The 56709-nt window shown below is 64.8% G+C and carries 54 protein-coding genes and 1 other RNA gene (2 of these 55 only partly in view); 23 read left to right on the forward strand and 32 right to left on the reverse strand.

The features are described 5' to 3' along the window. From ftsW to rsmI, 12 genes are all read right to left on the reverse strand, one after another. A protein-coding gene (gene ftsW / locus JF515_RS14725; protein ID WP_203105382.1) for a putative lipid II flippase FtsW crosses the window boundary here: on the reverse strand, nt 1-996 show its 5' portion. It extends 144 nt beyond the left edge of the window; 996 of the gene's 1140 nt are visible here — the first part of the coding sequence; the start codon lies at nt 994-996; its stop codon lies off the left edge, out of view. Nucleotides 997-1003: 7 nt separating this feature from the next. After that, nucleotides 1004-2329: a UDP-N-acetylmuramoyl-L-alanine--D-glutamate ligase gene (gene murD / locus JF515_RS14730; RefSeq protein WP_203105214.1), complete on the reverse strand. Its 1326-nt coding sequence runs from the start codon at nt 2327-2329 to the stop codon at nt 1004-1006. Nucleotides 2330-2346: 17 nt separating this feature from the next. Next, nucleotides 2347-3429 carry a phospho-N-acetylmuramoyl-pentapeptide-transferase gene (mraY, locus tag JF515_RS14735; protein ID WP_203105215.1) on the reverse strand — a complete coding sequence of 361 codons (1083 nt, stop codon included), beginning with the start codon at nt 3427-3429 and terminating at the stop codon, nt 2347-2349. After that, on the reverse strand, nt 3429-4763 hold the full coding sequence (locus tag JF515_RS14740) for a UDP-N-acetylmuramoyl-tripeptide--D-alanyl-D-alanine ligase (RefSeq protein WP_203105216.1): 1335 nt from the start codon (nt 4761-4763) through the stop codon (nt 3429-3431). The genes mraY and JF515_RS14740 overlap by 1 nt, the downstream gene beginning before the upstream one ends. Then, a complete protein-coding gene (locus JF515_RS14745; RefSeq protein ID WP_203105217.1) occupies nt 4760-6241 on the reverse strand; it encodes a UDP-N-acetylmuramoyl-L-alanyl-D-glutamate--2,6-diaminopimelate ligase in 1482 nt (493 codons plus the stop codon). The genes JF515_RS14740 and JF515_RS14745 overlap by 4 nt, the downstream gene beginning before the upstream one ends. Next, the gene (locus tag JF515_RS14750; protein WP_203105218.1) at nt 6238-7971 is read right to left on the reverse strand and encodes a peptidoglycan D,D-transpeptidase FtsI family protein; all 1734 of its coding nucleotides are present in this window, start codon (nt 7969-7971) and stop codon (nt 6238-6240) included. Before JF515_RS14750 ends, JF515_RS14745 begins: the two co-directional genes overlap by 4 nt. Next, a complete protein-coding gene (gene ftsL, locus JF515_RS14755; protein WP_203105219.1) occupies nt 7968-8234 on the reverse strand; it encodes a cell division protein FtsL in 267 nt (88 codons plus the stop codon). Before ftsL ends, JF515_RS14750 begins: the two co-directional genes overlap by 4 nt. Continuing rightward, a complete protein-coding gene (gene rsmH / locus JF515_RS14760; protein ID WP_203105220.1) occupies nt 8231-9169 on the reverse strand; it encodes a 16S rRNA (cytosine(1402)-N(4))-methyltransferase RsmH in 939 nt (312 codons plus the stop codon). The genes ftsL and rsmH overlap by 4 nt, the downstream gene beginning before the upstream one ends. 18 nt (nt 9170-9187) lie before the next feature. Continuing rightward, nucleotides 9188-9631: a division/cell wall cluster transcriptional repressor MraZ gene (mraZ, locus tag JF515_RS14765; RefSeq protein WP_203105221.1), complete on the reverse strand. Its 444-nt coding sequence runs from the start codon at nt 9629-9631 to the stop codon at nt 9188-9190. A gap of 321 nt (nt 9632-9952) precedes the next feature. Next, entirely contained in the window at nt 9953-10756 is an 804-nt protein-coding gene (locus JF515_RS14770; protein ID WP_203105222.1) for an MBL fold metallo-hydrolase, read from the reverse strand. Nucleotides 10757-10882: 126 nt separating this feature from the next. Beyond that, an RNA gene (gene rnpB, locus JF515_RS14775) (RNase P RNA component class A) lies at nt 10883-11243 on the reverse strand. Between the two features lie 114 nt (nt 11244-11357). Then, complete coding sequence (gene rsmI / locus JF515_RS14780) at nt 11358-12182, reverse strand: 16S rRNA (cytidine(1402)-2'-O)-methyltransferase (protein ID WP_203105223.1); 825 nt, start codon at nt 12180-12182, stop codon at nt 11358-11360. Nucleotides 12183-12331: 149 nt separating this feature from the next. On the opposite strand from rsmI, the gene JF515_RS14785 reads away from it, so the two are divergent. The 4 genes from JF515_RS14785 to JF515_RS14800 all read left to right on the forward strand — a co-directional run bounded on the left by JF515_RS14785 (nt 12332) and on the right by JF515_RS14800 (nt 15760). Further along, a complete protein-coding gene (locus tag JF515_RS14785; protein ID WP_203105224.1) occupies nt 12332-14170 on the forward strand; it encodes a penicillin-binding protein activator in 1839 nt (612 codons plus the stop codon). A gap of 62 nt (nt 14171-14232) precedes the next feature. Next, nucleotides 14233-14604, forward strand: a complete 372-nt coding sequence (locus JF515_RS14790; RefSeq protein WP_203105225.1) for a YraN family protein — start codon at nt 14233-14235, stop codon at nt 14602-14604. Beyond that, the gene (locus JF515_RS14795; RefSeq protein ID WP_203105226.1) at nt 14604-15191 is read left to right on the forward strand and encodes a phosphoheptose isomerase; all 588 of its coding nucleotides are present in this window, start codon (nt 14604-14606) and stop codon (nt 15189-15191) included. The genes JF515_RS14790 and JF515_RS14795 overlap by 1 nt, the downstream gene beginning before the upstream one ends. Continuing rightward, nucleotides 15191-15760 (forward strand): BON domain-containing protein, encoded by a 570-nt coding sequence (locus JF515_RS14800; protein WP_203105227.1) that lies wholly within the window; start codon nt 15191-15193, stop codon nt 15758-15760. Before JF515_RS14795 ends, JF515_RS14800 begins: the two co-directional genes overlap by 1 nt. A 7-nt stretch (nt 15761-15767) precedes the next feature. Here JF515_RS14800 and JF515_RS14805 read toward each other — a convergent pair whose 3' ends face one another. Both JF515_RS14805 and JF515_RS14810 read right to left on the reverse strand, forming a co-directional pair. Next, the gene (locus tag JF515_RS14805) at nt 15768-16895 is read right to left on the reverse strand and encodes a mandelate racemase/muconate lactonizing enzyme family protein (protein WP_203105228.1); all 1128 of its coding nucleotides are present in this window, start codon (nt 16893-16895) and stop codon (nt 15768-15770) included. Continuing rightward, nucleotides 16892-17632: a GntR family transcriptional regulator gene (locus JF515_RS14810; RefSeq protein WP_203105229.1), complete on the reverse strand. Its 741-nt coding sequence runs from the start codon at nt 17630-17632 to the stop codon at nt 16892-16894. The genes JF515_RS14805 and JF515_RS14810 overlap by 4 nt, the downstream gene beginning before the upstream one ends. Nucleotides 17633-17931: 299 nt before the next feature. Here JF515_RS14810 and JF515_RS19700 point away from each other — a divergent pair, with 299 nt between their 5' ends. The 5 genes from JF515_RS19700 to JF515_RS14835 all read left to right on the forward strand — a co-directional run bounded on the left by JF515_RS19700 (nt 17932) and on the right by JF515_RS14835 (nt 23932). Beyond that, nucleotides 17932-19554: a GMC family oxidoreductase N-terminal domain-containing protein gene (locus JF515_RS19700; RefSeq protein WP_203105230.1), complete on the forward strand. Its 1623-nt coding sequence runs from the start codon at nt 17932-17934 to the stop codon at nt 19552-19554. Further along, nucleotides 19551-20975 (forward strand): aldehyde dehydrogenase family protein, encoded by a 1425-nt coding sequence (locus JF515_RS14820; RefSeq protein ID WP_203105231.1) that lies wholly within the window; start codon nt 19551-19553, stop codon nt 20973-20975. The genes JF515_RS19700 and JF515_RS14820 overlap by 4 nt, the downstream gene beginning before the upstream one ends. An 81-nt stretch (nt 20976-21056) precedes the next feature. Beyond that, on the forward strand, nt 21057-22112 hold the full coding sequence (locus JF515_RS14825) for a TRAP transporter substrate-binding protein (protein WP_203105232.1): 1056 nt from the start codon (nt 21057-21059) through the stop codon (nt 22110-22112). A gap of 48 nt (nt 22113-22160) precedes the next feature. Then, the gene (locus JF515_RS14830; protein WP_203105233.1) at nt 22161-22634 is read left to right on the forward strand and encodes a TRAP transporter small permease; all 474 of its coding nucleotides are present in this window, start codon (nt 22161-22163) and stop codon (nt 22632-22634) included. Then, nucleotides 22631-23932: a TRAP transporter large permease gene (locus tag JF515_RS14835; protein ID WP_203105234.1), complete on the forward strand. Its 1302-nt coding sequence runs from the start codon at nt 22631-22633 to the stop codon at nt 23930-23932. Before JF515_RS14830 ends, JF515_RS14835 begins: the two co-directional genes overlap by 4 nt. A 47-nt stretch (nt 23933-23979) precedes the next feature. Here the strand turns inward: JF515_RS14835 and JF515_RS14840 are convergent, their stop codons facing one another. The 7 genes from JF515_RS14840 to rplM form a co-directional block, all read right to left on the reverse strand. Then, nucleotides 23980-24372, reverse strand: coding sequence for a ClpXP protease specificity-enhancing factor (locus tag JF515_RS14840; protein WP_203105235.1), 393 nt, complete (start codon nt 24370-24372; stop codon nt 23980-23982). 17 nt (nt 24373-24389) lie between these two features. After that, a complete protein-coding gene (locus JF515_RS14845) occupies nt 24390-25028 on the reverse strand; it encodes a glutathione S-transferase N-terminal domain-containing protein (RefSeq protein ID WP_203105236.1) in 639 nt (212 codons plus the stop codon). A gap of 102 nt (nt 25029-25130) precedes the next feature. Next, nucleotides 25131-25787 (reverse strand): cytochrome c1, encoded by a 657-nt coding sequence (locus tag JF515_RS14850; RefSeq protein ID WP_203105237.1) that lies wholly within the window; start codon nt 25785-25787, stop codon nt 25131-25133. Next, entirely contained in the window at nt 25787-27070 is a 1284-nt protein-coding gene (locus tag JF515_RS14855) for a cytochrome b (RefSeq protein WP_425305606.1), read from the reverse strand. The genes JF515_RS14850 and JF515_RS14855 overlap by 1 nt, the downstream gene beginning before the upstream one ends. Beyond that, entirely contained in the window at nt 27070-27657 is a 588-nt protein-coding gene (gene petA / locus JF515_RS14860; protein ID WP_203105239.1) for a ubiquinol-cytochrome c reductase iron-sulfur subunit, read from the reverse strand. Before petA ends, JF515_RS14855 begins: the two co-directional genes overlap by 1 nt. A gap of 222 nt (nt 27658-27879) precedes the next feature. Next, the gene (gene rpsI / locus JF515_RS14865) at nt 27880-28275 is read right to left on the reverse strand and encodes a 30S ribosomal protein S9 (RefSeq protein WP_203105240.1); all 396 of its coding nucleotides are present in this window, start codon (nt 28273-28275) and stop codon (nt 27880-27882) included. An 11-nt stretch (nt 28276-28286) separates the two neighbouring features. After that, a complete protein-coding gene (gene rplM, locus JF515_RS14870; protein ID WP_161383397.1) occupies nt 28287-28715 on the reverse strand; it encodes a 50S ribosomal protein L13 in 429 nt (142 codons plus the stop codon). A gap of 246 nt (nt 28716-28961) precedes the next feature. Between rplM and JF515_RS14875 the strand changes: the two genes are divergently transcribed. The 5 genes from JF515_RS14875 to JF515_RS14895 all read left to right on the forward strand — a co-directional run bounded on the left by JF515_RS14875 (nt 28962) and on the right by JF515_RS14895 (nt 34310). After that, nucleotides 28962-29999, forward strand: coding sequence for an aldo/keto reductase (locus tag JF515_RS14875; protein ID WP_203105241.1), 1038 nt, complete (start codon nt 28962-28964; stop codon nt 29997-29999). 167 nt (nt 30000-30166) lie between these two features. Next, on the forward strand, nt 30167-31792 hold the full coding sequence (locus JF515_RS14880) for a phytoene desaturase family protein (RefSeq protein ID WP_203105242.1): 1626 nt from the start codon (nt 30167-30169) through the stop codon (nt 31790-31792). Between the two features lie 5 nt (nt 31793-31797). Continuing rightward, nucleotides 31798-32529 (forward strand): GDSL-type esterase/lipase family protein, encoded by a 732-nt coding sequence (locus tag JF515_RS14885; RefSeq protein WP_203105243.1) that lies wholly within the window; start codon nt 31798-31800, stop codon nt 32527-32529. A 435-nt stretch (nt 32530-32964) separates the two neighbouring features. Beyond that, on the forward strand, nt 32965-33858 hold the full coding sequence (locus tag JF515_RS14890) for a DUF2167 domain-containing protein (RefSeq protein ID WP_203105244.1): 894 nt from the start codon (nt 32965-32967) through the stop codon (nt 33856-33858). Between the two features lie 134 nt (nt 33859-33992). Further along, complete coding sequence (locus JF515_RS14895; RefSeq protein WP_203105245.1) at nt 33993-34310, forward strand: hypothetical protein; 318 nt, start codon at nt 33993-33995, stop codon at nt 34308-34310. Between the two features lie 7 nt (nt 34311-34317). Here JF515_RS14895 and JF515_RS14900 read toward each other — a convergent pair whose 3' ends face one another. Next, a complete protein-coding gene (locus tag JF515_RS14900; RefSeq protein ID WP_203105246.1) occupies nt 34318-35010 on the reverse strand; it encodes a GntR family transcriptional regulator in 693 nt (230 codons plus the stop codon). 235 nt (nt 35011-35245) lie between these two features. Here JF515_RS14900 and JF515_RS14905 point away from each other — a divergent pair, with 235 nt between their 5' ends. The 7 genes from JF515_RS14905 (at nt 35246) to JF515_RS14935 (ending at nt 43103) form a co-directional block, all read left to right on the forward strand. After that, a complete protein-coding gene (locus JF515_RS14905; protein ID WP_203105247.1) occupies nt 35246-36478 on the forward strand; it encodes a branched-chain amino acid ABC transporter substrate-binding protein in 1233 nt (410 codons plus the stop codon). A gap of 77 nt (nt 36479-36555) precedes the next feature. Beyond that, nucleotides 36556-37497, forward strand: coding sequence for a branched-chain amino acid ABC transporter permease (locus JF515_RS14910; protein ID WP_161383389.1), 942 nt, complete (start codon nt 36556-36558; stop codon nt 37495-37497). A gap of 7 nt (nt 37498-37504) precedes the next feature. Further along, nucleotides 37505-38794 (forward strand): branched-chain amino acid ABC transporter permease, encoded by a 1290-nt coding sequence (locus JF515_RS14915; RefSeq protein WP_238401090.1) that lies wholly within the window; start codon nt 37505-37507, stop codon nt 38792-38794. Then, entirely contained in the window at nt 38794-39561 is a 768-nt protein-coding gene (locus tag JF515_RS14920) for an ABC transporter ATP-binding protein (RefSeq protein ID WP_203105248.1), read from the forward strand. Before JF515_RS14915 ends, JF515_RS14920 begins: the two co-directional genes overlap by 1 nt. Continuing rightward, nucleotides 39561-40268 (forward strand): ABC transporter ATP-binding protein, encoded by a 708-nt coding sequence (locus JF515_RS14925; protein WP_203105249.1) that lies wholly within the window; start codon nt 39561-39563, stop codon nt 40266-40268. The genes JF515_RS14920 and JF515_RS14925 overlap by 1 nt, the downstream gene beginning before the upstream one ends. A gap of 10 nt (nt 40269-40278) precedes the next feature. Further along, nucleotides 40279-41895: a class I adenylate-forming enzyme family protein gene (locus JF515_RS14930; protein ID WP_203105250.1), complete on the forward strand. Its 1617-nt coding sequence runs from the start codon at nt 40279-40281 to the stop codon at nt 41893-41895. Nucleotides 41896-41903: 8 nt separating this feature from the next. After that, nucleotides 41904-43103, forward strand: coding sequence for an acyl-CoA dehydrogenase family protein (locus JF515_RS14935; protein ID WP_203105251.1), 1200 nt, complete (start codon nt 41904-41906; stop codon nt 43101-43103). Nucleotides 43104-43213: 110 nt separating this feature from the next. Here the strand turns inward: JF515_RS14935 and JF515_RS14940 are convergent, their stop codons facing one another. From JF515_RS14940 to JF515_RS14955, 4 genes are all read right to left on the reverse strand, one after another. Continuing rightward, nucleotides 43214-44533 (reverse strand): OmpP1/FadL family transporter, encoded by a 1320-nt coding sequence (locus JF515_RS14940; RefSeq protein WP_238401091.1) that lies wholly within the window; start codon nt 44531-44533, stop codon nt 43214-43216. Nucleotides 44534-44738: 205 nt separating this feature from the next. After that, nucleotides 44739-45884, reverse strand: a complete 1146-nt coding sequence (locus JF515_RS14945) for an acyl-CoA dehydrogenase family protein (protein WP_203105252.1) — start codon at nt 45882-45884, stop codon at nt 44739-44741. Nucleotides 45885-45958: 74 nt separating this feature from the next. Beyond that, nucleotides 45959-47047: a cell division protein ZapE gene (gene zapE, locus JF515_RS14950; protein ID WP_203105385.1), complete on the reverse strand. Its 1089-nt coding sequence runs from the start codon at nt 47045-47047 to the stop codon at nt 45959-45961. A 94-nt stretch (nt 47048-47141) separates the two neighbouring features. Beyond that, nucleotides 47142-47771 (reverse strand): alpha/beta hydrolase, encoded by a 630-nt coding sequence (locus JF515_RS14955; protein WP_203105253.1) that lies wholly within the window; start codon nt 47769-47771, stop codon nt 47142-47144. Between the two features lie 85 nt (nt 47772-47856). On the opposite strand from JF515_RS14955, the gene JF515_RS14960 reads away from it, so the two are divergent. Then, a complete protein-coding gene (locus tag JF515_RS14960; protein WP_203105254.1) occupies nt 47857-48372 on the forward strand; it encodes a YhcB family protein in 516 nt (171 codons plus the stop codon). 62 nt (nt 48373-48434) lie between these two features. On the opposite strand, the gene sat is transcribed toward JF515_RS14960, so the two are convergent. The 3 genes from sat to JF515_RS14975 form a co-directional block, all read right to left on the reverse strand. Further along, nucleotides 48435-49649 (reverse strand): sulfate adenylyltransferase, encoded by a 1215-nt coding sequence (sat, locus tag JF515_RS14965; protein ID WP_203105255.1) that lies wholly within the window; start codon nt 49647-49649, stop codon nt 48435-48437. Between the two features lie 128 nt (nt 49650-49777). Further along, on the reverse strand, nt 49778-50641 hold the full coding sequence (locus tag JF515_RS14970; RefSeq protein ID WP_203105256.1) for a diacylglycerol/lipid kinase family protein: 864 nt from the start codon (nt 50639-50641) through the stop codon (nt 49778-49780). A 47-nt stretch (nt 50642-50688) separates the two neighbouring features. Further along, nucleotides 50689-51447, reverse strand: a complete 759-nt coding sequence (locus tag JF515_RS14975) for a Nif3-like dinuclear metal center hexameric protein (protein WP_203105257.1) — start codon at nt 51445-51447, stop codon at nt 50689-50691. A 66-nt stretch (nt 51448-51513) separates the two neighbouring features. On the opposite strand from JF515_RS14975, the gene JF515_RS14980 reads away from it, so the two are divergent. Next, a complete protein-coding gene (locus JF515_RS14980) occupies nt 51514-52626 on the forward strand; it encodes a trypsin-like peptidase domain-containing protein (protein ID WP_203105258.1) in 1113 nt (370 codons plus the stop codon). 8 nt (nt 52627-52634) lie between these two features. Here the strand turns inward: JF515_RS14980 and JF515_RS14985 are convergent, their stop codons facing one another. The 3 genes from JF515_RS14985 to hisD form a co-directional block, all read right to left on the reverse strand. Further along, a complete protein-coding gene (locus tag JF515_RS14985) occupies nt 52635-54239 on the reverse strand; it encodes a mucoidy inhibitor MuiA family protein (protein ID WP_238401092.1) in 1605 nt (534 codons plus the stop codon). Between the two features lie 103 nt (nt 54240-54342). After that, complete coding sequence (gene hisC / locus JF515_RS14990; protein ID WP_203105260.1) at nt 54343-55401, reverse strand: histidinol-phosphate transaminase; 1059 nt, start codon at nt 55399-55401, stop codon at nt 54343-54345. Between the two features lie 68 nt (nt 55402-55469). Next, on the reverse strand, nt 55470-56709 hold the 3' portion of the coding sequence (gene hisD / locus JF515_RS14995) for a histidinol dehydrogenase (protein ID WP_203105261.1). The gene runs 62 nt beyond the window's last position; the window shows 1240 of its 1302 coding nt (coding positions 63-1302); its start codon lies off the right edge, out of view — the gene reads right to left on this strand; its stop codon occupies nt 55470-55472.

Consider the following 56709-nt stretch of genomic DNA (forward strand, 5'->3'; position numbering starts at 1 on the left):
CCCCATGTTCACGCCCACGTTGATGAAAGCCTGAGCGCAGAACACCAGCGCGCAGCCGTACACCAGATAGGCGTGATACAGGAAACCCCGCTCCTCCAGGCCACGGCCGATCAGAAACACCCGCCAGCCCAATACCGCGAAGCCGCCCAGCATGGCCAGCACGCCGATCAGGCCCCATTCCTCGGCCAGCACCGCGAATACGAAGTCGGTATGCGCTTCGGGCAGGTAGAAAAGTTTCTGCACACTGTTGCCCAGCCCCACGCCCAGGAAATGGCCGCGACCGAAGGCGATCAGGCTCTGGGTGAGCTGGTAGCCGGCGCCGTACTGGTCGGCCCAGGGGTCGGTGAAACTCATCAACCGCGCCACCCGGTAAGGTTCGGCCAGGGCCACCACCGCCGCCAAGGACACGGCCACCAGACCAATCAGCAGGAATCGCAGGGTCGGCACGCCGGCCAGGAACAACATGCCCATGGCGGTAATGCCCAACACCACCACGGCACCGAAGTCCGGTTGCAACAGCAACATGAAGGTCAGCACGCCAAGCACGCCGAGCGGAATCAGAAACGCCTTCCAGTTTTTCTCCAGAGCGGCCTTGTGCTGAGCGATATAGCCGGCCAGGTAGAGCACGAAGCACAGCTTGACCACTTCCGAGGCCTGGATGGTGAGCCCCGGCAGGGCGATCCAGCGGGTGGAGCCATTCACTTCCCGACCCAGGCCGGGCACGAACACCAGCACCAGGGCCACCATCGCCACCGGTAGAGTGACGAAGCGCATTTTTTCCAACAGCGCCAACGGCACGCAGCAGTACACGAACAGGCCCACGCCGACGCTGGCCAGCAGATAAAGACCATGGCGCACGCCATAGTAGAAAGGGTTACCCAGGCGCGTCTCGGCGATCTGCAACGACGCCGAGGTGACGATCACCAGGCCGGCCAGTGACAGCAGCGCCACCGTCCACAGCAGGGGGCGGTCCAGGCCGGGCTGACGCAGAGACATCAGGGGGTTAGCCACCGGTCACCTCCCTGGCCAGGTCGGCGAAGTGATCGCCACGAGCCACGTAGCCGCTGTACAGATCGAACGAGGCGCAGGCCGGCGACAGCAGCACCGCATCACCGGGCTGGGCCAGCTTGCGGGCCCGCTCCACGGCGGCGACCATGTCCGCCACCCGCTCGCAGGGCACCCCGGACAGGCCGTCGGCGACCTTATCCGCGTCCTGGCCAAGCAGCAGCGCGGCACGCAGGTACTGGCGAGCCGGCTCGCCCAGGGGCGAGAAATCCTGCCCCTTGCCCTGACCGCCGGCGATCAGGATCACCTTGCCCGGAATCGCCTCGCCAATGCCGGTGAGCGCGGCCAGCGTGGCACCCACATTGGTGGCCTTGGAATCGTTGATCCAGCGCACCTCACCGGCCTCCGCCACCTGCTGACAGCGGTGCGGCAGGCCCTGGAACGATTTCACCGTGGCCAGCGTCAGGTCGCGGGGGAAACCCAGCGCATCGCTCATCGCCAGCACCGCCAGCACGTTCATGGCGTTGTGGTGGCCGGTAAGCGCCAGTTCGTTCAGGCGCACCAGTACCTCGCCCTGGCGGGTCAGCGCCTGCTGCTCGGTGTCCAGACGGTAATGCGCCTCGGGGTGACTGCCAAAGGTCACCTCCCGGGGCGCCGGGTTCTGCGGCCGGGTGGCCAGGTCATCACGGTTCCACACCGCCACCTGGCAGCCGTCGTAAATACGCTGCTTGGCGGCCAGGTAATCGCCAAACCCGGCGTAGCGGTCCAGGTGGTCCTGGGACACATTGAGAATGCTGGCCACCTGGGCGTTGAGGCTGTAGGTGGTCTCAAGCTGGAAGCTGGACAGTTCCAACACGAACAACCCCGCCTCCTCGCGTAGCAGGTCCAGGGCCGGCACACCCAGATTGCCTCCCACGCCCGGGCGCGCGTCGCAGGCCCGCGCCACTTCGCCCAGCAGCGTAACCACGGTGCTCTTGGCGTTGGAACCGGTGATCGCCACCAGCGGTCGACTGGCGGCGCGGGCGAACAGTTCGATGTCGCCGATCACTTCCTTGCCCTCGGCGGCCTGCTCGGCGATGGCCGGCGTGGAGACCGCCACGCCGGGGCTGACGATCAGCCGCCGGGCCCGCTTCATCCAGCCGTTCTTGAAACCTCCGGTGTGGATTTTGAGCTTGGGATATTCGGCGCGCAGTTCATCCAGCCCGGCGGGAGCTTCCCGGGTGTCCAGGGCGCGCACGGGCATGCCCTGATCCGTCAGATAACGGATCACGGAGCGCCCGGTTACCCCGAGACCAATGACCAGATCGAACGCGTCTTTCGTCATACGTTTACTCAAAACCCCTAGCGGATTTTCAGGGTCGCGAGACCCACCAGTACCAGCATCACGGTGATGATCCAGAACCGGACGATAATCTTCGGCTCCGGCCAGCCCTTCAGTTCAAAGTGATGGTGAATCGGAGCCATGCGGAAGATGCGACGGCCGGTGAGCTTGAACGAGGCCACCTGCAACATCACCGACACGGTCTCCATCACGAACACGCCACCCATGATGAACAGCACGATTTCCTGACGGACGATCACCGCCATCACACCGAGCACCGCGCCCAGCGCCAGCGCGCCCACATCGCCCATGAACACCTGGGCCGGATAGGCGTTGAACCAGAGGAAACCCAGCCCGGCGCCGCACAGGCCGGCAACGATCACCACCAGCTCACCGGCGCCGGCGATGTAGGGAATCTGCAGATAGGTAGCGAACTCCGCGTGACCGCTGGCATAGGCGAAAATGCCCAGCGCCGCCGCCACCAGCACGGTGGGCATGATCGCCAGACCATCCAGGCCGTCGGTGAGATTGACCGCGTTGGAGGCGCCGGTGATCACGAAATAGGTGAGCACCACGTAGAACACGCCCATGTTGATGGCCACGGTCTTGAAGAACGGCACGATCAACTGCGTTTCCGCCGGGCTCTGGGCGGTGAAATACAGCGCCAGCCCGGCGCCCAGGGCACCCACGGATTGCCAGAAATATTTCCAGCGCGCCGGCAGGCCGCGCGGGTTCTTCTCCACTACCTTGCGCCAGTCGTCCACCCAGCCCACGGCGCCAAACACCACCAGCACCGCCAGGGTGATCCACACGAAACGGTTCTCCAGGTCCGCCCACAGCAGGGTGGCGATGGCGATGGACACCAGGATCAGACCACCGCCCATGGTCGGCGTGCCGGCCTTGCTCAGGTGGCTTTTCGGGCCGTCGTCGCGGATCGCCTGACCGACCTGCTTTTCCTGGAGTTTGCGAATCATCACCGGACCGATCCAGAACGCCAGAAACAGCGCCGTCAGCACCGCCAGAATGGCGCGCAGAGTGATGTACTGGAACACCAGAAAGCCGTTATAGAAATCGGCCAGTTGCTCCGCCAGCCAAAGCAGCATCAGTGCTTCTCCCCCTCGTTGGTAAGCCGTTGCACCACCTGCTCCATGCGGGCAAAGCGCGACCCCTTGACCAGTACGGTGCCGCCGACGGCCAGGATTCCCCCGGCTTCACGGGCGGCGTGGTCATGATTGTCCACCGGCCGGGCGCCGTCCCCGAATGCCTCGGCGGCGGCTTCCGCCCCGGGCAGGGTAATCAGCGTCTCGATACCGGCCTGTTTGGCGTCCTCGCCCAATTCACCGATCAGCACCTCGGCGTCCGGCCCCAACTCACCCATGGCGCCCAGCACCAGCGCGCGCGGCGCCGGTCGGCCCGCCAGCCAGGCGATGGCGGCGCGCACCGAACCCGGGTTGGCGTTGTAAGTATCGTCCACCACAGTGCCGCCGGCGCAGGGGATCACGTTCATGCGCCCGGGCACCGGCTTCAGTTCGTTCAGGCGCGGCGCCGCCTCGGCCAGATCCACGCCCAGGGCCCGCACCGCCGCCAGTGCCAACAGGGCGTTACCGACCTGATGGGCACCCACCAGCGGCAGGCGTACGCGCACGCCCAGGGGCTGCAGCAAGAAGTCGGCGCCGGCGTCATCCAGACAGACGAACTCGGCGCGCAGATCACCGTCGGTGCCGCCCACGCGGCACAGGGTCAAACCCTGTTCCCGAGCCCGCTCGGCGAAGAAGTCCGCGTAGCTGTCGTCATTGTTGATGATGGCGGTGGCGCCTTCCGCGCAGCCGGTGAAGATTTCCGCCTTGGCGCGGGCGATGCCATCCATGCTGCCGAAGCCTTCCAGATGCGCGCCGGTGACATTGGTGACCAGCACCACGTCCGGCTTCACCAGCGATACCGTCCAGGCGATTTCGCCAGGGGCGTTGGCGCCCAGCTCGATCACCGCGCGGCGGTGGCTTTCATTGAGCCCCAGCAGGGTCAACGGCACGCCGATGTCATTGTTCAGGTTGCCCCGAGTGGCCAGGGTGCCCTCGCCCAGCAGAGTGGCGATCATCTCCTTGACGGTGGTCTTGCCGGCGTTGCCGGTCACCGCCACGCGCGGAATCGGGAAACGGGTGGCGTAGCCGGCGGCCAGCCGGCCCAGGGCCTGACGGGTATCGGCCACGCGCACCTGGCTGTCGAACACCTCCTGATCCCGTTCCACCAGGGCGGCCCGGGCGCCGGCATCACGGGCACTGGCGAGGAAATCGTGGCCATCGAAGCGCTCGCCGCGCAGCGCCACGAACAGGCTGCCCTCGCCCAGGGAGCGGGTGTCCGTGCTCACCGAGGTGATGGCGTGATCCACGCCGCGCAGTTCGCCGCCGGTCCAGTCACGAATCTCGGACAAACGCATCATGCCGCACCCCCTTGGCCGGTCCAGGCCGCCAGGGCCTCGCGGGCCAGAAGGCGATCGTCCAGGGGCAACCGCTCACCGTGAATTTCCTGATAATCCTCATGGCCCTTGCCAGCCAACAGCACCACGTCACCGGGACCGGCCGCTGCCACGGCCTGGTTCACCGCCGTCCGGCGGTCCAGCTCCACGATCAGCGCCGCCGCGTTGGTGGCGCCTTCCAGCATGGCGTCGACAATCGCTTGCGGGTTCTCGCCACGGGGGTTGTCGCTGGTCAGGATCACCTGGTCGGCGCCGGCTTCGGCGACGGCGGCCATCAACGGGCGTTTGCCGGTGTCCCGATCGCCGCCGCAGCCGACCACGCAGTGCAGCCGACCGGGGAAATGCTCGCGCACCGCCGCCAACGCTTTTTCCAGACCATCCGGAGTGTGCGCGTAATCGACGATCACGGTGGGTTTGCCTGGCTCCCGCACCGGCTGCATGCGGCCCGGCACCGGGGTAATGGCGTTGAGCGCCGTGATCAGACGCTCCGGTTCCACGCCCAGACCATGCAGCACCCCGGCCACGGCCATCAGGTTGCTGCGGTTGAACGCGCCGAACAGCGGCACCGACACGTTGATCGCTTCACCGCCCACGGTGAGCCGCAGGTCCACGCCCGCTTCATGGGGCTGGCTGGCCACGCAGCGCACCGTGGCGCCGGCCTGGGCGCCAAAAATGATGCAGCGCACGCCGTCGTTTAGCCGGCTGAGCAGCACCGGCGCCGACGGGTCATCGCCATTGATCACCGCCTCGCGCAGATCCGGGCGGGTGAACAAGGCCACCTTGGCCAGCAGGTAACTGTCCATGTCACCGTGGTAATCCAGATGGTCGCGGCTCAGATTGCTGAACACCGCCGCCCATACCGGAGTGTCGCCCAGGCGGTGCTGATCCAGAGCGTGGGAAGAGACCTCCATGGCCACGATATCGGCGCCGGCATCGCACAGCTCGCGCAGGCCGCGCTGCAGGGTGATCGGGTCCGGCGTGGTGTGGCCGGTGGTGATCTCCTCGCCCTTGAGGCCCAGGCCCAGGGTCCCCATCAGGCCGCAGTGATAACCCAGGGCGTCCAGGGCATCGCGCAGGAACCAGGTGATGCTGGTCTTGCCATTGGTGCCGGTGACACCGATCACTTTCAGCTGCCGCCCGGGCTGGCCGTAAAAACGGGCGGCCAGATCGCCTACCTGGCGTCGCAGATCCGGCACCACGATACGCGCCACCGGCTCCTGGCCATGCACCGCGAAGGTGTCACCCTCCTCCACCACGATGGCGGCGCCGGCGCGGATCGCGGCGTCGATGAAGCGGCGGCCATCGACCTGGTGGCCGGGCACCGCCAGGAACAGATCGCCGCGCTCCACGGCGCGGCTGTCGAGACGCAAGGCAGGCACGCTCCGTGCCTGCAGGGCCGCCGGCAGCGGCTGATCGGGAAGCAGGTCGCGCAGCGTGATCATGAGCGCCCCTCCCCGTCCAGATCGCCGGCGATCAGACCGTCGGTCTTGTCCGGCGGCACATGCAGGGTGCGCAGCACGCCACCAACGATGGAGGAAAACACCGGCGCCGCCACCAGGCCACCGTAATAGGCGTCGCCGCGCGGATCATCGATCACCACAACGGCGGCGATACGCGGATTGGACGCCGGGGCAATGCCGGCGAACAGGCCGATGTAACGGTCGTCGGCGTAACCGTGGCTGGTGACCTTGTGCACGGTGCCGGTCTTGCCGGCCACCTGGTAGCCGGGAATGCGCGCGCGCCGGGCGGTGCCTTCCAGGCTGACCACGGTTTCCAGCATGCGCACCAGGGAATCGGCGGTTTCCGGCGCGATCACCTGCTCGCCTTGCGGCGGCGTGTCCACCTTGCGCAGGGACAGCGGCACCTTGCGACCGTGGTTGGCGATGATGGCGTAGGCCTGGGCCAGCTGCAGCGCGGACACGCTCACGCCGTAGCCATAGGACAGCGCGGCCCGTTCCACGTCCCGCCAGCGGGTGCGCAGCGGCAGCATGCCGTTGCTCTCGCCGGGGAAGGAGATGCCGGTGGGCTGGCCGAAACCGAACCGCTCCAGATAACCGGGCAGCACCAGCGGCTCCATGGCCAGGGCCAGTTTGCTGGTGCCCACGTTGGAGCTCTTGGTGAGCACGGTGGTGACATCGATGACGCCGTAATCGCGGTGGTCACGAATGGTCTTGGAACCCACGCGCAGATAGCCCGGATGCGTGTTGATCACCGTGGTCGGGGTCACCAGGTTCTGTTCCATGGCGGCGGCCACGGTGAACGGCTTCATGGTGGACCCGGGCTCGAACAGATCGGTGACCGCCCGGTTGCGCAGGCTGGCGGTATCCAGGTTGCCCCGGTTATTGGGGTTGTAGGCGGGCTGGTTGACCATCGCCAGGATCTCGCCGGTCTTCACGTCCAGCACCACGGCGGAACCGCCCTTGGCCTTGAAGCGGCGGGTGGCGGCGAGCAGTTCCTTATAGGCCTGGTATTGCAGGCGCAGGTCCAGGCTCAGGGTGACGTCCTTGCCCGGCGCCGCCGGCTCGATTACCTCAATGTCCTGAATCACCCGACCGAGCAGGTCACGGACAACCTTCTTACGGCCGGGCTGGCCGGACAAACGATCCTCGAACGCCAGCTCCACGCCTTCCTGGCCGCGCTCGTCGATGTCGGTGAAACCGACCACATGGCTGGTGACCTCACCGGCCGGATAATAACGGCGGTACTCGGTGAGCTTGTGGATGCCGGGCACGCCCTTGTCGAGCACGGTGGCCGCCTGCTCCGGGGCCAGCCCACGAGCCAGGTAGATGAATTCCTTGTTTTGATGGCGCTCGATACGCTTGGCGAAACGGGCCCGGTCGATGATCGGGTTATTGCCCAGCCGGCTCCATTGCTCCGGGTGTTCCAGGGCTTCGCTGGGGTTGGCCCACAGGGTAGTGACCGGGGTGCTGACGGCCAGGGGGCGGCCTTCACGGTCACGGATCACGCCACGATGGGCGGCCACCGGCTCCACACGCAGGTTGCGAATCTGGCCCTGATGAGCGAGAAACTCCTGCTCCACGACCTGCAACTGCACCGCGCGTCCCACCAGAACGGCACCGCATACCGCCCAGAAACCCAGCACGAAGCGCCAGCGCAGGGTCCGGTTGGTTTGCCGTTTGGCCGGTTGTGAGGTTCGACGCGCCCCTTTCATGGCCGTATCAACACTCGCTCGTCGTTTTGCGGTAACTTCATACCCAGCTCCTCGCGAGCCAGGCGCTCCACCCGGGCGTAGCTGCCCCAGGTACTGTGTTCCAGCAGCAGCTGGCCCCAACGGGTTTCCAGTTGTGCCTGTTCTCGCTGCAGTTGCTGGGCGCGGTCGGTGAGCCGGCGCGCCTCGTGCACGCTATAGGCCACGCCCAGGGCGGTCAGCACCACCAGGGCAACCAGCAGCGGCGCCAGCCAGCGCGCGCTCACGCTACTTTCTCCGCCACGCGCAGCACCGCGCTGCGGCTGCGCGCGTTGACGCGCACTTCCGCCTCGCCAGCACGGCGGGCCTTGCCCAGCGGTCGCAGCCGCTCGGGCGGCTCGTCCATCATCGGCAGGCCGCCCCGGCCCTTGGGGGCCAGGCCGGAGTGATCGCGAATGAAACGCTTCACCAGCCGGTCTTCCAGGGAATGGAAGCTGATAATGGCGAGACGCCCGCCGATGGCGAGCGTCTCGAGAGCCTGATCCAACACGTTGCGTAACGCATCCAGCTCACCGTTGATGTGGATGCGTAACGCCTGAAAGCTGCGCGTGGCCGGATGCTTGCCCGGCTCGCCACGCCCTACCACCGACTCGATCAGCTCCGCCAGTTGGGCGGTGCCGCGAATCGGTGTCTGCTCACGCCGCTCCCGGATCACCCGGGCAATGCGGCGTGACTTGCGTTCCTCGCCGTACTGATACAGCACGTCGGCAATTTGCTTTTCCTCGGCGCGGGCCAGCCAGTCGGCCACGCTTTCGCCATGCTCCGGGTCCATGCGCATGTCCAACGGACCGTCACGCAGGAAACTGAAACCACGGCTGGCGTCGTCCAGCTGCGGCGAGGACACGCCCAGGTCCAGCAACAGGCCATCGATGGCGCGCCCCTCGGCCGCCACCAGCTCCGGCAAACAGTCGAAACGGGCCCGGTGAATATGGAAACGCGGGTCCTCGGCGGCCAGGGCCTCGCCGGCGGCCACCGCCTGCGGGTCCCGATCCACGCCCACCAGCCGGGCGGCGGCACCGAGACGGCCCAGCAGCGCGCGACTGTGACCGCCGCGCCCGAAGGTGCCGTCCACGTAAAAGCCATCCGCGCGGGTGGACCACATTTCCAGTACCTCCTCCAGCATCACCGGCTGGTGTTCGTACTGCTTGTTGTCGTTGCTCATACCCGCCGCCCTATGACCCTAGAAGGACAGGGCCTGCACGCTTTCGGGCATGGCTTCCTGATCCAGGCTCTGTTGTTCCAGTTCGTTCCAGGTGTCCTCGGCCCAGATCTCGAAACGGTGCATCAAGCCCACCAGCATGGCGCGCTTCTCCAGGCCAACCACGTCACGCAACTCCGGTGGCACCAGCAGCCGGCCGCTGCCGTCCATTTCCATTTCCGCGGCCTGACCCAGAAACCGCCGCTTAAGAGCGCGGACCTGGGCATGGGCGTCGCTCTGGCTCGCCACCTGGCGGGCGATATCGCGCCACTCCGGGGCGGGATACATCACCAGACAGGCGTCGTAGGGGTGTTGGGTAAGCACAAGGCGACCGCCGCAAGCGCTATTCAGCGACTCACGGTAGCGGGTCGGCACGGTCAGCCGACCCTTGGCATCCAGATTGAGCGCCGTACGCCCGTTGAACACTGGCCTTCCCCTCTCTCGGGTCTGTGCGGGTTCACCCCACTTCGAGCCACCGGATGAATGTTTTTCTCCACTTCATCCCACTTTTCACCACATTGCGACACTCTAGGTCCACCCTATTCGGCAAGTCAAGCACGACGACAATGGCGAATGTAAAAGAAACTCTTTGCAAATCAGTTTGTTAGCTGAGTCACAAAGAGGCTGGGTAAGGTGTGGGGGAGGCTGTTATGTGCGGAATCAGGGCCCTGACGGGCGTTTCCGAGAAAATACTTTAAGTATTAGACTTTTTTATTATAAGGAAGGCTTATTTTTGCTTACCGTGTTCTATTCCGGGTAAGTACTGACTCGCGGGGGAAGCCGGTATTGACGGGGCTCCATCAAATCCGGACCACATTCGAGCTGCTCAAGCCAGTCCAGGAAGCTCGCCACGGTATCGGGGCGGTCAAAGTAACCACCGTGCTGAGGTACGATCATCGCCGGCTTCAGTTCCCGGATCATATGCACCCACAACCGGCAGGCCCGGTTGCCCGCCATATAGCGGCGATGAAAGCCGGCCATGGCGGGCACATGATCGTCGAACTTCTCCACCGCGGCTTCCTCGCCATCCAGGGAGGCACCGATATCGCCGGAAAACAAAATCCGGCTGATCGGATCGAAAAAGCTGAAATTCCCCACCGAATGCAGGAAATGGGCAGGCAGGGCCCACAGCTCGGTGTCCCCGAAGGGCAGCCGGGCGCCTTCGTCGGGTAACGCCAGGATGCGCGACTGCCACTGCTCCCCCACCCGACTGGTGACGAAGGTGGACGCCAGATGAGGCAGGAACCGGGACCACAGCCGGGAAACCGCCACCTTGCAGTTGGAATGCAGCATCCAGCGCGGCAGCGAGGCGATGATATCCGGGTCCTGGTGGGAGGCGAGGATGTAATCCAGACCCTGGAGATTGAGATGCCGGCTCAACTCGATGGTGAGCGGCGTGAAGGTAAGGTCGCCGCCCGGATCAATCAGGGCGCCGTGGGAACCATGACGGATGGCGAACTGATTGGCCTGAATGCCCTCGCCCTTCACCAGATCGGCGTAACGCACCACCCGGTGGTCGTCGCTTTCGAACAGAATATCCGCTTTGGCCATGATTCCCCCGTCTGTCTCCGGCAGGAGCATAGCCAGCGGCGGCGTCAGGTGGACTGATCAAGGTCAAGAGAGTGACCTTTAGACAAGAGACGGGGTAAAAGCCGCGAGCCGGCTCGCGGCGGAATTTGGGTGGACCGGTCGATAAGCCGGGTTCTGTCGTGGGCAGCCATTCATCTGGGACCCGCGTCGCCGCGGGCCTCTAGCGACCTACCCGGATCCAGCGCGGGCCACGCCATGGGATCCCTATTTGGTCTTGCTCCGGGTGGGGTTTACCCTGCCACCGCTGTTGCCAGCGGCGCGGTGCGCTCTTACCGCACCTTTTCACCCTTACCCGTTCGCGAACGAACGGGCGGTCTGTTTTCTGCGGCACTGTCCGTGACCACGCCGTCGCCAGCGCGGCCCCCAGGCGTTACCTGGCACCCTGCCCTGTGGAGCCCGGACTTTCCTCCAGTGACGAAACGCCACCAGCGGCTGCCTGACCGGTCCGGCGTGGATCATAGCAGACAAAACAGGGCAATGCTGCACGCCTGATCGCGACTGAAGTCGCTCCTACGGTGGAGGCGTAGGAGCGACTTCAGTCGCGACGGATACCTCGGCGGCCCTACAGCGTTTCCAGATAAGCGTAGAGCTCTTGGCGCTTGAGGCCGGTGTGGGCGGCCAGAACGCGGGCCGCCCGGGACAACGGCAGTTCATCCAGCAGAGCCCGGGCCAGGGCCCGGTCACGCTCGCCCAGCACCTCGCCGCGGGCCGCCGGCGACAATACCAGCACCAGCTCGCCGCGCTGCTGATCCTTGTCGCCGCGTACCCACTCCAGGATCTCCACCACCGGCGCGCGGCGCACGGTTTCGAAGCGTTTGGTCAGTTCCCGGCAAAGGGTCAGCTCGCGGTCCGCGCCGACCTTGGGGGCCAGCGCCTCCAGCAGCGACAGAACCCGGTGCGGCGCCTCGTAGATCAGGGTGGTGGCGTCGCTGCCCGCGAGCCGCTCCAGGGCCCGCTCCCGGGCCGCGCCCTTGGCGGGCAGAAAGCCTTCGAACAGAAATCGGTCGCTGGGCTGGCCGGCCACCGCCAGGGCCGCCAGCAACGCCGAGGCGCCGGGCACCGGTACCACCGGCACGCCGGCGTCCTGGCAGGCCCGTACCAGACGGAAACCCGGATCGCTCACCAGCGGCGTGCCGGCGTCGCTGATCAACGCGCCGCTGTCGCCCTCGCGCAGACGGTTCACCAGCTCCGGGGTGCGCTGGGCTTCGTTGTGATCGTGGTAACTGATCAGGCGCGTGGCCACGCCCACGTGGTCAAGCAGATTCTGGCTGTGCCGGGTGTCCTCCGCGGCGACCCAGTCCACCTCGCCGAGCACGGTCAACGCGCGCCGGGTGATGTCGTCAAGATTGCCGATCGGCGTGCTGACCACGTAGAGGGAACCGCTCATGCCCGTTGTATCCCGAAGTAGTGTTAAAGAGTTGTCCGGGAGTGAGAAGGACGCCCCGAAACAGCACCCCCGGCGTGGTGCAAGCGGTGCGAACAGGCCCTACAATAGCGGCTTCTTTCCCGCAGTAGCAAAGGGGTTGCCCCAAAGTCATGGAATTCCGACCGGCCCGCCTGGCCGCGATGGCGCTGATCGCGTTGCTCGCCGCCTGCCAAGTACCCACTCCCAAGGACACCTCGGGCCCCCACCGGGGAGCGCCGCTCCGCGAAGCCCCGGCCGAACTGGCGGATGCCAACGCCCAACTGGCGACGCTGGCGGAACCGGTGCGCACCGAGAGAGCGCTGCAATGGGCCCGTTACTATCTGGTCAACCAGCGCGCCGAGGACGCCGCCGATCTGCTCGACCGGGTGGCCGACAGCGCCCAGTCCCAGGACCAGCGTTATCGCTGGCTGTGGCTGCGCGCGCAATGCTGGCTGACGTTGCAGCAACCGGGCCAGGCCCTCGAACTGCTGGACGGTGCCCGGGGCACCATCGACGGGCTCGACGCCCAGCGCCGCGCGCGCCTGGAATTGCTGCACGCCGACGCCCTGGCCCTGGACGGCCGGCTGATGGACAGCGTGAGCGAGCGGGTGGCGGTGGATGCACTGCTCGATCAGGACGACCAGCGCTACAGTCGCAAGCTCACCTGGGAAGCGCTCATGAGCCTGCCCATGGATACCCTGGAAAAGCGTTCCGAGGAAGCGTCCGGGGATTTGCGCGGTTGGCTGGAGCTGGCATTGCTGTACCGCGACCCGCAGGCGGATATCGACAACCAGGTGCAGCGCCTGGATGCCTGGCGTAACCAATGGCCCAACCACCCGGCCGCCCACCAGCTCCCGGGGATGGTGGGCGCGATGCAGAAAGCCGCCCGCCAGCGCCCGCAACGGGTGGCCGTGCTGCTGCCGGAAAGCGGCAATCTGGCGCCGGCGGCGGACGCCATCCGTGATGGCATGATGACCGGCTATTACAGCGCCGAGCAGGCTGGCAACCCGACCCCCGACCTGCGCTTCTACGATGTCAGCAACGCCGATGTGAGCGCCGTGTTCCAGCGCGCCGTGGCCGATGGCGCCCAGCTCGTGGTGGGCCCGCTGGCCAAGGAGCAGGTCGCCGAGCTGGCCGCCCGGGGCGCGCCGCCGGTCACCGTGCTGGCATTGAACTATCTGGACCAGGGCAGCCGTAACGCGCCGCTGTTCCAGTTCGGTCTGGCGCCGGAGGACGAGGCCCGCCAGGTGGCGCGCCAGGCGTGGCGCGAGGGCCACCGGCGGGTGGGCGTGCTGTTTCCGGAAAGCGATTGGGGTCGCCGTATCAGTGGCGCCTTCATGGACGCCTGGCGGGAACGTGGTGGCGAAGTCAGCCTGGAAAGCGCCTTCGGCGATGACAACATGGGCGAAACGGTGAAGAACCTGATGGCGGCGGCCCGAGACCTGCAAGGCGGACCGCGCACCGATCGCTATGGCCGCAAGACCGAGTACCAGCCACGCCTTGGCGAGGACATGAGCTTCCTGTTCCTGGTGGCCAGCCCCAACCAGGGCCGCCAGATCAAGCCGCTGCTGAATTTCCACTACGGGCGCCGGCTACCGGTCTACACCACGTCCTACATTTATGACGGGACGCCGTCGCCGCGCCGCGACCAGGACCTGAACGGCGTGCGCTTCGTGGACATGCCCTGGATTCTCTACCAGGATACCCGCCTGCACCGGCTGGCGGACGAAACCTGGCCGGACGGCCACGGCCGCTATAACCGTTTGTTCGCCATGGGCGTGGACGCCTACCGCCTGCAGGCACGGCTGTCCATGCTGCGCAGCCTGAGCGGCGGCGAGCTGCCCGGGGTCACCGGCAACCTGCACCTGGAAGGCGCGCGCCTGGTACGCGACTCCAACTGGGCGGTGTTCCGCCATGGCGAGCCGGAACCGCTGCCGAGCATCAGCGGCCGCCCGGTCGGGCAGGACTAGCATCGCCGGCGGCACCCGGGACCGGTGCCGCCATCACCACGACAACGAGGAAGGGATGCCTCATGCATTGGCGTAAACAACGCGGCCACCGGGCCGAGCAATGGGCGCTGCGCTGGCTGCGCGGCCAGGGACTGACGCCGGTGGCGGCCAACTACCAGTGCCGCCTGGGGGAAGTGGATCTGATCATGGAGCACGGCGAGACGCTGGTGTTCGTGGAGGTACGCTGGCGGGCCGGGGGCAGCCATGGTGGCGCCCTGGCCTCGGTGGATAGCCGCAAGCAGCGCCGTCTGATCCTGGCGGCCCGTCATTACCTGGGCCACCATCCCCACCAGGCGCGCCGGCCCTGCCGCTTCGATGTGTTGGGCCTGGAACCGGATGATGGCGGCATGGTCCGCTATCATTGGGTACAGAACGCATTTTATGGAGATCGATAATGAGTGTGGACCGCATCAGACAGTTGTTCGCCGAAAGTCTGGAGACCAAGGCCAAGGCCGGCGAGGTACTGCCCGAGGTGATCGCCGCCGCCGGCCAGGTGATGGTTGAGTGTCTGCTCAATGGCGGCAAGATTCTCACCTGCGGCAACGGCGGTTCCGCCGGCGATGCCCAGCATTTTTCCTCCGAGCTGCTCAACCGCTTCGAGATGGAACGCCCGGCCCTGCCCGCCGTGGCGCTGACCACGGATTCCTCCACGCTCACCTCGATCGCCAACGATTACAGCTACAACGAAATCTTCTCCAAGCAGGTGCGCGCCCTGGGTAACACCGGTGACGTACTGTTGGCGATCTCCACCAGCGGCAATTCCGCCAACGTGATCCAGGCGATCCAGGCCGCCCATGACCGAGAAATGAAGGTCGTGGCCATGACCGGCAAGGAGGGGGGCGAGATGGTGAACCTTTACGGCCCCGGCGATATCGAAATCCGGGTACCCGCCAGCTCCACCGCCCGCATTCAGGAGGTGCACCTGCTGGTGATTCACGCCCTGTGCGATTTTATCGACCAACAGTTGTTCGGAGGACCCTGATGCGTGCTCTCGGGTTAATGGCCCTGCTCGCCACCCTGATGCTGTCCGGCTGCGCGAGCCTGACCAAGAACATGTCCCAGGAGCCAGTGGACCGCGACCACGGCTCGCGTACCTTCGGCGCCTTCGTCGAGGACGGCAACATCGAGCGCAAGATCAAGATCAACCTGGCACGCGCCAGCGCCGAACTGGACGAGAGCCATATCGTGGTGGTCAGCTTCAATGGCAATGTGCTGCTGGCCGGGGAAGTGGCCAGCGACGCGCTGCGCGCCCAGGCCGGCAACATCGCCGACCGGGTCCGCCATGTACGCCACGTGCACAATGAGCTGAAGGTGTCCGGCAAGACCTCCACCCTGGCGCGCACCAACGACTCCTGGCTCACCACCAAGGTAAAAAGCCGGCTGCTGGTGAACAGCGACGCCCCGGGCATGCGCACCAAGGTGGTGACGGTGAATGGCGTGGTTTATCTGCTCGGGCTGCTCAGCCACGATGAGGCCAACGCGGTGGTGGAGCAGGTCAAACAGGTGGGCGGCGTACAGAAGATCGTCAAGATCATCGAATACATCGACTGATCGCGGCTCACAACACCCGGTAACGTTCCAGCTCCGCCAAACCATCCACCGGGCCGATGCCCGGCGCGTCGCCAAGATCGGCGACGCCGTTGTCGACCCGGTTCAGGGTCGGGGTCAAGGCGCTGCGCAACGGGTTGGGATTGGCGTCCACCTCCAGGGCGCCCTCGCCGCCCACCGCCGCCAGCAGATGGCCGGAGGCCAGCAGGCCGATGCCACCGCCCAGGTAATGGGGAAAATAACGCAAGCCGGCATCATTGATCGCCTTGCCCAGCGGCAAGCCCTGGCTGATGCCGCCCCACTTCGCGGCATCGGGCTGAATGATCGACAGCGCGCCGCTGTCGATGCCCTCGCGAAACCGTTCTTCGCCCATCAGATTCTCACCGGCCGCCACCGGAATCTCCGTCATCGCCGCCAGGGTTCGCCACTCCGACCAGGGCGAGGTGCACAGCAGCGGCTCCTCGATCCACTTCAAGCCCCGATTCTCCAGCCCCGGCAGTTGCTCCCGGGCCTGTTGCAGGCTCCACCCCTGGTTGACGTCCACCATCAGGTCCGCGTCGGCACCCAGGGTATCGCGCAACGCGGCCAGATTGGCCCGGTCGCGCTCGGCCCCGAAACCGATTTTCAGCTTGAAGCGGGTATAGCCGGCGGTCGCCACCCGCGCCGCCAAACGCTCCGGCTCGGTGGGGTTCAAACCACTGGCGTACACGGCGATGCGACCGGAGGCGCCGCCCAGATAGCGCCACAGGGGCTCGCCCCGACGGCGGGCGCACAGATCCCACAACGCCAGATCGATACCCGCCAGGCACTGGGCGAACGGCCCGGGTTCCGCGGATTGCAGCGCCAGGACCCGGGTGGCGGCGCCCAGGGCGGCGAAGGCCCGCGCCGGCGAAGCGTATTCCGTGCCGGCCATCAGCGGCTGGAACACACTGCTCACCAGCCGCGCCCGGTGCTCAGCGCCGACCATCGGAAAGTTGCACCAGATCTCGCCCCAACCCCGGTGGCCATCCTGATCGGTCACCCTGACCACCACCATGGGCCGGTCCATCATGGTCCCAAAGGAGGTTTGCACCGGCGTTTCCAGGGGACAACGGTAGACAAAGGCCTCGATATCGCGGATGGCGACCGGTTGGTTCATGCTTTCAGATCCATTTCCAAGTGTATGTAATCGCCGCGGTACACCGCCTCGGCGACGTAGATAATGGTGTTGTCAGGGTCCACCAACACCCGCCGCACATTGGCGATCGGATCGCCCAGCGGCATGTCCAGCAAGCGCGACACTTCCAGATCCGCCTTGGAGATGGTGATGCTCTGCTTGGCCTGGGCCACGGTAAGGTCCAGGGACATCAGTACCGGCAGGATGATCTCATCACGAAAACGCTGCTCCGCCTTTTCGAATACGCCCTGCTCCAGGTAGATGGAAATCACGCAGTATTTGACGCCCTTGCGGGCGTGCACCCGACGCAAATGGTGGTAGGCCGCCGCCGGCACGCCATCGCTCTCGGTCAGGCTCGGCGGCGTGCTGGAATCGGAAATATTGGTGACCACTGGCTCATCGCCCCGGTAGGCCTCCACCAAGGCATCCAGGGTGGTTTCCACCTTCACCGGATGCCGCTCGCCGGCGCTCTTGAGAACCAGGGTGCCGACTCCACGCTGCACCTTGAGCAGGCCGGAGCGGGCCAGCAACTGCAGCGCCTGGCGCACCGTGATGCGGGACACCGAGAATTCCTTCATCAGCGTCTCGATGGGCGGCAGCATGCTGCCTTCCTGCCACACTCCCCGGTCGATCCGATAGCGGATGATGTCCGCCAGTTGCACATAGAGCGGTATCGGACTGGCGTCGAACACCCCTTTTTCATCGTTTTGATCAGCCATCAAATCCTTTCCCGGTAACCGCCTCGGGGCGGATGCGTGAACGCCGGACCCGTACCGGCAACCCGCCACCGGGTGCCCGTCGAGGCCCGTTCCCGCCACTGCCTGAACGGGGCAACGGCGCCCTTATGGTAATGATCCTCACCGCTTTTTGAATGCCGTCACCGCGCGATGCCGGGGGCACGTGTTCGCCGGGAAACGCTTGACAGGGACCCTAGCATGTGGAAACGTCCGCATCAACTGATGTCATAACATTATGACTTCATGACTTTAGATCAAACAATAACACCGAGGAGTAAACGGTGTCCGACAACCAATACGACTACATCGTGGTAGGCGCCGGTTCGGCCGGGTGCATCGTCGCCAACCGGCTTTCCGCCGACGGCCGTAACCGGGTTCTGCTGCTGGAGGCCGGCGGCTGGGACCGTAACTTCTGGCTGCATTTCCCAGTGGGTTACTACCGCTCCATCTACGACACCCGGGTGGCCCGCCTTTTCGACACCCGGCCTTCCGAGGGCAGCGGCGGACGCAACATCGTCTGGCCCCGAGGCAAGGTGATCGGGGGCTCCAGTTCCATCAACGGCCTGATCTTCATTCGCGGCCAACGCGAGGATTACGATGGCTGGGCGGAACAAGGCGCCACCGGCTGGTCCTATGACGAGGTACTGCCCTACTTCCGCAAACTGGAGTGCTACACCGGCCAGGGTGACGCCTCGCGCGGCGCCGACGGGGAAATGCAGGTCTCCGACATGCGCACCGACAACCCGGCCTGCCGCGCCTGGCTGCAGGCCGCCGAGGCCTGGGGCCTGCCCTACAACCCGGACATGAACAGCAGTGACACCCGTGGCGTGGGCCCCTATCAACTCAGCCTCAAGGGCCGTTGGCGCTGCAGTTCCGCCAAAGCCTTCCTGACCCCGGTGAAGGACCGCGCCAACCTGACCATCGTCACCGAAGCACCGGCCAACCGGGTGCTCTTCGAGGGCAAGCGCGCGGTGGGGGTGGAATGGCGTCAGGGCGGTACAAACCATCAGGCCCGGGCGGCCCGGGAAGTCATCCTGTGCGCCGGTGCCCTGCAGACTCCTCAGTTGCTGCAGCTTTCCGGCGTGGGTCCCGGCGAGTTGCTGCGCGAGCATGGCATCGAGCCGGTCCATGAGTCTCCGGAGGTGGGCGCCAACCTGCAGGATCACTATCAGGTGCGCATCATCTACCGGCTGAAGAAAAAACTGTCGCTCAACAGCGACATTCGCAACCCCTTCAAACTGGCGAGCATGGGCCTGGAATGGCTGCTGCGCGCCTCCGGCACCCTTACCGTGGGCGCCGGCCAGGTCGGCGGCAGTGCCCGCACCCGCCATGCCGAGAGCGACCGCCCGGACGTGCAGTTCAATGTCATGCCCCTCTCCGTGGACAAACCCGGCACGCCTCTGCACGACTATCCCGGCTTCACCGCCTCGGTGTGGCAATGCCATCCCCGCTCTCGAGGCACGGTGCGCATCGCTTCCACCGATCCGGCGGCGGCGCCGGACATCGCCCCCAATTATTTCGCCGACCCGTTCGACCGCAAGGTCATCGTGGAAGGCGTGAAGATCCTTCGCGAGATCGCCGCTCAAGCGCCGTTCCGGGACCTCTGGGATCTGGAAATGGAACCCGGTGCCGGCGTGGTGAACGACGACGATCTGTGGGACGCGGTACGCCACAAAGGCGGCACCGTCTTCCATTGCGTTGGCACCTGTCGCATGGGCAGCGACGACCGGGCCGTGGTGGACCCGCAATTGCGGGTGCGCGGCGTACAGGGCCTGCGCGTGGTCGACGCCTCGGTAATGCCCGTGGTGACCTCCGCCAACACCAACGCGCCCTCGCTGATGATCGGTGAAAAAGGCGCGGCTCTGATCCTCGATAACCCTCCTCTTCGGGAGCACGCACAATGAAATTCGATTACCGCAATCACAACGGTGGCGGCAACGTCTTCGAAACCCGCAATCCGGCGCGGCCCGACGAAATCGTCGGGGCCTACGCCGAGGTCGGCGACAGCGCCGGCGTGGAGGCGGTGCTGGCCGCCGCCGCTCAGGCCCAGGCGCAATGGTCGGAGGTGCCACCGGTGGCGCGCGGCGACCGGCTCACCGCTTTTCTGGACGACGTGATCGCCAACGTGGAACGCATCGCCGAAGCGATCACCCTGGAACAGGGCAAGCCCCTGGCCGAAGCCCGCAACGAAACCCTGAAGGGCTGCGCGGAAGGCAAGTTCATGGCCGGCGAGGCCGCTCGCCAGCAACTGCAGACCAGCGCCGCCGCCCGGCCCCGGGTGCGCAACCTGATCCTGCGCCGCCCCCGTGGCACCCTGCTGGCGATCTGCCCCTGGAACTTCCCGGCGATGACGCCGCTGCGCAAGCTGTGCCCGGCGATCGCCTTCGGCAATGCCCTGGTAATCAAGCCGTCCCAGTTCACGCCGGCGACGGCGTTCATTCTGGCGGAGATCGCCGAACGCCATTTCCCCGCCGGCCTGGTGCAGGTCATGCCCTGCGGCGGCGCCTTCGCCAGCGAACTCACCGCTGCCGGCCACTTCGACGGCGTCAGCTTCACCGGCTCCGTGGCGGTGGGCCGCAAGGTCGGCCAGGCCGCCGCCACCGGCCTGGTGCCCGCCCAGTTGGAGCTGGGTGGCAAGAACGGCGTGATCATCAACGACAGCGCCGACCTGGATAGCTGCCTGGACCAGGTGTTCGGCGCCGCCTTCCAGACCGGCGGCCAGCGCTGCACCAGCCTGAGCCGGGTGATCGTGCATCACGATCTTCATGGCGCGGTGGTCGAAGGGCTGGCGGCACGAGCCCGTGCCCTGACCCTGGGCGACGGCCTGGCACCGACCACCACTCTGGGACCGCTGTGCAACGCGGCCCACTTCGACAGCGTGCGCGCCGCCACCGCCCGGGCCGTCGACGAAGGCGCCACCCTGGTCACCGGCGGCGAGAGCGCCACCGTGGCCGGCTGCGAGGGCGGCTATTTCTATCAGCCCACGCTGTTGGATAACGCCGGCGCATCCACCACCGCCAGCCGCGAAGAGATCTTCGGGCCCGTGCTGTCCGTGCTGGCCTATGACAGCGCCGACCAGGCGCTGTCGATACTGAACGACACCGAATACGGGTTAACATCGAGCCTGTTCTCCGACTCCCACGCCCTGATCCAGCGCTTTCTGGACGAAAGCCGCAACGGGATGCTGCATGTGAACAATGGCACGGTGCCCGACGTGAACATGCCGTTCGGCGGCATGAAGCACTCCGGTCTGGGCGCCTACTCGGTGGGCGCGTCCGCATCGGCGTTCTACACCATCGAGCAAGCCGCCTATCTGGCCTGGTGACGCTCGCCCCAACGCGAGGAAAAAGCGCGCTCGTCGGCGATGACGATCGCGCTTCACAGCCATAACAACAGGGTCATAATCATGAAAAGAATCGCCAAACTGACGGTGCTGGCCGTCCTGATCATCGCCACCGGAGCGCGCGCGGCCACGCCCAACCCCTTCGACTGGCAGTCGGTGCCCAAGAAGGACGACCAGATTACCATGCGCCTGGCCCACTCCCTGAACATGGAGTGGAGTTCCCAGACCGTGGCGTTGAAGCGCTTCGCCGAGCTGGTCGCCATCTACACCGACAACCGCATCCGCCCGGTGATCTTCCCCGGATCGCAACTGGGCAGTGAAAAGGAAATGCTGCAGCAGGCCCGCCAAGGCGTGATCCAGGTCACCATCCCGGCCACCAACAACATGGCCCAGGTCGCGCCCAGCCTGAACGTTCTGCTGTTGCCCTACCTGACGCAAAGCACCGAAGAGTCCAATTACCTGCTCGATCACATCACGCCGATCCTGCAACCCCGCGTCATCGAGGAGGCCGGAGTGCGCATCATCGGCTGGGAAAATACCGGCTGGCGGCATTTCTTTTACAACGCGCCCGAGCCGATTCAAAAGCCCGCGGATCTGGCGCCGCTGAAAATGCGCGTGCCGCCCAACGCCATCATGCTCGGCACCTACAAATCCTGGGATGCCTCGCCGGCGCCGATTGCCTGGAACGAGCTCTACAGTGCCTTGCAGCAAGGCGTGGTGGAAGGCGGCGACAGCCCGGTGAGCGACATCATCGGCATGAAATTCGACGAAGTGATCGGCCGCATCAGCCGCCTGCACTACACCATTCTCACCCACCCCATCGTGGTCTCCGAGCGCTGGTTCCAGGATCTGGATCCGGACCTGCGCGAGGCGGTGCTGCGCGCCGGCCGGGAAACCACCGAATACGTGCGCTGGTGGCAGCCGCTGGATGAGGCCCGTTGGTGGAAACAGGCCGAGGAAGCCGGCGTGCGGATCAGCGACATCGAGGATGAGACCCCGTGGCTCAAGGAAGCCCGCGCTGCCTGGCCGAACTATTACCCATTGATCGGCAAGGACGGCGAGGCCCTCACCGAGAAGGCCATGAGCATCCTCGAAGACTACAAAGCGACTCAACAATAAAACAAGCGCTGCCCGGCGGGCCTGCGGACCCGCCGGCGGGAGACTTTTATGTATCGCATACTCAGAAAAACACAACTGACGCTCTGTCACCTGCTGTTGTCCGGCATGGTGCTGGCGTTGTTGCTTCAAATCGTCGGCCGCAGCTTCAACGCCGGCATGGAGTGGACCGAGGAAATGTCGCGGTTCGCCTTCATCTCCTTCGTGTTCATCAGTGGCAGCTATTCCTCGCTGATGAAGGCGGACCTGCGAATCGGCGTGTTCGCGGACTGGCTGGGCCGGCGCGTCGGCCGGCGGGTGGTGGAAGGGGTGGTGACCGCCCTGCTGTTGCTGTTCGATCTGCTGATGGTGGTGTACTGCGTGCGCAACGTCATCGACGGCATCAAATACCCCAGCGTATCGCCGGTACTCGGCTTCAATACCAATTACCTGTTCGTGGTGCTGGTGCTTGCCTTCATCCTTTCGGCACTGGGGCGGCTGTTCGCTCATAACGGCGACGGGCACGGTACGGAGGGCCTGGCATGACCGACGTACAACTGGCTCTGATCATCCTGCTTCCGGTTCTGCTGCTGCTCGGGGTGCCGATCTACGCGGCTCTGGGCCTGACCGGGTTCGCCGCCACCTGGTTGCTGGGCGCGGACCTGGTGTTCGCCGCGCAAAGCATCTTCAACGGCGTCGACAATTTCGCCCTGCTGGCGATTCCCGCCTTCATCCTGGCCGGCAACATCATGGAAAAAGGCGGCCTGACGCACGACATCATCCGCATTTTCCGGCGTATGTTTGGCCATGTACCCGGGAGCCTGGGGATCGTGACGATCCTTTCGTGCATGTTCTTCGCCGCCATCTCCGGTTCCGGCCCGGGCACCGTGGCGGCGATCGGTTCGATCATGATCCCGTCCATGGTTCGCTACGGCTACCCGGCGCCTTACGCGGCCTCGGTGACCGCCACCGGCGGCACCCTCGGGATTTTGATCCCACCCAGCAATCCGATGATCATCTACGCCATCATCGCCAACGTTTCCATCGCCGATGTATTCGCCGCCGGCCTGCTGCCAGGTCTGTTGATGGGTACCGTGCTGGTGGGCACCGCCTACATCATGGCCAAGCGCTCCGGTGCCGTGGTGGCCCCGGTTCACGATAGCGAGGACGAGCAGGAAAGCGTGGCGTCATTGGTCTGGCAGGCTAAATACGCCCTGTTCCTGCCAGTGCTGATCCTGGGCGGCATCTACTCCGGCCTGTTCACGCCGGTGGAGGCCTCCGTGGTGGCGGTGTTCTACGCCCTGGTGGTGGCACGCTTCGTATACCGGCGCCTGGACCGCGTGGCCTTGCATGAGGCGTTCGAACAGACCCACCGGATTTCCGGCGCCCTGATGGTCGTGGTGGCCTGTTCCGCCCTGCTCGCCAAGGTGATCACCCTGGAAACCATCCCCCAGCAGATTTCCGCGGGTTTGTCCGGGGTATCCACCGATCCGCTGGTGATTCTGCTGTGGATCAACGTCTTCCTGATCCTGGTGGGCACCTTCATGGAGACCATGTCGGCGATCATCATTCTGGCACCGATCCTGGTACCGCTGGTCACCGCCTTCGGCATCAACCCGGTGCACTTCGGGATCATTCTGGTAACCAATATCCAGATCGCCTTCCTGACGCCGCCACTGGGGGTGAACCTGTTCGTGTCCAGTCAGATATCCGGGGTACCGGTGGAACGCATCATCCGCAGCATCTGGCCATTCCTGCTGGCCTTGCTGGGCGTGCTGGCGCTGGTCACCCTGTTCCCGCAGATCAGTCTGTTCCTGCCGGATCTGCTCAAGTCCCTGCGCTGATACCCACGCTGATATAGGAACGCCGCCCCGACCGGGGCGGCGGCTTTTTACTTGACGACCTTGAGGTGACTGCCGCGGGAGGGCTTGTCGTCGCTGTCCGGCTCCGGGGGGCTCGGTGGCTCCGGTGGCGGTTCGGTGGGCTCGAAGGCCATACCCTGGCCGTTCTCGCGGGCGAACACCGCCATCACCGCCTCCACCGGCACGTAAACCGTGCGCGGCACGCCGCCGAAACGGGCGGAGAAGGTAATCGCATCATTGCCCGCTTCGAAGGCGGTCACCGCCCGAGGCGCGATGTTGAGCACGATCTGGCCATCCTGGACGAACTCCTGCGGCACCTCGGTGCCCGGGTAGTGAGCGTCCACGGCCAGGTGCGTGGTCAGACCGTTGTCGCAGATCCATTCGTGCATCGCCCGTATCAGATACGGGCGATTGGGGGTCATCTCTTCACTCATAGGGCTTACAGACGCTGGCGCAGTTCACGCTCGGCATCGGACAGGCTGGCCTGGAAGGCGTCACGGTCGAACAGGCGCTCGGCGTAATCAAGCAGCGGCTTGGCCTGCTTGGCCGGCAGATCCACGCCCATGGCCGGCAGCCGCCACAGGATCGGGCCCACCACGCAGTCCACCAGGGTGAATTCCTCGCTCATGAAGTACGGCAGCTCGCTGAAGATCGGCGCGGTGGCGATCAGGCCCTCACGCAGCTCCTTGCGGCGCTTGTTGAGGCTCGCCTCCTTCTCGGTACCGGCCAGCAGAGCATCCACGTTGTGGCACCAGTCACGCTCCACGCGGTGAATCAGCAGCCGGCTCTGAGCCCGCGCCACCGGATATACCGGCAGCAGCGGCGGATGCGGGAAGCGCTCATCCAGGTACTCCATGATCACCGTGGACTGGTACAGGGTAAGCTCCCGGTCCACCAGGGTGGGCACCTCGTTGTAGGGGTTCAGAGAAGCCAGATCCTCCGGCTTGTCCCCGTTGTCCACGTCGACGATATCCACGGTCACGCCTTTTTCCGCCAGAACGATGCGCACCCGATGGCAGTAATGATCGTTCGGGGAAGAAAAGAATGTCATCGAGGAACGTTTGGTCACCACACCCATGGTCGAGTCATCTCCACGTATATCGCTATAACACAAACAGGGTAGCCGCTCGCGCGGTTACCCTGTTGCTCGCCGGAAAGGGTTCTGAGCGGGTCAACCCGCTCAGTGAACGTCTTTCCAGTATTCCTTTTTCAGCAGGTACGCCGGTACGAACAGGATAGCCAGGAACACCAGTACGTACACGCCGATCCGTTCACGGGTGGGAGCGATGGGCTCCGCCGCGTAGGTGAGGAAGTTGGTGATATCGCCCATATTGGACTCAAACTCTTCCTCACTCAGGGTTTCCTGCATTCCGGCCATCACGTGGGGCATGCCCACGCTGGGGAATACATGGTTATTGTACCCGTAGGGACGGGACTCGTCCTCGTAGAACCCGGTCAGATAGGAGTAAATCCAGTCCGGAGAACGATGCCGGGCGGCCAGGGTCAGGTCCGGCGGCGGGTTGCCGAACCAGTCCTTGCCGTTCTCCGCGGTCATGCCGTTCTTCATCGGGTCGCCGATTTTCTCGGACGTGAAGTTCAGGTACTTCAGCGTCAGCTCGTCGGAGATACCCAGGTCCTCGCCCATGCGGCCGTAGCGCAGGTACTCCAGACTGTGACACCCCATACAGTAATTGACGAACAGCTTGGCGCCGTTTTGCAGGCTCACCTTGTCCTGCAGGTTGACCGGCGCTTTTTCCAGCTCCGCGTCATGGCCGCCGGCCGCGCTGGCGAACGCGGGCAGGCAACTGAAAAGCAATGCAACAGCCAGCTTCTTCATCAGTGACCCCCCGTTACACGTTCAGGAACCGGTTTGGACTTCTCGAATCGGTGCGCCAGCGGCAGCCCGATAAAGAAGAACAGGAAGTAGTACACGGTGCCGATCTGCGCCAGCGTCTTGGCGGTGCCGGTGGCCGGCTGGGTACCCAGATAGCCAAGCATCAGGAAGTCGGCGGCGAACACGAACAGCAGCAGCTTGCTCAGCCAGCCCTTGTAGCGAATCGACTTCACCGGATGACGGTCCAGCCAGGGCAGCAGGAACAGCACCACGATGCCACCGCCCATGGCGATCAGGCCCCAGGTCTTGGAGGACATGCCGAGCCATTCGATGGTGGTGGCCCGCAGCATGGCGTAGTAAGGCCCGTAGTACCACACCGGCGCGATGTGATCCGGGGTCTTGAGCGGGTTCGCCGCCACGAAGTTGGGCTTCTCGATCAGGTAGCCACCGCCGGTGGGGAAGAAGAAGATCACCACCGCGAAGATCATCAGGAAGATGATCACGCCGGGCAGGTCCTTGACGGTGTAGTACGGGTGGAACGGGATGCCGTCCTTCGGAATGCCGTTCTCGTCCTTGTTCTGCTTGATTTCGACGCCGTCCGGGTTGTTGGAACCCACTTCGTGCAGCGCCAGGATGTGCAGGAATACCAGAGCCACCAGCACCAGCGGAATGGCCACCACGTGCAGGGCAAAGAACTTGTTCACCGTGGCGGTGGACAGCAGGTAGTCGCCGCGTACCCAGGTGGTCAGGGCCTCGCCGATATCCTTGGCGTCATCGGGGCCGATGAACGGCAGGATGTCGAATGGAATGGCACCGGCCAGGGAGATGATCACCTGGGCGCCCCAGTAGGACATGTTGCCCCACGGCAGCACATAGCCCAGGAAGCCTTCCGCCATCAGGGCCACGTAGATCAGCATGCCGAAGATCCACACCAGCTCCCGGGGCGGCTTGTAGGAGCCGTACATCAGGCCACGGAACATGTGGATATAGACCACCGCGAAGAAGGCGGACGCGCCCACCGCGTGCATGTAGCGGATCAACCAGCCCCACTGCACGTCACGCATGATGTATTCGACGGATTCAAACCCCTGACTCGGGGAATAGAACATGGTCAGCCAGATGCCGGTGAGCAGCTGGTTGACCAGTACCACCATGGAGAGAACCCCGAAGTAGTACCAGAAATTGAAGTTCTTCGGAGCGTAGTACTCCGACATGTGTTTTTTATACGCGTTGACGACGGGGAGACGGGCATCCACCCAATCGATCAAACCGTTCACCACTCGCATCATGCCTTGGTCTCCCCTTCTTCGGAACCGACGATGATCACGGCATCACTGACGTAGGAGTGAGGCGGCACCACCAGGTTGGTCGGGGCCGGCACGCCTTCGTAAACGCGGCCCGCCAGGTCGAACTTGGAACCGTGGCAGGGGCAGAAGAAGCCGCCGTACTTGAGCTCGACGGTGGGCTCTTCTTCGAACAGAGGAGAACACCCCAGGTGGGTACAGATACCGATCAGCACCAGATATTCTTTTTTGATTGAACGCCACTCATTGGCCGCGTACGGCGGCTGCTGCTTATCCTTGGACTCAGGGTCCTTGAGCTGGTCGTTCAGTTTATCCAGATTGGCGACCATGTCGTCGGTCCGGCGCACCACCCAGACCGGCTGACCACGCCATTCGGCCACCACGCGCTGCCCCATCTCGAGTTTGCTGACGTCCACCTCCACGGGGGCACCGGCATTCTCGGCCTTAGCGCTGGGTTGCCAGGATTTGACAAAAGGAACCGCCGCGCCGATGGCACCCGCGACACCGACCGTCGAGGTCAGGCCGATCAAAAAGGTGCGGCGGCTGGTATTTACGCCGTCATTGCTCATTGAATTATTCTCCCCTTGGATCCCACGGTCGGGGGGTGATCCGAGACTCGCGGTCGGTGCTCATGCTCCGGGCGGAGCAAGGCGGCGCAAATGGTAATGAAAAAGACCACATCTGACAACCGGTTATTCCCCGGCGAGGGCTCCCTAAACCCCTGATTTATGCATAAAAAAAGCCCAGCATAGCCGGGCTTTTTCGAGGTTCGGACAGCGCCGGGCGCCGTCTTACCGCTTGGAGTACTGCGGACGCTTACGTGCTTTGTGCAGACCGATCTTCTTACGTTCCACGCTACGGGCGTCGCGGGTCACGTAGCCGGCCCGGCGCAGGGCGCCGCGCAGCTCGCCGTCGTATTCCATCAGGGCACGGGTGATACCGTGGCGGATGGCACCGGCCTGGCCGTTGTTGCCGCCGCCACTGACGGTCACATAGACGTCGAAGCGCTCGGTGGCGTCCACCAGTTCCAGAGGCTGGCGCACCACCATGCGGTTGGTCTGACGACCGAAGAACACGTCCAGCGGACGACCGTTAACGGTGATGTTGCCGCTGCCCGGGCGAAGAAATACGCGGGCGGTAGCCGTCTTGCGGCGACCGGTTCCGTAATCGGCGTTTGCAGTTGCCATCGACTGACCCCTTAGAGTTCGAGCTGCTGCGGCTGCTGAGCGGTATGCGGATGCTCGGCGCCGGCGTAGACTTTGAGTTTGCGCAACATGTCGCGACCCAGCGGGTTGCGCGGCATCATGCCCTTCACGGCTTTCTCGATCACCATCTGCGGCTTTTCGCTGATCAGGGTCTCGAAATTGGCTTCCTTCAGGCCACCCGGGTAACCGGTGTGGCGGTAGTACATCTTGTTGGAAGCTTTCTTGCCGGTCACCGCCACTTTTTCGGCGTTGATCACCACGATGTAATCGCCGGTATCGACGTGCGGGGTGTATTCCGGCTTATGCTTGCCGCGCAGACGGCTGGCGACTTCCGCGGCCAGCCGGCCCAGCGTTTTGCCGGAGGCGTCCACCACATACCAGTCGCGCTTTACGCTTTCCGGTTTCGCGCTGTAGGTCTTCATGGGAGTCTTCCCTAAAATTTGTGCCCTGAATTCAATACGTTACGGGTTCAATCAACCCTCCGGCGAGAGCCCGCCGGGCAAGAGGGTGCGAATTGTACTGAACCGCCCGACCGAAGACAAGCAGGAAAATGCCCCGATGATCGCGGTCGCGGCCGCCCCCACGAACGCGATTCCCGCCATGCCTCGCCGCTGCCCCGCGCCTGACGGTATAGTCGGTCTTTTCCATACACCGTCAGGAGGGAGAGCATGGAGTACCGTCCGCTGGGCCGCACCGATCTCAAAGTCAGCAGCATCTGCCTGGGCACCATGACCTGGGGCAACCAGAACAGCGCCGAGGAAGGCTTCGCGCAGATGGAACTGGCTCTGGACCAAGGCGTCAACTTCTTCGACACCGCCGAAATGTACGCGGTGCCGGCCAGCCCGGAAACCTCGTTTCGCACCGAGGAGATCATCGGCGAGTGGTTCGCCCGCACCGGCAACCGGGACAAGGTGGTGCTGGCCACCAAGGCCGCCGGCCCGGGCGACTACGTCAAGCATATCCGCGGCGGCCCGCGCCTCACCGCCGAAAGCCTGGCAGGCGCCGTGGAAGGCAGCCTCAAGCGCCTGCGCACCGATGTCATCGACCTCTACCAGCTGCACTGGCCGGAACGCACCACCAATTTCTTCGGTCGCCTCAACTACAAGCACCGCGAGGACGCGGAAGCGGTCTCCATCGCGGAAACCGTGGCCGGGCTCAAGAAACTGGTGGACGCCGGCAAGATCCGCCATTGGGGCCTGTCCAACGAAACCCCCTGGGGCACCATGACGTTCATCCACGAGGCTGAGAAAATCGGCCTGGAACGCCCGGTGTCGATCCAGAACCCCTACTCCCTGCTCAACCGCAGCTTCGAGGTGGGCCTGGCCGAGGTGGCGCACCGCGAGGACGTGGGTCTGCTGGCCTATTCGCCGCTGGCGTTCGGCATGCTCACCGGCAAATACCGCCACGGCCAGCAACCGGCCAACGCCCGCCTGACCCTGTTCAAGCATTTCGCCCGCTACAGCAACGAACAGGCCGCCGCCGCCACCGAAGCCTACTGCCAGCTCGCCGAGGAGCGCGGCATGAGCCCGACCCAGCTGGCCCTGCAGTTCGTCACCACCCGGCCGTTCGTGACCAGCAACATCATCGGCGCCACCAACCTGAATCAGCTTCGCGAAAACCTGGACAGCGTGAACCTGCCCTGGGACAAGGAACTGGAAAAAGAACTGGAAGCCATCCACACCCGCTTCCCGATCCCGGCGCCCTGACCCGCCAATACCGTAGGAACGACGTGTAGGAGCGACATGTAGGAGCGACTTTAGTCGCGATCGAGCTTCCATCGCGACTAAAGTTGCTCTTACCCACTCACGCCTGCCTTGACGGTCCCGCCAAACCGGAGCAATGTGCACACTGTGTACTTTCAAGGAGCGAGACCATGCCCAGCCCCCAACCCAGCCGTATACGCATCGGCCGGCGCTACCGCGCCAACCGCTTGAACGGTCCCTACGACGCCCTGGTAATCGGCTCCGGCATCGGCGGCCTGGCCAGCGCCGCCTGCCTCAGCAAGATGGGCTGGAAGGTGGCGGTGTTCGAACAGCACTACACCGCCGGTGGCTTCACCCACAGCTATGAACGCAACGGCTACGAATGGGACGTGGGGGTGCACTACATTGGCGACATGGGCCGCCCGGACACCCTGGGCCGGCGCTTGTTCGACCACATCACCGATGGCCAGCTGCAATGGGCGCCCATGGACGAATGCTACGACCGCATTTACCTGGGCGACCGGCACTACGACCTGAAGGCCGGCCCCCAGGCATTCCGCGCCGAACTGCAGCGGGCTTTCCCGGGCGAACACGACACCATCGACACCTACCTGACGCTCATCAAAAAAGCCGCCGGCGCGGTGCAGCCGCTGACGCTGGCGCGCATGCTGCCCCGGGCGGTGGCCGGCATCGCCCGCAAGGGCCTTGATCTCGGCGCCCTGGGTCGCTTCAACCGCCCCACCCGCGCGGTGCTGGAGGAACTCACCGACAACCAGGAACTGATCGCCGTGCTCACCGGCCAATGGGGCGACAACGGTCTGCCACCATCCCGGTCCAGCTTCCTGATCCATTCACTGATCGCGCGCCACTATCTGCACGGCGGCTATTACCCGGTGGGCGGCGCCGCCCAGATCGCACGCACCGTCCTGCCGGTGATCCAGGCCGCCGGCGGCGAGGTGTTCACCTACGCCGACGTCACCGACATCCTGGTGGAAAACGGCCGCGCCACCGGTGTGCGCCTGGCCGACGGTCACGAGGAACGGGCCCCCTGCGTGATCAGTGACGCCGGCGTGTTCAACACCTTCACCGAGTTGCTGCCCGAACACGCCCCGCACCATGACGACTACCGACAACAACTGGGGCAGGTGCGGCGCTCCATGGCCAGCGCCTGTCTGTATATCGGCCTCGACGACACCGCCGAGAACCTGGGCCTGCCCAAGACCAACTACTGGATCTACCCGGACAACGACTACGAAAACCAGCTCGACCGGGCCCTGGCGGACCCGGACCACCACGACATTCCGCTCACCTACATCTCTTTCCCCAGCGCCAAGGACCCGGATTTCAGCCGCCGCTATCCGGGCCGGGCCACGGTGGAAATCGTCGCCGCGGCCCCCTATGAGTGGTACCAGCGCTGGGACGGCACCACCTGGGGCCAGCGCGGCGAGGACTACGAAGCGGTCAAGGAAGCCTTCGCCCAGCGACTGTTGGAGAAGCTGTTCGAGAAGCATCCGAATCTGCGCGCGCACCTGGACTACCATGAGTTGTCCACGCCGCTCTCCACCGCCTGGTTCTGCCGCTATCCCAGCGGCGAGATCTACGGCCTGGACCATGATCCCAACCGCTTCCAGCAAGACTGGCTGCGCCCGAAGACGCGCATCCCTGGCCTCTACCTGACCGGCCAGGACGTGCTCACCTGCGGCGTGGTGGGCGCTCTGGTGGCCGGCCTGGCCACCACCCTGGCGGTCACCGGCCGCAAGGGGCTGCCGCTGGCACGACGCATGTTCGTGGGTTGAGGGAGGTGGAAGGCACGCGCTTCTGGCTGGCATTGATCGCGCTGGCGCCGCTGCTGTTGACGCAGGCGCGCCGCGCGCGCCGTGATACCCCGCGCCTGCCGGAGGCCGGCGGGCCCGATCATGGCCAGGCCGGGGACGGTCCGGCGGCCGCCCGCCTGCTGGTGGTGGGCGAGTCCACCGCCGCCGGCGTCGGCGTGCGCGAGCACCGGCAGGGCCTGGGGGCTCAACTGGCCCGGGCCCTGCACCATCGCTCCGGGCAACCGGTGGCCTGGCGAGTGAACGGCGTGAACGGCATCCGCGCCGGCGCTCTGGCCGACCGGTTGGCGGCGGCACCCGCGGCGGACGCCGATCTGGCGGTAATCAGCCTGGGGGTCAACGACACCACCGGCCTGACTCGCCCGGGGCGCTACCAGGCGGACCTTCTGGCTCTGATCAAGGTTCTGCGCCGGAATCAGCCCACCTTGCCGGTGGCGTTGCTGTCGGTGCCGCCCATGCAACACTTCACCGCCCTGCCCTCGCCCCTACGCCAGGTGCTGGGCCTGCGCGCGGCGCGGCTGGACCGGGCACAGCGCACCCTGGCGGCACGCCTGGACGGCGTCCATCACCTCGCATACCCGGTCATCGCCGACCCGGCCTGCCTGGCCGAGGACGGCTACCACCCTGCCGAAAGGGGCTATGCGTACATCGCCGACCAGGTAGCGGACACCCTGGCGACCCTGCTCACGCCGTGCCACTGACGGGGATGCGGCGGCGCACCTTCACCACCGGAGCATTCCCTCGCCGCGCCGGCGCCTCGCGACGCCGGGCATAAGCGCACTCCACGCTGGCCGAGGCGGCATGCAAGACGCCCCGCGGCACCGAATCCCGATTGTCCGGATGACTGCACCACACCCCCGGACCGTACAGCGTGCGCCGGGGCCGCGCGCCGCGATACTGGCAATCACTGCAACACGTCAACATCATCCCTGGCCTCCCTTCCTGACCACTGGGGAACCGCCCCTTCCATCGGGGCATCAGCGTAGCTTGTCAGAGCCGGATGGCCGCCGTAAAGCCACGGATGAGAGCCGCATCACGCGCTTATACTTTCCTCCCCGGCTACACTGGCAACCGGGGAAACGGGGGCCCGCATCGGGGCCCGTCCGCGAAAAAAACGACACCGAAAGGACATCACGATGAACCAATGGACGACCCTTTGGGGGGCGGCGCTGTTGCTGTCCGGCAGCGCCCTGGCCGCCGACACGCCAGCCACGGAAACGTTCGACGAAGCCCTCGCCTGGCAACAACAGGTAGAGCAGGCCTGGGACACCATGACCCCGCGCCGGGGCGAAATCCGTCTGGAGGAAGCCGGCGTGGTCCTCACCGTGCCGGACCAGTTCTACTACCTGGACAAGAAGGACGCCCGCGCCGTCCTTGAGGATTTCTGGGGCAACCCGCCGGATGACACCACCCTGGGCATGCTGTTCCCCAGCCATTACCGCCCGTTCGACGAAGACGCCTGGGGCGTGGACATCGCCTATGTGGCGGACGGCCACGTGGACGACGAGGACGCCGATCACATCGATTACGACGAACTGCTGGAAACCATGCGCGAGGACATCCGCGACGCCAATGCGCAACGCCAGGAGCTCGGCTACGAGACCCTGGAACTGGTGGGCTGGGCGGAAGCGCCCCACTACGATCCGGCCAGCCATCAGTTATATTGGGCCAAACAGCTCCACTTCGAAGGCATGGAAAGCGACACCCTCAATTACAATATCCGCAAACTCGGTCGCGAAGGTTTCCTGCAAATGAACTTCATCGCGGATATGAGCGCCCTGCCCGAAATCAATCGCAACCGGGAAACGGTGCTCGCCTTATCCCGTTTCGAGGATGGCCACCGCTACGCGGACTACAACCCGGATACCGACCATCTGGCCGCCTACGGCATCGGTGGCCTGATCGCTGGCAAGGCCCTGGCCAAGACCGGATTTCTGGCCGCCGCCCTGCTGCTGCTGAAGAAATTCTGGTTCGTACTCCTTGCCGCCCTCGCCGCCCTTGCCCGCAAGCTTTTCCGCAAGTCCTCCTGAACCACCGCCCCGGCCCGCCCCAGGGCGGGCCGGACTGTCCTTATGTCCAGGTGATCCGTTTCACATAAGGTGATAATTTCCCAGCCCATACCAATAACAAAAAGACCACAAAGGAACCCAAACAGGGGGTTGGCATGGATTCGCTTACCGTCACGCTCCACTCCGACGAAGAGCCCGACGTCAGTTTCACCTGCGATGCCATTCGCATCGAGGGCACCGTATGCCTGGTCCCCGAATGGACCTACTCACCGGACGGCTTCGACCGCTCACCGGTACGGCTGATTCGCTTGCTGGACATGCCCCTGGAACGGGCCCAGGGCCTGGGCGGCGGCTACATACTGAAAACACCGCTGCCGCGCAGCGTCCTGGCCGGGCAGATTCCCGCCGCCCTGGACGGCAAGGTCGAGGCGGTCTACATCCCGCTCAAGGTGCGCGCGCCGGAACGGGAGTGAGGGCAGCCTAACGCCCACCGCTATTGAAAAACGCCGCGTCCGGCAGATTCTGGATCGCCAGGCGGGAGCTACGGATATGCAGGCGTGTACAGCGTTCCGCGCGCTTTGGATCCCCGGCCAGAATCGCCTCGCCCATGACCTGGTACTCACGGAAGCGGCGCGGCGGGTTGGTGAACTGGTCGTAGGACTGAAACTGCAGGCGCAGCAATTGCACCATGGTCGCCGGTAGCATACGCGGCAATTCCTGGTTGCCTCCGATGTCGATCATTACCCCGTAAAAGCGGTCCCGCTGCTCCAGGTAGGCGAAACTCAACCCGCGCCGGCGGTGATCGAGCAGTTCGTCGAAAACCTCCGCGAAGCGCCCCCGGTGATCGGCCTGGTCGATGCGCTGCGCCGCCAATCGCGCCGCCAGCCCCAGCAACACTTCGATGTTCTGCAGAAGATCCCGCACCTCTTCCCGCCCCAACGAACGGATGTAGGCCCCCTTGTGCCGGGTCAGCGTGATGATCCGCTCGGCCGCCAGCCGCTTCAGAGCTTCCCGTACCGGCCCCCGGCTCACCCCCAACTCGCGGGTCAGATCCGCCTCCACCAGACGCTGCCCCGGCACATAACGGCCGCTGCCAATACCTTTGCAAATCGCCTCGATCACGGCATCCGGTGAGCTCAGCGGCGGCGAGGCGGTGTCTTCGGCTCTGCGCATGGAGAAACGATCCTTGGTCATTTTTTTGTATAGGCCGGGAGAAGGCCGGAACAGGCTGGCAGCGCATTCTAATGAGTCCACGGCCGGCACGCATCCGCGACCTGTTCTGCAATATTGTCCTACGATATTGACCCACAATAATCGGTGGGCTAGTTTCAGACAAACGCGATACCTCACCACCCGCCGTGCCACCGGGCCCGGCGTATAAACACAACAACCATTGAGGAGGCATACCATGCCACGTTGGATCACCACGGCCACCGCCGTAGCCGCCCTGGGCGTCATCTCTCCAGCGGTTCAGGCCGAACCTCTGAAAATCGCCATTATCGAATCCCTGTCCGGCCCGCAAACCTCCACTGGCCGCCTGATCGCCACCGCCGCCGAGTACGTCATCGACCAGACCAACACCGCCGGCGGATTCAATGGCGAAGCCATCCAGGTCAAGGAATACGACAACGCCGGCGATACCTCCGGCGCCGCCACCAAATTCCGCGAAGCGGCGGCCGACGGCGCCCACGTCATCATTCAGGGCGCGTCCTCCGCGATTGGCGGCCAGGTCACCGAGGACGTGCGCAAGCACAATATCCGCAACCCGGATCACCCCATCATCTATATCAACGTGGGCGCCGAAGCCATGGAACTGCGCGGCAAGAAGTGCCATTTCCATGCCTTCCACTTCACCACCACCGCGCCCTACCGCACCGTCCCGCTGATGCAGGTCATGTCCGAACAGGGTCATCTGGGCAAGCGTGTCTATTCCATCAATCAGAACTACTCCTGGGGCCGCGACATGGAGACCGCCATCGTCGACAACGCGGACCGGTTCGGCTATCAGGTGGTGGACAAGGTCCTCCATGAAGTGAACCGGATTCAGGATTTCTCCCCGTTCGTGGCCCGTATCAAATCGGAAAACCCGGACTCGGTGATCACCGGCAACTGGTCCAATGACCTGCTACTACTCATGAAGGCAGTGGGCGACGCCAACCTGGATGTCACCTTTGGCACTATTTTCATGGACCAGCCCGGCAACGTGGCCAACGCCGGCAATGTGGCCAAGGGGCATTACGTGGCGCACAGCAGCAACATCGAGCTGCTCGACGAGGCCGGCACCGAGGCCTACAAAAAAGCCACCGGCCACTATCCGGTATTCATAGAACCGACCACCCTGAACGGCGTCGGCCTGTTCGCCGAAGCCCTGAAGAAAGTGGATTTCGAAGGCGGCGACATCAATGTCGATGAGATCGCCCTGGCCATGGAGAACACCACCTTCGACAACGGCCTGGGTGGCATGCATGTCCGCAAGGCCGACCACCAGGCGGTGATCCCCATCGTCGTGTCCCAGGTGGCCAGCGACGTCAAGTACCCGGTGGACGGCACGGAACTGGGCTTCAAACCGGTGAAAACCGTGGCCGGCGCGGACGCCATCTACCCTGCCCAGGACAGCTGCCGCATGCGGCGCCCCGAATAAACGATTCCATATCGATGCCGCGGTCGGGGCCCGCCAAGGACCGGCCGCCATACTGATAACAACATCGGGAGAGACGCATGGAGTTCCTGATCGTCTCCACGCTGAACGGCGTTATCTACGGCATGCTCCTGTTCATGGTGTCCGCCGGGTTAACGCTGATTTTTGGCATGATGGGCGTACTCAACTTCGCCCACGCTTCGTTCTATATGCTGGGCGCCTACTTCGCCTACACCCTTTCCGGCCTGTTCAATTTCTGGGTGGGGCTGATCGTCGCTCCGCTGCTCGTGGCGATTATCGGCATGTTGATCGAGCGTTACATGCTGCGCCGGGTGCATGCCCATGGCCACGCCCACGAACTGCTGCTGACCTTTGGCCTGGTATTCATCTTCGAGGAGTTGATCAAGCTGTTCTACGGCGACTTCCCGGTGAGCTATCAGCGCCCGGATTATCTCAACTTCGCCATCTTCAATCTGTTCGGCACCGACTATCCGTTCTACCGGGTGTTTATCGGCCTGGTGGCGCTGTTGATGTTCATCGTGCTGTTCGTACTGCTCACCCGCACCCGCGTGGGCATGGTGGTGCGGGCCGCCGAGCGCCTGCCGGATACCGCGCGGGCACTGGGGCATAACGTTCCCATGGTGTTCCTCGGCGTGTTCGGCGCCGGCGCGGGGCTCGCCGGCCTGTCCGGCGCGGTGGCCGGCGCGTTCTTTCCCACCAACCCGAACATGGCACTGGAACTGGGCGTGATCGTCTTCGTGGTGGTGGTGGTGGGCGGTCTCGGCTCCCTGGCCGGTTCGCTGATCGCCTCGCTGTTGATCGGCGTGTTCAGTTCCTTCGCCGTGGGCCTGGACTGGTCCCTGGCATCGCTGTTCGGCTTGATCGGCCTGGGGGACTGGGCCAATAGTCTGGGAGGGCTGGTGACCATGCCGCTGTCCTCCATTTCCGCCACCGTTCCTTTTCTGTTGATGCTCATCGTCCTGCTGGTGCGTCCGGCCGGCCTGATGGGCTCGAAGAATTGAGGAGGCCATGATGCGATACGCCCTGATTGCCATCCTCGCCCTGCTGGCCCTGCTGATCATCGCGCCGCCCCTGCTCGGCACCGGCTGGCAGTACGCTCTGATCAACGCCTTGATCGCCGCCCTGTTCGCCGCCGCCTTCAATCTTCTGGTGGGCCAGGGGGGCATGCTGTCCTTCGGCCATGCCGCCTACTTCGGCGTCGGCGCCTTCACCGTGATCCATCTGATGCAATCGGTGGAATACGGAGACTTTCCATTCCCCACCGTGTTGCTGCCGTTAGCCGGCGCCGCCGTCAGCCTGCTGTGCGGGGTACTGGCCGGCTTCTTCGCCACCATGCGTTCCGGCGTCTATTTCGCGCTGGTGACCCTGGCTCTGGCGGAATTGCTGCATTCCCTGGCACCGCACTGGGATGAGATGTTCGGCGGTGAAGCCGGGCTGTCATCCATGCGCATGCCATCCCTTGGCCTTACTTTCGGCTCCACCCTGGAGGTTTATTACCTGACGCTGGCCTGGGTAGTGATCTGTATCGGACTGCTCTACGCCTACACCCGCACGCCGTTTGGACGGCTCACCCTGGCCTTGCGGGATAACGAACAGCGCATCCGCTTCATGGGCTTCAACGCCCACGGCACCAAGATCCTGGTGTTCGGCATCTCGGCGATGTTCTCCGGCGTCGCCGGCAGCCTGATGGCGATCTCCAATGAAACCGCCAACTATAGCGTGTTCAGCACCCAGGTCTCGGCCCTGGTGGTGCTGCATACCTTCGTCGGCGGCTCCACCATCTTCTTCGGTCCGATCGTCGGCGCCTGCGTCCTTTCGCTGTTCACTTTCGTGGTCTCCGGCGTCACCCATTCTTGGATGCTTTATCAAGGCATCATCTTCGTGCTGGTGATGCTGTTCGCGCCCAAGGGCATCGGTGGCGTGATCCAGGCTCATATCGAGCAACGGCACAGCCTGCCCTGGAAGCGTCTGGCCGCCCCCTATGCGCTCGCCACGCTGGCAGGCTTGATGGTGGCCTGCGCCACGGTGTTCGTGGTGCAAAGCCTGGAGATCGTGCTGTCCCGCGAGTACGCGGCGGCGGTGGCGCGCACCGGCGAGTACGCGCCCTACACGGTGTTCGGCCTGGAATGGCGGGTCTTCCATCCGCTCACCTGGCTGTTCCCGCTGCTGTTATTGGTACCCGGTTTATACATGCTGCGCCGCGCCTTCGCCCGCATCCAAACCTTGTGGGACAACGACGAGAGCGATGACGACGGCGACATCGCCACCACGCCGGAACTGATGGAAGGAGGCCGCTGATGGATACCGAAACGCAGTCCGACGTCCTGGTCATCGACGACTTGCGGAAACACTTCGGCGGCCTGGAGATCATGCGCGGCGTGGACCTCACCATAAAACACGGAGAGCGGCATGCCCTGGTGGGCCCCAACGGCGCCGGCAAGTCAACTTTGTTCAATCTGATTTCCGGCGAACACCGCCCCAGTGGCGGGCACATTTATCTTCAGGGGCAGCGCATCAGCGGCCTGAAGCCGGAACAGATCAGCCGTCGCGGTCTTACCCGTTCCTTTCAGATCACCAATGTATTCAGCCGCATGAGCGCCTTCGAGAACATTCGCATCGGCGTCATGGCCCGGCACGGCATCCGCTTCAACCTGTACCGGCGCATCAGGCCGATGCGGGCCATCAATGAAGAGTCCCATGCCTTGCTGAGACAGGTCCGCCTGGACCATCGCGCCGACAGCCTGGCATCGGATCTCACCTACTCGGAACAACGGGCCCTGGAAATCGGCATGACCCTGGCCACCGGCGCCGAGGTCATTCTGCTGGACGAGCCCACCGCCGGCATGTCCCGGGACGAGACCGCCTACATGGTGGAGTTGATTCGCCAGGTCACCGAAGGAAAGACGCTGATGATGGTGGAACATGACATGAGTGTCGTGTTCGGCCTGTGCGATCGCATCTCGGTACTGGTTTACGGCCGTATTCTCGCCACCGGCGGCCCCGAGGAGATTCGCTCCAACCAGGAGGTACAAAGCGCGTACCTGGGCGAAGAGGAGGAACACTGATGCTTTTGGACGTTGACCAGCTGCACGCTTACTACGGCAAGAGCCACATTCTGCATGGCGTGCGTTTCACCATGCCGGAGCCGCGCATCGTGGCACTGCTGGGCCGCAACGGCGCCGGGCGCTCCACCACCTTGAAAGCGATGATGGGACTCGTGCCACCAAGCCAGGGCAAGGTCGCGCTCAACGACGAGGATCTGGCCGGCCGTCCGGCCCACCTTATCGCCCGGCGCGGGCTCGGCTATGTCCCCGAGGAACGCCAGGTTTTCCCCAATCTCACCGTGGAGGAAAACCTGATGATGGGCATCCAGACCGGCGCCGAGGGCGCCCCCCGCTGGCAAGCGGAGGATATGTACCAGTACTTCCCCCGCCTGCGCGAACGCCGAAATCAAAAAGCCGGCCATATGTCCGGCGGTGAACAGCAAATGCTCACCATCTGCCGCTCACTGCTCGGCAATCCATTGGTACTCCTGGTCGACGAACCCACCGAAGGCCTGGCGCCAATGATCGTGCAGGTGGTGATGGATGTGATTCGTGACATTCATCAACGGGGTGTCGGCGTGCTGCTGGTGGAGCAAAAAATGACCATGGCGCTGCGGGTGGCCAGCCATGTGCTGGTGATGGGTCACGGTCAGATTGTCTTCACCGGGTCCACCGAAGACATGCAGTCGCGGGACGACATTCGCCGCGACTGGCTCGAAGTGGCCTGAGGAGAACACCATGAAAAACCCGACCCACCGCTTTGACACGCATTATGAGACCCACTTCGCCAACCGTGTCATCCGCTGTTTCCGCCAGCGGCCCGACTCGGTGCAGGCGATGCTGCAATCGGCTCTGGAGCACAACCCGGAAGGTGACGCCTTTGTTTTCCAGGAACAGCATGTCAGCTATCGCGCCCTGGCACGGCAAGCGGCCCGGGCCGCCGCCACGCTGCATGGTCTGGGCGTACGCCCGGGAGACCGCGTGGCGCTGGTGCTACGTAATGGCCCGGCCTTCATGCATGCCCTGTTCGGCGCGCTCTGGCTGGGGGCCATCGCGGTGCCACTGAACGCCCGGGAACAAGGCGCCGGGCTGGCCTTGATCTTCGCCGACTGCACTCCCAAGGTGGCCATCGCCGAAGCCGATCTGGTGGAACGGCTGCACCGTGGGGGCGCCACCCAGGGGCTGGCCGCCCTGTTCGCGGCGGGAGGCGATGCCCCCGGCGCACGGCCCTTCGAAGCACTGTTCGAGGGTGCCGCCGTCGATCCGCCCATGGCCCTCCCCGACCAGGAGGACACCGCCGTTCTGCTCTACACCTCCGGCACCACCGGCCGCCCCAAAGGCGCCATGCTGACCCACCTCAATATCGCCCACACCGTGAAACTGTGGGAAAAGGCCATGGACCTGCGCTTCGCGGAGCGGTCCGTTCTGGCCGTGCCCGGCAGCCATGTGACCGGGTTGATGGGAATCATCTTCACCATGCTCCATATGGCCGGCTGCACTCTGATCATGCCGCGCTTCGACGCCGCCGAATTCAACCAGCTGGTCGCCAACGAAAACGCCACCAGCACCATCATGGTTCCAGCCATGTACAAATTGTGCCTGATGCGCGCCAACTTCGACGTTCTGGATCTGAGCAACTGGCGGGTGGGCGCTTTTGGCGGCGCCCCGATGCCGGAATCGACCATCCTCGAGTTCCAGGAGCGGCTACCGCATCTGCGGTTGATGAACGCCTACGGCGCCACCGAAACCAGCACCGCCGTCACCGCCATGTCCCCGGATCACCAGCTGGAGCACCTGGACAGTATTGGCCGGGTACTGGATTGCGTGGACATCCGCATCATGGACGAACAGGGTCAGGAGTGTCCGGCGGGCGTATCCGGTGAGTTATGGATTTCCGGGCCGGTGGTGATTCCCGGCTACTGGCGGGATTCAGAGCGCACCGCGGAGAACTTCATCGGCGGCTACTGGCGCTCCGGAGACATCGGTGACATCGGCCCCGACGGCTATGTGCGCATCTTCGACCGCAAGAAAGACATGATTATTCGTGGCGGTTACAACATCTACTGCATCGAGGTGGAAAACGCCATCGCCTATCACCCCGACGTTGCCGAGTGCGCGGTGATCGGCGTGCCCGATCCGGTACTCGGCGAAAAAATTCTGGCGGTGGTCTGCAGCCGGGAGAGCAACCTCGATGCCGACACGCTGCGCCGTTTTTGCGCCGACCGCCTGGCTGACTACAAAGTCCTCGATTTTGTTCACCTGCAAGCCGAACCGTTACCGCGCAACGCCAACGGCAAAGTGATGAAGACCACCCTGCGCGAGCGCCTCCCCCACCCTGAAACCGAACCCTGCTGAGAACCACCATGGATTTCACCTACCCGGAAAAAACCCAGAAACTCATCGCCCGACTCAATGCCTTCATGGACGAACATATCCATCCCAACGAGGCCCGCTATGAGCAGGAACTGGCCGCCGGCAACTACTGGCCGCGGGTGGTTGAGGAACTGAAGCCAAAAGCCCGCGCCGCCGGCCTGTGGAACCTGTTCCTGCCGGAGTCGGAATACGGCGCCGGCCTCACCAATTTCGAGTACGCGCCCCTGTGCGAAATCATGGGCCGGGTCATGTGGGCGCCGGAAGTATTCAACTGCTCGGCGCCGGACACCGGCAATATGGAGGTGCTGGCGCGCTATGGAACCCCGCAGCAAAGGGAACAATGGCTAACGCCCTTGCTCGACGGCGAAATCCGCTCCTGCTTCGCCATGACCGAACCGGATGTGGCCTCCTCCGACGCCACCAACATCGAGAGCGCCATCGTCCGCGACGGCGATGACTACGTGATCAACGGCCGCAAATGGTTTTCGTCCGGATCACCGGACGAACGCTGCAAGATTTTCATCTTCATGGGCAAGACCGATCCGGATAACCCCGACCGCCACAAACAGCAATCCATGATTCTGGTGCCCCGGGATACCCCGGGCATTACCGTGGTGCGCCCGTTGCCGGTCTTTGGTTTTTCCGGCACACCGGACGTGACCGGGGAGGTCCGCTTCGAGAACGTACGCGTCCCCGCCAGCAACATGCTGCTCGGCGAGGGGCGGGGCTTTGAAATCGCCCAAGGCCGCTTGGGCCCGGGCCGTATCCATCACTGCATGCGTCTGATCGGGCTGGCGGAACGGGCGCTGGAGAAAATGTGCAAACGCACCCAGGAGCGGGTTGCGTTCGGCAGGCCGGTGGCGGAGCAGACCGTAACCCTGGAACGCATCGCCGAATCCCGCATCCTCATCGACCAGACCCGGCTGCTGGTGCTCAACGCCGCCCATATGATGGACACCGTCGGCAACAAGGTGGCGCGCAAGCAAATCGCCATGATCAAGGTGGCCGCGCCGAACATGGCCGCCCGCGTTATCGACTGGGCGATCCAGGCTCACGGCGGCGGCGGTGTGACCAACGATTTCGGGCTCGCCAAAGCCTACGCCAACGCCCGTATGCTGCGCCTGGCGGACGGCCCCGACGAAGTACACCGCAACCAGATCGGAAGATTGGAACTGCGGCGACATCGTTAGCGCCTGGGTCCGCCCTTCGTCTCAACCAGGGCGGCACCACGGACGGTCAGGCACAAAAAAGGCGAACCCGGAGGTTCGCCTTTTTCGTTGGGGCTCGTGACGGGCGGCGCTTAGAAAGTGTAGTTCAGCTGCGCGCCGATCACGTTGGCGTCCAGTTCGTAGGTGCCGTCGAGCACGGCGCCACGGCTGGTTTTGTAGACGTCGGCGTCATCCACCCAGATGTGGGCGTAGGCCACATCGATGCTGAGGTTTTCGGTGGGGCGGAAGCCGGCGCCCAGGGTCGCCCAGACGCGGTCGGAGTCCGGAGAGATCGCGGAGCGGTTGTCACTGCTCTGGGTGGACTCTTCCTTGGCCAGGCCGAAGCGCAGCACGGTATCGCTGGGCAGGGTATGGCGCAGGCCGACGGAGTATCGGGTGGTGTCATCCCAGTCGAATTCCTCGATGGAGGGGTTCGGCAGGGAAGCCATGCCGCCCAGGGAGGTCTGGGTGCCGGAGTGTTCCACCACCAGACGGTCAAGGCTGCTCCAGTAGGTGTGTTCCACGCCCAGCAGGAGCTGGGTGCGGTCGGTCAGATCACCGGCGTAGGAGAGCTGCAGCACGGCGGGCAGATCCAGGCTGGTTTTGCCGGAGTACTTGCCGGCCAGGTCGGCGACCACGGTGGGGATGGCGGCGGCGGGCACGCCAGCGCCGGCGGCGGAAGCGGCCACGGCGGCGTCCTTGAAGGTGATGTCGCCGTCGATGTCGTAGCTGATCTCGGAGCGGTAGGCCACGCCGAAGTGGTTGTTGTCGTCGGGGCTGAAGGTCAGGCCGGCGTTCCAGCCGAAGGCGTCATCGTCGCCTTCCAGACGGGTGGCGGAGTTTTCGATGTCCGCTTCGATACGCTGGTAGTTCAGACCCACGCCCAGGCGCAGATTGTCGGTGACCTGAATGCCCATGGCCGGATTGACGTTGATGGTCTTCACATCGGAAGTCTGGGCATAGGGGTCGCCGGTGGTCGGGAAAAACGGAGCGCTGGGGCCGGCGTTGACGTTACCCCAATTGTCCTCGTATTCGATCTTGGTACCGAAGGGCGCGTTGATGCCGAGGCCGAAGGTGATACGGTCGTTGAACGGCATGGCCATGAAGACGCTGCCCACGAAGGGTTCGACGTCCTCGAAGTCGCCCGGACCACTGGCGCCATCGGCCTTGAAGGAGGTGTCGATCCAGACCTGGTGGGTGGCCAAGGAGAACTGGGTATCGTGCAGGCCCGCCAGGGTGGCCGGGTTGTACCACTGGTTGGTGGCGTCCTCGCTGAGTACGCCGGAACCGGCGTAGGCGGTACCCATGGCGGACACGGACTGGTAGGAAACGCCAAAACCGGAGGCGAACGCCGAGCCGGAGGCGAGGGACAGCACGGAAGTCGCGAGCAATGTGCCTCTTATTTTCATCATGTTTTTCTCCATCGTATCGAGCCGGAAGTGGCCGGACCGCTTCGTCCACGCTGGTCCGGGCACGGCAAAATGCCGGGGTATACACCGACCGGCTAAGAATAAACTCGCAAGCCGGGGCGGAGAAGGTGAGGAATGTAAAACTGGACGTTTTTCGGCCTGCAAAAGGCGACCGGCCGGTCGCCTTTTCAGGGCATCGGGGGGAGGCTCAGCCGCCGAGCAGGGCCCGGGCGATGATGGTCTTCATGATTTCGTTGGTGCCGCCATAGATACGTTGCACGCGGGCATCGGCGAACATGCGGGCGATCGGGTATTCCCACATGTAGCCGTAGCCGCCATGCAGCTGCACGCACTCGTCGATGATTTCGCACTGCAGATCGGTGACCCAGTACTTGGCGCCGGCGGCGGTGGGGATATCCAGCTCTTTCTTAAGGTGCAGTTCCAGGCAACGGTCCACGTAGGCACGGGCCACATCCAGCTTGGTACGCATCTCGGCCAGTTTGAACTGGGTGTTCTGGAAGCCGGCGATGGGCTGGCCGAAGGCCTTGCGTTCCTTAACGTAGTCCAGGGTGTGCTGGAAGGCGCTTTCCGCCATGGCCAGGCCGTTGATGGCGATGCCCAGACGCTCCTGGGGCAGCTCCTGCATAAGATAAATGAACCCCATGCCTTCCTGCCCGATCAGGTTCTCGGCGGGGACTTTGACGTCCTGGAAGAACAGCTCCGAGGTATCCTGGGCCTTCATGCCCACTTTCTTCAGATTTTTGCCTTTCTCGAAGCCTTCCATGCCCTCCTCGACGATGATCAGACTGGTGCCCTTGGCCCCCTTGGAGGGGTCGGTCTTGGCCACCACGATCACCAGATCGGCGTTCTGACCGTTGGTGATAAAGGTCTTGGAACCGTTGAGGATGTAGTGGTCTCCGTCCTTGACGGCGGTGGTCTTGACGCCCTGCAGGTCGGAGCCGGCGCCGGGTTCGCTCATGGCGATGGCGCCGATCATCTCGCCGGTGACCATCTTCGGCAGGTACTTCTGCTTGAGAGCCTCGGAGCCGTAATGTTCGATGTAGGGGGCCACGATCTCGGTGTGCAGGCCCCAGCCGATGCCGGTGAGGCCGGCCCGGGAGATTTCCTCGCTGACCACCACGCTGTACAGGAAATCGGCGCCGAGGCCGCCGTACGCCTCGCTGACCATGGGGCACAGGAAGCCCTGTTCACCGGCCTTGCGCCACAGTTCCTTGGGCACCTGGCCGCTCTGCTCCCATTGCTCGTGATGGGGCACGGCTTCGTTTTCCAGGAAGCGACGGACGGTATCGCGAAGCGCCTCGTGGTCGGAATTGAACAGCGTACGCGGGATCATGGCAGTCTCCGGGTTGTGTATAACGGGAAACAGAGTGTCTAACCCGGAGAATTCGGGGGCAATGACCAAACCGCTCAGGCCAGATGTTCGCGGGCCAGGTATTCCTGGGACTGCATCTCCAGCAAGCGCGAGCGGGTGCGCTCGAACTCGAAATCCAGCCGGCCGCCGGCGTAGAGATCCTCGATGGGGGTTTCTGCGGTGATCACCAGCTTCACGCCACGATCGTAGAACTCGTCCACCAGGTTGATGAAGCGGCGCGCCCGGTCGTCGGTGCCGGCGCCCATGCGTTCCACATTGGAGATCAACACGGTCTGGAACTCACGGGCGATCTCAATGTAGTCGTTCTGGCTGCGGGGGCCGTCGCAGACCGCAGGAAAATCAAACCAGACCACGTCGTCGGCGGATTTCACCGTGGCGATCTTGCGCCCTTCCACCAGGATGTTGCCCTGCTCCCGGTGACGACCATGCTCCGAGGCCAGCGCCGCGAAACGCTCCTCCATGAACCGGTCCGCCTCCGCGCCCAGCGGGCAGTGGAACAGTTCCGCCTGTTCCAGCAAACGCAGCCGGTAGTCCTTGCCGCCGTCCACGTTCATCACCTTGGTGTGCAGCTTGATCAACTCTATGGCGGGCAAGAACCGGGCCCGCTGCAGACCGTCCTTGTAGAGCCCGTCCGGCTCGATGTTGGAGGTGGCCACCAGGGTCACGCCCTCGTCGAACAGGGTCTGCATCAGGGTCGCCAGAATCATGGCGTCGGTGATGTCGGTGACGAAGAACTCGTCAAAGCAGAGCACCCGGTAACGGGCCGCGAATTCCCGGGCGATGCTGGTGAGCGGGTTTTTCTCACCCTGGCGCTCGCGCATCTGGCGGTGCACTTTCTGCATGAAGCGATGGAAGTGCATGCGGCGCTTGTCTTCGAACGGCAGACATTCGAAGAACACATCCATCAGGTAGGTCTTGCCGCGCCCCACCCCGCCCCACATGTACAACCCCTTCTCGGGCTTGCGCTTCTGCTTGCGCAGTTTCGCCAGCAGGCCCGCCGGTGCCCGGGCCTGGCACAGCCTGCCATGCAGGTGGTCCAGAGCGCGCACCGCTTGTTCCTGGGCGGGGTCGCGCACGAACTCGGGGCGTTTCAGGTCGGCCTGGTATTTCTCGAGAGGCGTCATGGTGTCCGACGGTGGTGAACGGCGGGTCAATGTAGCGTTCCGTAAGCGGCCTGACAACAAGGGCCCGGGTAAGCGATCCGGCGGACGGGCCGGTTCAGGGCATCCGCGACGCCGCCACTTCCTTGAGATCCACCAGCTTGCCATGGAAGAAATGCCCGCTGTCCGGAAAGCGGATCAGGTCCGGCGCCAGGACGGTGTCGCCGGCCCAGCGGAAGACCTGTTCCGCGGGCACCACCTCGTCATCCTCGCCCTGCACCACGGTGACCGGGCAGCCCACGTTCTCCAGCCCCTCGAAGTCGAAGTGATGCACCGGCGGCGCCACCAGCATCAAGGACCGGGGGGCCTGGCCATTGGCGGCCAGCACCTCGGCGCCACGGGCGGCCACGAAGCTGCCGAACGAGAACCCGGCCAGCCACAGCGGCTTGTCCGGAAATTCGCGGGTCAGCCAGTTGTGCACGGCGATCAGGTCCTCGGTTTCACCGATGCCGTCGCTGAAGGCACCCTGGCTGTTGCCAACACCGCGAAAATTAAAGCGCAGGACGGCGGCGCCGGCGTCGCGGGCGGCGCGGCTCAGGGTGGTGACCACCTTGTTGTCCATGGTGCCACCGAACAGTGGATGCGGATGGCAGACGATGGCGATAAAACGCGGCGCCTCGGTGTCGCCCTCGAGCGCGGCCTCCAGAGTGCCTTCCGGGCCCTCCAGGGCCAGGCGGTCACGGCTCATGTTTCCTCCCGATACAATTTACTCTGCGGTTCGCTTGGCGCGGCCACGGGTCTGTGCTGCAATGTGGCTGCTTGAGGAGTATGACATGGATACGCTGACAACCCACCTGCTTACCTTTCTCGCCGGGCTGATTCTGGGCGCCGGCCTGCTCTACTGGCTGATGCCCGCGCGCCGCCAGGGCAGCCAACTGATTCGCGAACGTGACGAGGCCCGCAACGCCCTCAACCACTATCGCGATCAGGTGGACCATCATTTCCTGGAAACCGCCGATCTGGTCAATGAGCTGACCCAGACCTACCGGTCCGTGCATCAGCATCTGTCCCGGGGCGCGCAGACCCTGTGTAGCGAATCCGGCCGAAAGAAAGCCGCCGCCAAGAACCTTGACGCCGCCCATGAGCCGGAGACCCCGCTGTCCCAACCGCTCGACTACGCCCCCAAGGCGCAGGGCACCCTGTCCGAGGACTTCGGTTTGCAGAAACAGGCGGACGGGCCGTTCAGCCCGGTGGAAATGGGCGTGGACACGCCGGATACGGTGGTTGAGCCGCCCCGCGATTACGCCGATGTGCGTGATGACAACGACGAAAGCGACCGCCCGCGCTGAGCGCGTCGGCGCCATAAAAAAACCCGGGCCTGGCCCGGGTTTTTTGTACGCGGCGGCGCGGATCAGCGCGCCGAGTGGCCCTTGAGTTCCACCTTCACCTTTTCGTGGTCCTGCAGGCCTTCGTAGTACTCACGCAGCACCGCCAGCACCTCCGGACGGCTGAAGTTGTCCGGCACGTCGCCGCCTTCGCTGAGCAGCTTGCGCAGCTTGGTACCGCTGACCAGAACACGGTCCTCGGCGGTGTGCGGGCAGGTGCGCATGCTGGCCATGGTGCCGCACTTGTCGCACCAGAAGGTCCAGTCGATCTTGAGCGGCTGGGTGATCAGCGCGTCGTCCGGGATTTCGTCGAAGATGTGGTGGGCGTCGAACGGGCCATAGTAATCGCCCACGCCGGCGTGGTCACGGCCCACGATCAGGTGGGAGCAGCCGTAGTTCTGACGGAACAGGGCGTGCAGCAATGCCTCGCGGGGGCCAGCGTAACGCATGTCCAGCGGATAGCCGGATTGCACCACGGTATTGTCCACGAAATAGTTGTCGATCAGCGTCTTGATCGCGGTCTGGCGCACCTCGGCGGGGATATCGCCGGGCTTCAGGTTGCCGAGCAGGGAATGCACCAGCACGCCGTCACAGATTTCGATGGCGATCTTGGCCAGGTGCTCGTGAGAGCGGTGCATGGGGTTACGGGTCTGGAAGGCGGCCACGGTTTTCCAGCCACGTTCCTCGAACATGGCCCGGGTTTCGGCCGGGGTCATGTAGATGCCCGCGTACTTCTCCGGGAAATCGCCCTGGCTGAACACCTTCACCGGCCCGGCCAGGTTCACGTCACCCTGGGCCATGACCATTTTCACGCCCGGGTGCTCCTCATCGGTGGTCTTGAACACCTGCTGGCACTCGTGGGCCTTGTCGATGGCGTACTTCTCGGTGACCGTCATGGAGCCCATGATGTCGCCGTCCTCATCCACCAGCGCCACTTCCGCGCCCTCGGCGAGACCGTCGGCGGTGGCGGCATCGGTGGAAAGGGTGATCGGGATCGGCCAGAACACGCCGTTGGCCAGGGCCATGTTATCGCACACGCTCTGCCAATCGGCCTTGCCCATGAAGCCGTCCAGGGGAGTGAAGCCGCCGATGCCGAGCATGATCAGGTCCCCGCGTTCCCGGGAACTGAGGGTAATGCGAGGCAGATCCCGGGCGGCGGCCAGCGCCTGCTCCCGCTCGGCGCCGTCCAGCAGCAGAATGTTCAGCGTATCGCTGCCGTGAGGTTTCACCAGTTGCGACATGTTCACTCCCTTAAGGTCGGATTGGCTGTTATGGCGGCGGATTATAGCGGCCAAGCCATGACACCCTCCACCGATGCTAAGAACTTTCCGTTTGGGTCTTATGCCTCGGGGCCGCGGCAGGAGCGGTTTCAGCCCCGGGGCACCATCACCGTTACCGGCTCGGGCTCCAGGCCGATCTCGGCGGGCAGCCAGCCGGCCGGATCACCGTCGGTCTGTACCGGTTCCAGGCCCGGAGCGCTGATCGTCACCCGCTCGGCGCTCAGCGAGGCCACGCCGTCCACCTGCTCCAGACGCCCGAGCGCCAGCGCCGCCAGACAACGCAGCAGGAACAGCACGCCCGGACGCTGGAACAACAGCACCTGAACACTGCGCCGGGCCAGGCTGGCCTGCCGGCTGAGCACGAAGCCCCCGCCGTAGTAACGGCCGTTGCTGATCACCGCCGAGAAACAGTCCAGGGGCCGGCCGTCCACGGTGACCCGGAAACGCACCTCGCCGTAGCGGAACAACTGACGGACCATGCTGACCAGATAAGCCAGCTTGCCGATGCGGCGCTTGGAAATCAGGTCCACCTGATCCACCACCCAGGCGTCGTAGCCCACCCCGGCCATGACCAGAAAGCGTCGGCCGTTGAGCAACGCCGGGGTGACGGTCTGCGGTCGCCCTTCCAGCACCACCCGGGCGGCGGCCTCCGGCTGGCGCGGAATGGCCAGCTCCCGGGCCAGCACATTGGCGGTGCCGAGCGGAAACAAGGCCAGCGCCACACCCGGGCGCAGGCCGTTGATGACATCGTTGATGGTACCGTCGCCGCCGGCGGCGACCACGCATTCCCCCGGGTTATCGAGCGCCCGCAGATAACGGGTGGCATCACCGGGAGCCCGGGTGTGATACAGGCGCACCCGGGCACCGCCCTGTTCCAGCGCCCGCACGAAATGACGCAGGCGTTTGGCCCTGCCGCCACCGGCGGTAGGGTTGAAAATGACAGTGATGTTCATGGAATTCCTGACCGTCGGCGCGCCGGGTCACGGCGACCGCTTCTTGACTACACCGGGTTGTCGATATCGATGAAGATGTGCTCCAGCCCGTGCTCTTTGGCGAGCCATTCGCCCACTGCCTGCACGCCGTAACGCTCCGTGGCGTGGTGGCCGCAGGCGAAATAGTGAATACCGGTCTCGCGGGCGAAATGCGTGGTGGGCTCGGAAATCTCGCCGCTGAGGTAGGCATCCACCCCCAGCGCCCGGGCCTGTTCAATAAACCCCTGGGCAGCGCCGGTGCACCAGGCCAGGGTTTCGATTTCGTCCTGGCTGTCACCGATGTGCAGGGCCTCGCGGCCGAGCACCGCCTCCACATGGGCGGCGAAATCCTCGGCGCTCATGGGCTCGTCCAGCCGCCCCACATTGCCAATCGACAACGGGTTGCCCGGCTCCAGACCACCCTCCACGTGCAGCCCCAGCCGCCGCGCCAGCTGGGCATTGTTGCCCATTTGCGGATGCGCATCCAGCGGCAAATGATAGGCAAACAGGCTGATATCGTGGCGCAGCAGGCTTTGCAGGCGCTGCTTCTTCATGCCGCGCACGCGCTGATCCTCGTTTTTCCAGAAGTAGCCGTGGTGCACGAGAATGGCATCCGCCTCCTCGACGATGGCGGCGTCGATCAGCGCCTGACAGGCGGTCACGCCGGTGACCAGCCGCCGAACCTGCTCGCGGCCTTCCACCTGCAGGCCATTGGGGCAGTAATCACGGAACCGGTGGGTCTGCAGCTCGTCATCAAGCAGGCCGAGCAGGTGATCGCGTTTCAGCATGGGCGTGTTTCCCTGTTGATCTGCTACCATTGCGCGCAGTTTACATGATTCGCGGGGGCAAACTCAGTGGTGAAACTGATCCGCTTTCTGGCATTGCCGGTGGTGGCCGGCCTGGCCGTGGGCCTGGCCGTGCTGTGGTGGTATGAACAGGGGCCCGGATCACGCCCCGACGACGGCGAGATAGCGCGCGCCGCGCCCACCGCCGACAGCTACGCCAGCGCCGTGCAGCGGGCGGCGCCGGCGGTGGTCAACGTCTACACCACCCAGATCGTCACCCGTGGCGACAGCGTCAGCGACGACCCGCTGTTCAACCGCTTCATGGAGCGGCCGCGGCGGGAGCGGGCACTGGCCAGCCTGGGTTCCGGGGTGATCGTGTCGCCGGAGGGCTATGTGCTCACCAGCTATCATGTGATCCGCGACGCCGACGAGATTCTGGTGGCCCTGCGCGATGGCCGCGATGCCCCGGCCAGGGTGGTGGGCACCGACCCGGAAACCGACCTGGCACTGCTGCAGATCGCCGTGGAAAACCCGCCGGTGATCGACCTGAACGGCCCGCAGCCGGTGAAGGTGGGTGACGTGGTGCTGGCCATCGGCAACCCCCTGGGCGTGGGCCAGACCGTGTCCATGGGCATCGTCAGCGCCACCGGCCGCACCCATCTGGGCATCGCCACCTTCGAGAACTTCATCCAGACCGACGCCGCCATCAACCGGGGCAACTCCGGCGGCGCCCTGGTGGACACACGCGGCCACCTGATCGGCATCAACACCGCCATCCTGTCCCAGGACGGCAGTTGGCAGGGCATCGGCTTCGCCACCCCCGCTTCCATCGCCCGCGAGGTGATGAGCGACCTGATCGAGCACGGCCGGGTGATCCGGGGCTTCCTCGGCGTCACCGTGCAGGACATCAACCCCACCCTGGCGGAAACCTTCGGCCTTCAGGACGTGATTGGTGGCGTGGTCACCGAGGTGGTGTCCGGCAGCCCGGCGCAGAAGGCCGGCCTGCAGGCGGAGGATGTGCTGGTCGGCATCAACGGCGAAACCATGGACGATGCCTACGAAGCGATGAACCGCATCGCCGGCACCGAACCCGGCACCACCCTGACCCTGAACGTGATGCGCAACCAGCAGCCACTGGATCTGGACGTCACCATCGGCACCCGCCCGCCGGCATCCCGCTAGGCCGCGTTTCAGCGACCGCCGGGGATGCCGGTCAGGGTCATATCGGTGGGGTAACGCAAGCGGTAGCCGTGCTCGATGTTCAACTCGCCGCCGCCTTCCACCTCGCGGTCCCAGGCCACCAGCCCCTGGATATCACGCACCCCGGAACGGTCCGGGGCCGCTCCGGTGGCCTCCACCTCGATACGTTCGTCACTGGCCACCGGCCGGCGGTCATACAGTTGCACCTCGACCGGATGCGCATAGCCGCTGGACAGCGTCACCGTGCGGCTCACCGCCAGCGTCTTCTCCTTGTTGATCAGGCCGGTTTCACCATGGCTGGCCGGTTGTTCCACCACCTTGACCCGCAGCCGAGGATCGTCGCCGAAACTCATCCGCACCCGCTCACCGATCTGGATCGCCGCGGTGCGCCGGTAGCGGGTCAGCCGCTGCCCGTCCCGGGACAATGACACCTCGCCACCGAGCCAGGGCACGCCGCCATCATTACGCCATTCCCCCACCAGCAGCACCGCCGGTTGTTGCCACAGGTAGCTCTCGCGGGTCAGCGTCACCGGCAGTGTCGCCCGCCGGTAGGTCACCCGGGCGCTGGACCCGTCGCTGGCCAGGGTCAACGGCGTATCCAACGGCACCCGCATGTCCACTCCATGCGCCACCGGCATGGGCGCCGGCGCCGATACCGCTTTGCGCGGCGCCGCGTCCAGCAGTTCCATGGCCGGCTCGGCGCTGAAGTTCCTGCTGGCCAGGCCGCCCTGCCCGGCCTCGGCCAGACCGACGATCCACGGCGAAGGCTCGGGCACCGCCCGGTAGCCGGCGGGCAGCAGACCCAAGGTGGCGCGCACGTCGCGCCAGTCCTCGCCGGTGCGGTTTTCGATTTCGGCCACCGCCGCCAGGGCCACCTGCCGTTCGTCACTGTGCAGATTCACCTGCAGGCGATTGCCCCAACCGGCCGAGCCGGTGAAATAGTGCAAGGTGACGTGGGCGGTGGTGGCCGCCGGCGCGTTCACATCCAGCACCAGCTCCCGGCGCGCCTGCTGAGCCTGTCCCAGTTGAGCACGCTGATCCTGCAAGGCCCGCAATTCCCGCTCCATGTCCGGGCGCCGGGCGGCACGTTCATTGATCGCCGTCTGCCGTGCCGTCACCGCGTCCCCCAGCTGCTTCCAGGCCCGCGACCACTGATCCACCGGCACCTCGGAGAACAACGCCTGGCCCTGGGGCGCCTGCCCGAACAACGACTGCAACCGCTCGATCTGCTGCCGATCCAGCGCGTCGGCGGCGTCCGCCTCGGACAGACGCCGCTGCAACGCAGCGATTTCATCGTCCAGCGCCTGCCGGCGCCGGGACACGTCCTCCGCTTCACTGGCGCGGCGCTCGCGCACGCCCTCCAGGGTCGCCCCCTCCACCTCGACGCGCAGGTTGTCCAGGTCCAGCTCTGGCAGATCGCCGATCACGAATTGATGGTCGCCGGCGGGCAGGTCCCGGGCCACCGAACGGGACACCTCCGCCTGGGACGGAAACAGAACCACCTCGGTGACGGGCGGGGAAACCGGATAGGTGGCGGCCAAGGCCTGGGCGGAGGGCCCGAGCAGGGCCAGGATCAGAGCGCGGGGCAGGCTCATGGTTCTCATCCTGAGTCACGTTGTTGATAGCCGAGATTAGAATAAGCCCGCCACCGCGACCACCGACCAGGCAGCACTCCGGGAGGCAAGGGGGCAGCGCCGCCTAGAGGAACTGTTGCAGGGCTTCCAGCAACGCCCGGTTCTGGTCCGGGCGGCCGACGGTAATACGCAGGTAGTCCTGAATGCGCTCCGGCTTGCCGAAATGGCGCACGATGATGCCCTGCTCTCGCAGAGCCCCGGCCAGCTTGGCGCCGGCATGTCCGGGATGGCGGCAGAACAGGAAGTTGGCCGCCGAGGGCAGCACTTCGAAACCGAGGCCATCCAGGGCGCGACGCAGGGTTTCCCGTTCCTCGATCACCAGTTCCCGGCCGCGCTGGAACCAGTCTTCATCCTCGAAGGCGGCCTTCCCGGCGGCAATGGCCAGCCGGTCCAGCGGATAAGAGTTGAAACTGTTCTTGATGCGCTCCAGGCCTTCGATCAGGGCGACGTCCCCCACCGCGAAGCCGATGCGCGCGCCGGCAAGGGCACGGGATTTGGAGAGCGTCTGGGTGACCAGAAGATTGGGGTAGCGGTTCACCAGGGCGATGGCGGTGTCGCCGCCGAAGTCCACGTAAGCCTCGTCCACCACCACCACGGAATCCGGATTGGCGTTCAGAATGGACTCAATGGCATCCAGCGGCAGCAGCCGGCCGGTGGGGGCGTTGGGGTTGGGGAAAATGATGCCGCCGTTAGGCGCCGAATAGTCCGCCGGATCAATGGCCAGGTCGTCATCCAGGGACACCGGCCGGTAGTCGATGTCGTAGAGTCCGCAGTAGACCTTGTAGAAGCTGTAGGTGATGTCCGGGAACAGCAGCGGCCGGTCCTGTTTGAACAGGCCAAAGAAGATGTGCGCCAGCACTTCGTCGGAGCCGTTGCCGACGAACACCTGGTCGGTGTCCACGCCGTAATAGGTGGCGATGGCGTCCTTCAGTTCGGTGGCGTCCGGGTCCGGGTACAGACGCAGCCGCTCATCGGCGGCGGCGCGAATCGCCTCGATCACCTTCGGGGACGGCGCCAGCGGATGTTCATTGGTGTTGAGCTTGACCAGCCGGGCCATCTTCGGCTGTTCGCCGGGCACATAGGGTTCCAGGTCGCGGACGAACGGGCTCCAGAATTTGCTCATAGGTTCTCTCGCTTGCACGCTTGCACGCACCACGCCAACACGCGTGCAAGCGTGGTGCGTGCTGCGTGTCAGCGTTGTTTAATCCTCAGTTCCGCGCTGCGGGCATGGGCGGTAAGGCGTTCGCCCCGGGCCAGCACCGACGCCACCCCGGCCAGGGCGCTGGCGCCTTCCGGGGAGCAGCCGATCAGTGAGCTGCGCTTCTGGAAATCATAGACACCCAGCGGCGAGGAGAAACGCGCCGTGGCGCTGGTGGGCAGCACATGGTTGGGCCCGGCGCAGTAATCGCCCAGCGCCTCCGGCGTGTGCCGGCCCAGAAAGATGGCGCCGGCGTGGCGCACTTTTTTCGCCCAGCGACCGGCGTCGTCCATGGACAACTCCAGGTGCTCCGGGCTGATCCGGTTAACCACCTCGAAGGCGTCGTCCAGGTCCCGGGCCTGGATCAGCGCCCCCCGGTTGGCCATGGAGGTGCGAATGATGGCCTCGCGCTCCAGAGTCGGGGCCAGGCGCTCCATGGCCTCGGCCACCCGCTCCAGGAAATCGGCATCCGGGCTGACCAGAATCGCCTGGGCTTCCTCGTCATGCTCCGCCTGGGAAAACAGGTCCATGGCGATCCACTCCGGATCGGTGTGGCCGTCGCACACCACCAGTATCTCGGAAGGCCCGGCAATCATGTCGATGCCCACCTTGCCGAACACCTGACGCTTGGCCTCGGCCACATAGATGTTGCCCGGACCGACAATCTTGTCCACCGCCGGAATCGATTCGGTGCCAAAGGCGAGGGCCGCCACCGCCTGGGCGCCGCCCACGGTGAAGAAGCGCTCGACGCCGGCCACGGCGGCGGCGGCCAGCACCATGTCGTCCAGTTCGCCATCCGGCGCCGGGCTGACCATGACGATTTCGCCAACCCCGGCCACGTGGGCGGGCAGCGCGTTCATCAGCACCGAGCTGGGGTAGGCGGCCTTGCCGCCGGGCACGTAGATGCCGGCCCGGTCCAGGGCGGTGACCTGCTGGCCCAGCAGGGTGCCATCGGCATCCCGGTAGCTCCAGGACTCCTGCTTCTGACGCTCGTGGTAGTCGCGCACCCGCTCGGCGGCGGCTTCCAGGGCCTGGCGTTGCTCGGCGGGCAGACGCGCCAGTGCCGCCTCCAGTTCGTCGCGCTCCACGGTCAGATCGGCCATGGAACCTGCCTGGCGGCGATCAAAGCGGTTGGTGTATTCCACCACGGCGGCGTCGCCACGTTTGGCCACGTCGCGGAGGATGGCGCGCACTCGCTCGCCCACCTCTTCGTCACGCTCTTCGCTCCAGGCG

The organism is Alloalcanivorax marinus (assembly GCF_016785095.1).
Classification (GTDB): domain Bacteria; phylum Pseudomonadota; class Gammaproteobacteria; order Pseudomonadales; family Alcanivoracaceae; genus Alloalcanivorax; species Alloalcanivorax marinus_A.

Coding starts and splice junctions, on each gene's coding strand:
- mraY (WP_203105215.1), bottom strand. CDS start 3,429: ATGCTGCTTTGGCTGGCGGAGCAACTGGCCGATTTCTATAACGGCTTT.
- JF515_RS14905 (WP_203105247.1), top strand. CDS start 35,246: ATGCCACGTTGGATCACCACGGCCACCGCCGTAGCCGCCCTGGGCGTC.
- JF515_RS14800 (WP_203105227.1), top strand. CDS start 15,191: ATGCGTGCTCTCGGGTTAATGGCCCTGCTCGCCACCCTGATGCTGTCC.
- JF515_RS14930 (WP_203105250.1), top strand. CDS start 40,279: ATGAAAAACCCGACCCACCGCTTTGACACGCATTATGAGACCCACTTC.
- JF515_RS14825 (WP_203105232.1), top strand. CDS start 21,057: ATGAAAAGAATCGCCAAACTGACGGTGCTGGCCGTCCTGATCATCGCC.
- JF515_RS14875 (WP_203105241.1), top strand. CDS start 28,962: ATGGAGTACCGTCCGCTGGGCCGCACCGATCTCAAAGTCAGCAGCATC.
- JF515_RS14910 (WP_161383389.1), top strand. CDS start 36,556: ATGGAGTTCCTGATCGTCTCCACGCTGAACGGCGTTATCTACGGCATG.
- JF515_RS14810 (WP_203105229.1), bottom strand. CDS start 17,632: ATGGCTGATCAAAACGATGAAAAAGGGGTGTTCGACGCCAGTCCGATA.
- JF515_RS14805 (WP_203105228.1), bottom strand. CDS start 16,895: ATGAACCAACCGGTCGCCATCCGCGATATCGAGGCCTTTGTCTACCGT.
- zapE (WP_203105385.1), bottom strand. CDS start 47,047: ATGACGCCTCTCGAGAAATACCAGGCCGACCTGAAACGCCCCGAGTTC.
- JF515_RS14960 (WP_203105254.1), top strand. CDS start 47,857: ATGGATACGCTGACAACCCACCTGCTTACCTTTCTCGCCGGGCTGATT.
- JF515_RS14745 (WP_203105217.1), bottom strand. CDS start 6,241: ATGATCACGCTGCGCGACCTGCTTCCCGATCAGCCGCTGCCGGCGGCC.
- JF515_RS14835 (WP_203105234.1), top strand. CDS start 22,631: ATGACCGACGTACAACTGGCTCTGATCATCCTGCTTCCGGTTCTGCTG.
- JF515_RS14935 (WP_203105251.1), top strand. CDS start 41,904: ATGGATTTCACCTACCCGGAAAAAACCCAGAAACTCATCGCCCGACTC.
- JF515_RS14750 (WP_203105218.1), bottom strand. CDS start 7,971: ATGAAAGGGGCGCGTCGAACCTCACAACCGGCCAAACGGCAAACCAAC.
- rsmH (WP_203105220.1), bottom strand. CDS start 9,169: ATGAGCAACGACAACAAGCAGTACGAACACCAGCCGGTGATGCTGGAG.
- JF515_RS14970 (WP_203105256.1), bottom strand. CDS start 50,641: ATGAACATCACTGTCATTTTCAACCCTACCGCCGGTGGCGGCAGGGCC.
- JF515_RS14880 (WP_203105242.1), top strand. CDS start 30,167: ATGCCCAGCCCCCAACCCAGCCGTATACGCATCGGCCGGCGCTACCGC.
- JF515_RS14925 (WP_203105249.1), top strand. CDS start 39,561: ATGCTTTTGGACGTTGACCAGCTGCACGCTTACTACGGCAAGAGCCAC.
- JF515_RS14915 (WP_238401090.1), top strand. CDS start 37,505: ATGATGCGATACGCCCTGATTGCCATCCTCGCCCTGCTGGCCCTGCTG.
- JF515_RS14795 (WP_203105226.1), top strand. CDS start 14,604: ATGAGTGTGGACCGCATCAGACAGTTGTTCGCCGAAAGTCTGGAGACC.
- JF515_RS14830 (WP_203105233.1), top strand. CDS start 22,161: ATGTATCGCATACTCAGAAAAACACAACTGACGCTCTGTCACCTGCTG.
- hisC (WP_203105260.1), bottom strand. CDS start 55,401: ATGAGCAAATTCTGGAGCCCGTTCGTCCGCGACCTGGAACCCTATGTG.
- JF515_RS14855 (WP_425305606.1), bottom strand. CDS start 27,070: ATGCGAGTGGTGAACGGTTTGATCGATTGGGTGGATGCCCGTCTCCCC.
- JF515_RS14940 (WP_238401091.1), bottom strand. CDS start 44,533: ATGATGAAAATAAGAGGCACATTGCTCGCGACTTCCGTGCTGTCCCTC.
- JF515_RS14985 (WP_238401092.1), bottom strand. CDS start 54,239: ATGAGCCTGCCCCGCGCTCTGATCCTGGCCCTGCTCGGGCCCTCCGCC.
- JF515_RS14740 (WP_203105216.1), bottom strand. CDS start 4,763: ATGATGCGTTTGTCCGAGATTCGTGACTGGACCGGCGGCGAACTGCGC.
- rpsI (WP_203105240.1), bottom strand. CDS start 28,275: ATGGCAACTGCAAACGCCGATTACGGAACCGGTCGCCGCAAGACGGCT.
- petA (WP_203105239.1), bottom strand. CDS start 27,657: ATGAGCAATGACGGCGTAAATACCAGCCGCCGCACCTTTTTGATCGGC.
- JF515_RS14920 (WP_203105248.1), top strand. CDS start 38,794: ATGGATACCGAAACGCAGTCCGACGTCCTGGTCATCGACGACTTGCGG.
- JF515_RS14975 (WP_203105257.1), bottom strand. CDS start 51,447: ATGCTGAAACGCGATCACCTGCTCGGCCTGCTTGATGACGAGCTGCAG.
- rplM (WP_161383397.1), bottom strand. CDS start 28,715: ATGAAGACCTACAGCGCGAAACCGGAAAGCGTAAAGCGCGACTGGTAT.
- murD (WP_203105214.1), bottom strand. CDS start 2,329: ATGACGAAAGACGCGTTCGATCTGGTCATTGGTCTCGGGGTAACCGGG.
- JF515_RS14790 (WP_203105225.1), top strand. CDS start 14,233: ATGCATTGGCGTAAACAACGCGGCCACCGGGCCGAGCAATGGGCGCTG.
- JF515_RS14900 (WP_203105246.1), bottom strand. CDS start 35,010: ATGCGCAGAGCCGAAGACACCGCCTCGCCGCCGCTGAGCTCACCGGAT.
- JF515_RS14770 (WP_203105222.1), bottom strand. CDS start 10,756: ATGGCCAAAGCGGATATTCTGTTCGAAAGCGACGACCACCGGGTGGTG.
- JF515_RS14945 (WP_203105252.1), bottom strand. CDS start 45,884: ATGATCCCGCGTACGCTGTTCAATTCCGACCACGAGGCGCTTCGCGAT.
- JF515_RS14895 (WP_203105245.1), top strand. CDS start 33,993: ATGGATTCGCTTACCGTCACGCTCCACTCCGACGAAGAGCCCGACGTC.
- JF515_RS14845 (WP_203105236.1), bottom strand. CDS start 25,028: ATGGGTGTGGTGACCAAACGTTCCTCGATGACATTCTTTTCTTCCCCG.
- JF515_RS14850 (WP_203105237.1), bottom strand. CDS start 25,787: ATGAAGAAGCTGGCTGTTGCATTGCTTTTCAGTTGCCTGCCCGCGTTC.
- JF515_RS14890 (WP_203105244.1), top strand. CDS start 32,965: ATGAACCAATGGACGACCCTTTGGGGGGCGGCGCTGTTGCTGTCCGGC.
- rsmI (WP_203105223.1), bottom strand. CDS start 12,182: ATGAGCGGTTCCCTCTACGTGGTCAGCACGCCGATCGGCAATCTTGAC.
- JF515_RS14820 (WP_203105231.1), top strand. CDS start 19,551: ATGAAATTCGATTACCGCAATCACAACGGTGGCGGCAACGTCTTCGAA.
- JF515_RS14840 (WP_203105235.1), bottom strand. CDS start 24,372: ATGACCCCCAATCGCCCGTATCTGATACGGGCGATGCACGAATGGATC.
- sat (WP_203105255.1), bottom strand. CDS start 49,649: ATGTCGCAACTGGTGAAACCTCACGGCAGCGATACGCTGAACATTCTG.
- JF515_RS14785 (WP_203105224.1), top strand. CDS start 12,332: ATGGAATTCCGACCGGCCCGCCTGGCCGCGATGGCGCTGATCGCGTTG.
- JF515_RS14955 (WP_203105253.1), bottom strand. CDS start 47,771: ATGAGCCGTGACCGCCTGGCCCTGGAGGGCCCGGAAGGCACTCTGGAG.